Here is a 40889-nt window from a genome sequence, read left to right on the forward strand (position 1 = left end):
CCCAGGCGCGCATCGACTCCGGCAATCAGCCGCTCATCGGCGTCAACAAGTATCTGGTCGACGAGGACGAGGAGATCGAGGTCCTCAAGGTCGACAACTCCAAGGTGCGCGCCGAACAGCTGGAGAAGCTCGAACGGCTGCGCGCACACCGCGATCAGGCGGCCGTGGACAAGGCGCTCGCGGATCTGACGCGGGCCGCCGCCGAGACCGGCGGTGGTATGGAGAACAACCTGATGGCACTGGCCATCGAGGCCGCCCGCCACCAGGCCACCGTCGGTGAGATCTCCGACGCGATGGAGAAGGTCTATGGTCGCCATCAGGCCGAGATCAAGACCATCAGCGGGGTGTATCGACATGAGGCGGGTGACGTGAGCAACGTCGACGACGCGATCGAGATCGTCCGGCAGTTCGCCGAGGCCGAGGGACGGCGGCCGCGCGTGCTGGTCGCGAAGATGGGCCAGGACGGCCACGACCGAGGCCAGAAGGTGATCGCCACCGCGTTTGCCGATCTCGGCTTCGACGTCGACGTGGGCCCGCTGTTCGCCACGCCCGAGGAGGTGGCCGCGCAGGCCGCGGACAACGACGTGCACGTCGTCGGTGTGTCCTCGCTTGCCGCGGGTCATCTCACGCTCGTGCCGGCACTGCGACAGGCGTTGGAGGCGGTCGGTCGTGACGACATCATGATCGTCGTCGGCGGCGTGATCCCGCCTGGCGACTTCGCGGAGTTGTACGAGGCGGGTGCCTCCGCGATCTTCCCGCCCGGCTCGGTGATCGCCGACTCGGCCGTCGAACTGGTCACCAAGCTCGCCGACAACCTGGGGCTCGAACTGGCCGGGGTCGCCGCCGAGTGACGGCCGAGCAGCGAGGCGCCGTCGCCGCGGGGCGGCGCCAGGTCGACGTCGATGCGCTCGCGGCGGCCGTGCTCGCCGACAAGCGCGCCGACCTCGCCCGGGCGATCACCCTCGTCGAGTCGACGCGCCCGGATCACCGCGCCGCGGCCCAGGAGCTGTTGCTCCGGCTGACCCCGCATGCGGGGAACTCGTTCCGCGTGGGGATCACCGGTGTGCCCGGGGTCGGGAAGTCGACGACCATCGAGACGCTGGGTATGTACCTCATCGAGCAGGGTCACAAGGTGGCCGTGCTCGCGGTGGACCCGTCGTCGACGCGGACGGGTGGGTCGATCCTGGGCGACAAGACCCGGATGGGCCGGCTGTCGACGGAGCGCAACGCCTACATCCGGCCGTCGCCGACCTCCGGCACGCTCGGCGGCGTCGCCAAGGCGACCCGGGAGACGATCGTGCTCGTCGAGGCCGCCGGCTTCGACGTGGTGCTGGTGGAGACGGTGGGCGTCGGGCAGTCCGAGGTGACGGTCGCCAACATGGTGGACACGTTCACCTTCCTGACGCTGGCGCGGACCGGGGATTCGTTGCAGGGCATCAAGAAGGGTGTCCTGGAACTCGCCGACGTCGTGGTGGTGAACAAGGCCGACGGCAAGCATGTCACCGAGGCGAAGTCCGCGGCCCGCGAGCTGAAGAACGCGCTGAAACTGATCCACCCGCACGACGAGCTCTGGGTGCCGCCGGTGCTCACCATGAGCGCCATCGAGAACACCGGCGTCGACGAGTTCTGGCGAACGATTCTGCGCCACAAGGAGATCCTCACCGAGGCCGGCGAGTTCGCGGCGCGCCGCAACCAGCAGCAGATCGACTGGACGTGGGCAATGGTGCGCGACGAGGTGCTGTCGCGGCTCGCGGAGAGTCCCGGTGTGAAGGCCATCCGGACCGACGTCGAGAAACTGGTGAGGTCGGGCGATCTCACGCCGGCACTTGCCGCCGCGCGCATCGTCGAGGCCTTCGACGCCCGATCAGAACACTGATCGCGCCGCTGTCATCGTTCTCGAGACAGGTTGCGGGATGTGTCAGAGTTCGGTCTGGATCGGTGCCGGGGTCGCGGCGACCGCGTCGAGGACCGCGATGTTGTGTGCGACATCGCGACTCTCGCGTTCGGCGATCCGGGTGACCGCGTGATCCAGCGCGCCGGCAAGGCCCGTCGGATCGAAGACGAGCCCTGCTTCATGGGCGACCTGTACATCGCGCGCCCGGATGGTCAGCGGACGCGCGAAGGACGGTTCGTACGCCAAGATCGTCGCGAATCGCCATGCGCTGTCGCGTAGGGCCTTGATCGCCTCGTTGATGACGAAGATCTGGTTGTCGGCGAGGACGGTGTAGATGTCCGCCAGCGCCGGCGAGAGTTCGTTGATGTCGGCGACCACACCGTTGGTCTGGCTGGCCAGCACCGCGTTGATCCGATCGAAGTCCCGGTGAATCGCCGTCAGTCCGGATCGGCCGGCGACCTGCACGGTGGCGATCCCCAGATCGAGGACGATGTGGCTGGTCACCCCGGACAGCATGTGCTGCACGATGATCGGATCGGGATCCTCGGCGTGCTGGAACGTCGTGCGCCACGACCGGGTGGGCTTCGGGTAGTTCTCCGGATGGAACCAGCCGTTGATGGCGTCGAGGTAGCGCGACGCGAAGGCGACGTCGAGTTTCTCCATCCGCGGACCGTCGTCGAAGACGCCGTCGTCGACGGCCACGCCGACCGCCAGCGTGATGCGCTTGTACAGTGCGGCGAAGTAGCCCAGTCGGCTCGGTGCTTGGCCGGCCCACTCGATGATCTCGTCGAGCGCCGCCACCACGTCGGCGATCGTGGTGACGGGCGGTACTGGAGCCGGTGACGGGTCGGGCGGCATATCGGTGATTATCGGCGCGTCCGTCCGCCGTGGAGTGCTGATCGGGGGCAATTCATCTTGTGGACCGACTGATCGAAGGGGGCGCTGACCGTTGTTTCGCTGACAGGTCGAATGCGTTCCGCGGAAAACGGCGGTTGGCGCCCTGAAGTCGACGCCTGAGCGGTGCGCGGATGCGCCGGTGTCGATGGCTGCCCGGTCATGTGAGGTTTTCGGGGTCCGCTGAGTTCTCCGTCACCTCACCCGGTGAGTCACGATAGCCGGGCGCGCACCGCCTGCTTGTCGATCTTGCCGACCGCGGTGGTCGGCAGGGAGGCCACGACCGTCAGTGTGTCCGGCAGTTTGAACGACGCCAGGCCACGAGCGGTCAAGAAGGTCCGCGCGTCGCGGAGGGTGAGAGCTCGGTCGCGTGGATGGTCGGGGGAGACGACGACCACGGCGCAGATCCGTTCGCCCAGTGCCTCATCGGGCAGCCCGATCACCGCGGCCTGACGGATGGCCGGGTGCGCGATGAGGTGTTCCTCCACGTCGTCGGCGGCGACGTTCTCACCGGCGCGCACGATGGTGTCCTTGATGCGTCCGGTGACGGCGAGATGCCCCGACGGCAGCCGGCGCACCCGGTCACCGGAACGGTAGTAGCCGTCGGGGGTGAACGACCGCGCGTTGTGCTCGTCGGCCCGGTAGTAGCCGCGGATCGTGTACGGGCCGCGGACCAGCAATTCCCCCTCGGCCCCGTCCGCCACCTTCTCGCCGTTTTCGTCGACGATGCGGATCTCGTCGAAGGTCGACATCGGAATACCCTGCGTGGTGTGCACAAGGTCGCGGGGGTCGTCGAGCCGGGTGTAACAGATCAGGCCCTCCGCCATGCCGAAGACCTGTTGCACGACATCGCCGAGCGCGGCGTCGATCCCGACCGCATCCGATTCGCCGAGCTTGGCCCCACCGACCTGGAGCAGGCGCAGCGAGGAGAGGTCCGCCGGCTCCCATTCGGTGGCCGCGCGCCACACCTGCGCGAGAGCGGGTACCAGCGCGGTGACGGTCACCCGGTGCCGCTCGATGAGTTCGAAAGCGTGGTCGGGACTGGGATTGTCGGTGAACACGAGATGGCCGGCGACCGACACCGTGCCGAGAATGCCCGGGCAGCACAGCGGGAAATTGTGCGCGCCCGGGAGCGCGACGAGATACGTGTCGTCGACGCCGAGGCCGGTGACCACGGCGCTCCGGCGCGCGTTGAAGACGTAGTCGTCGTGGGTGCGGGCGATGAGTTTCGGCAGGCCCGTCGTGCCGCCGGAGATCAGCAACAGCGCCGGGAGGGAAGGGTTGGTATCGCCCTCGGCCGGGAGGGTGGCCGTGGCCGGGTCGGCGTCCGGCAACGGCGCGAACGGGCCGGGCTCACCGTCGACGAAGACGGTGGCGATCGACGGGACGCGCCCGCACAGCTGCGTGGCCACGTCGCGGTGGTCGAAGCCGCGCCGCCCGTCCTCGGTGATGTAGGCGACGGCGCCGGAACGCTCGGCGAGATGGGCGATCTCGGTGATACGGTGGGCCGGCAGCGTCATCACCGGCACGACGCCGGCGCGCAGCAGGCCGAAGAAGGTGATGGCCAGTTCCGCGGAGTTGTGCAGTTGCAGCACCGCCCGGTCGCCGGGCCGCAAGCCCGCCGCGGCGAGGCCCGCCGCGCGCCGCGCGACCGCGGTGTGCAGCTGTGCGTAGGTCAATGTGCGGGGGCCGTCGATGGAGGCATCGGTGACGGCCGGGCGATCGGGATGATCACGTGCCGCGGATTCCAGCAGGTGCCCGAGCGGACGTCCACCGAACAGACCCGCCGCCCGGTAGCGTTCGGCGGCACCGGCGGAGTGCGGGGCGAATCCGTCGATCAGGTCCGCGGTCCGCGTCATCGGAATCATCGAATCTCGCACGGGCACTTCCTTTCCCTCGTCGATCGGTGTTTCTCCACGGTGGCGCCCCGACCGTGGCGCACGATTGAAGGATAGTTTAGGCTGTCCTAAGCTCGCGTCCGACGAGTGGTCGCCTGCAGAAGGGAATCCGCACCATGTCGCTCACCGTCGACTCACCCTCTCCGGCCCGGAGCGGGAATCATCACCGCGCCCCCGGCGACGCCGCGGAGGCCGCCCGGATCTGCGCGGCCTGGGCCAGGTCGGGCGGGTTCGACGAATACGTGGTGTACGAACGCGACCACCGGTGGGTGTTTGCCGCAGGTGTCCGGGCGCGCATCGTGCTGACCGCGTCGGCGGTGACGGTGACCCACGACGACGTGTCGGTCACCACGCCGTGGCATACCGATCCGTCCGCGGCGCTGGCGGCCGCGCTCGCCTCGCTCGAGATCCCCGACTGGCGTGTGTACGGCTGGGTGGTCTTCGATTACAGTGCGGCGCACCATGATCTGCAGCGACACGTACCCGACGACGCGGTGCTGGCGCAGCTGATCGTGCCGGAGGTCGAGGCACACGTCGATGCTGCCGGCATCGATACCGGTGATGCCGATCCCGCCGTGGCGTCACTCCTGCGTGAACTGGCCGCATCCGCCGCGGCGCCCGGCCCGGCCACTCCGGTGGCCGTCGACTCCGACCCAGACGGCTATCGGGGACGCGTCGGGGCCGCCGTCGCGGAGATCGGCGCCGGACGGTATGACAAAGTGATTCTCTCCCGACGCGTGGACATTCCCTTCGCCGTCGACCTCCCGGCGACCTACGCCCGCGGACGGGCCGGCAACACCCCGGCGCGGTCCTTCCTGCTCTCGCTGGGATCGCTGGCCGCGGCGGGATTCAGCCCGGAACTGGTGGTGGCCGCCGACTCCGACGGCACGGTGGTCACCGAACCACTCGCCGGCACCCGCGCCCTCGGGCGTTCGGGGGACCTCGATGAGTCCGCACGCGCCGAACTGCTGCGAGACGCCAAGGAGATCTCCGAACACGCCATCTCCGTCCGCGCGTGCGTGGACGAGATCGCCTCGGTGGCGTTACCCGGCACGACGGTCGTCAGTGAGTTCATGGCCGTCCGCGAGCGAGGCAGCGTCGCGCACCTCGCGTCGACGGTGCGCGGTGAGTTGGCGCCCGACGCCGATGCGTGGCGGGCACTGGCCGTGCTGTTCCCGTCCATCACCGCGTCGGGGATTCCGAAGGCGCGTGCCCTCGACGCGATCTACCGTCTCGAACCGGATACCCGCGGGCTGTACTCCGGTGCGGTGCTCACCGCGTCGTCGGCCGGCGACCTCGAGGCGACGCTGGCCCTGCGCACCGTCTTCGCGACCGACGACGGGGCCTGGCTGCGTGCCGGGGCGGGCATCGTCGCGCAGTCGACACCGGAGCGCGAGTTCGAGGAGACCTGCGAGAAGCTGGCGAGCGTGGCGCCGTTCGTGGTTCGCCGGGACCGATCAGCCGATCAGCGGTGCCAGCGTCTGTCCCAGCAGTGAAACCCGGCCGGGGACATGGCCGTTGGCGGGCGCGTTGACCGTGAATCCGTCGATGCCGGTCGCGAGGAGGTCCGCGTAGTGTGCCGCGACCTCGTCGGGATCGCCGACGATCGTCGTCGCGCGTCGGATCTCGGCCGCCGGATTGCGTTCGAGATAGGCCTCGAGTTCGGCGACGGCCTCGTCATGGGTCGGGGCGATGCACGCCGAGGTCTGCAGGCTGACGGTGATCTCCGAGCGGTCCCGGCCGAGCCGGTCGCAGTGCGCGGCGAGGGCGTCGAGTTTGCGGCCGATGTCGCCGGGCGCGCAGATGATGTTGGACTCGTCGGCGTACTGCGCGACCATCCGCAGCGTCTTCTTCTCGCCGCCACCGCCGATCATCACCGGGATCTTCGACAGTGGGGCCGGGACGTTGAGCGCATCCTGCACGCGATACCACTTGCCCTCGAGGCTGGGTTTCTCCCCGGCGAGCATGCCCAGGATGATCTGCAGGGCCTCCTCGAGCTTCTCGAAACGGTCGGTGAAGGTGCCGAACTCGTAGCCGAGGCTGTCGTGCTCGAGTTCGAACCAGCCGGCACCGATGCCGAGCTGTCCGCGTCCGCCGGAGACGATGTCGAGAGCGGTCACGGTCTTCGCGAGCAGGGTCGGGTTGCGGTAGGTGTTGCCGGTCACCAGTGACGACAGGCGGACCGTCGAGGTGTGCTGCGCCACCGCGGACAGCAGTGTGTAGCACTCGAACATCGCCTCGTCGGGCGTACCCAGGATCGGCAGCTGATAGAAGTGGTCCATCACCAGCACGGTGTCGAAGCCGGATTGTTCGGCCTCCACAGCCTGGGCGACCACGGTGGGGAAGAGCCGGTCCGCGGGAACGTCGGGATAGGTGAAGTTGGGGATCTGGTAGCCGAGTCGCGTCACGGGATCCGACGCTACGCCCGCGGTCCGGACACCGCAGCAGATTCCCCTGCGAGGCCGTGCGGGCTGTCTGGATTGTCGGATGCGGCAAACGATCTCGCCAACGCGGAGAGCGTCTCGATCAGGTCGTCGAACACCGCGTCGACGTCGGTCGTGGTCGCGATGCGGGCGTTCGGTTCACCCGTCATCGACCGTTCATCGGCGACGGTCATGCCACGCGTGTGCTCACCGGCGAGTTCGACGGCCACGCGCGCGGGCACCGTCTCGACGATGTCCGGCGCGAGGGCGACCATCGCGGCGAACGGATCGTGCAGGTGCGCGATGTAGCCCTCGTCGTGCGCGTGATGGAACTCGAGGTAGAAGCGCAGGGCATCGACGAGGTGCCGGATGAGCACATTGTCGGCGACGGACCGGAGACCGGGCTCGTCGGAAGGATCCGGGCATTCGACGGGGGTGCTGCCCGCTGCCGCCGCGAGCCGGACCAGGTGATCCGGGGTCATCGCCACCGACTCGGTGAGGTCGAGCGAACACACGATCGGCGGTGCGGCCCCGTCCCGTCCGAATGCGGCGAACACCTCGGCCGCGGCCTCCGGGTCCACCGCGACATTCCACTCCGCGACGGGAGTGGTGTTGCCGTGCACGTGGAACGCACCGCCCATGATGACCAGGCGCGCCAACCGGGTCGGCAGTGCCGGATCTCGCCGGATCGCGGTGGCCAGTGAGGTGAGCGGCCCGGTCACCAGGCCGATGAGTTCGCCGGGGCGTGCGGCGGCCGCCTCGATCCAGGCGTCGGCGGCGTCGGTCGGTGCGGCCGATCCGGTGGCCGTCGGCAGTTCGGCGTAGCCGACACCGAGTGGACCGTGGGTGTCCTCGGTGGTCATCAGGTCGGCGACGAGGGGAGTGGGCGCACCGACATGGACGGGGATGTCGCCGCGACCGCACACTTCCAGCCAGGCGAGGTTGTTCGCGGTCACCACGTCGACCGGGACGTTGCCGGCCGTCGACGCCACGGCCACGAGATCGACGTCACGGCGGGCCAGCAGATACAGCAGCGCCACCGAGTCGTCGATACCGGTGTCGCAGTCGAAGAAAACGGGGATCACCGGTTCATTGTGGCGAATGCCCGGCAACGGGAGAACACCAGTCAGGATCACAGCCCGACACGGTGGACATGACGCGCGGTGTCCGTACGGTCGGTGCCATGAGCACACAACAGACTGCCTTCGAGTGGACGGAGACCAATCGCGAGTGGTTGATCGAGAACCCCATCCGGATCGTGGCCTATGTGGTGGCCGCCCTGATCGCACGCTACGTGCTGCATCGGTTGATCGATCGGGCCACCCGTCCGCGGCGGCGTAACGGCGTGGGAGCCGCGCGGCGCGCCCAACGGGCCACCACGATCGGCTCGGTGCTGAAGTCCACGACGTCGATCGTCCTGCTCGTCTGGGTGGTCCTGTCCATTCTCAGTGTGTTGGGTGTCAACCTGGCGCCGTTCATCGCATCGGCGGGGATCGTCGGTCTGGCGATCGGCTTCGGCGCGCAGAACCTGGTCCGCGATTTCGTGTCCGGGGTGTTCATGTTGCTCGAGGACCAGTACGGGGTCGGTGACATCATCGACGTCGGCGAGGCCGTGGGTGAGGTCGAGTCCGTCGGGCTGCGGATCACCACACTGCGCGACATCGACGGCACCCTCTGGTACGTCCGCAACGGCGAGATCGTGCGGGTCGGCAATATGAGCCAGGAATACGCCGTCGCCCGCATCGAGGTCCCGGTCGCGCTGAGCGCCGACGTCGACCGGGCCCAGGAGGTCGCGCTGGAGGCTGCACGAGCCGCTGTGGCCGACGAGGCGATTCGCGACGACGTGCTCGCCGAGCCCGAGATGCTGGGCGTCCAGGACGTCGCCCCCGACCATGATCACGCTGCGGATGACATTGAAGACCAAACCGAACAGTCAGTGGTCGGTGTCTCGCCGCATCCGACGCGACATCCTGCGCGCCTACGAGGAGCACGGCATCGACCTGCCCTATCCGAAGGGCCGTCTCACCGCTCTCACGGGACCGCACACCGGCCCCTCCTGACCGCCCGCTCCCGCCACCCCGCCCGCCCCCTGCGTCGATCCCTAGACCCCGCCCGTCGATCGTGCACACCCGGACGTCGATCGTGCGCACCTGGACGATCGTGCACACCCGGACGTCGATCGTGCGCACCTGGACGTCGAGCGAGCACTGGCATGCACGATGGAAGATTTCCGGCGCACGATGGACGCCTGGGTGCGCACGCTGGACGAAATTCTGTGCACGCTCGACGGGGCCGAACTCAGTTGGCGGAGGCGCCGATGGGTTCATAGACCGCGGCGACCGGGTAGATCTCGACGTGATCCGGCGCCTGGGTATCTCGGCTCGACACCGCGCCGGCGATCAGTGCGGTAGCACCGCATGCGCGCCCGGCCGCGCTGCCACACAGCATCTTTATCTTTGGGAGTGGTTGCCAGCTCCGGGAAGTCGCGCCGAGCGCTATCTGAATACCGTTTCGCGCGCGCAGGGCATTTCGTTGGACGTCGGCCTTGGTCTGTAGAGAAATAGGGTCGATTAGGCGTTTTAACAGTCAGCCTGTTAAATTGTTACCAGGCCGGAGACACCGCGCCACCCATCAAAGCCAAGGGAGACACCATGTCCGCCGCTGACACCACCAACCCGCCCATCGCCGAGCAGTTCGCCGGCGTCGCCGCCGTGATCGACGGGGGAGCATCCGCGATCGCCAAGGCGTTCGACGAGACGCTCGGTGCCTACCGTGGATCGGCGACACGAGTGCTCGACGCCTACGAGAAGACCTCCAGCGCCGCAATCGACTTCGGCAAGGAACGATTCGGCGCGACCGCCACCACCCCAGAGTGGATCGAGAAGATCGTCGCCCCCCAGTCGGCGCTGGTTCGCGACCTCCACGCTTCCGCCATTTCCAGTGTGCGTCGCACCCTCGGGTGATACCCGGTTGTACGTTCGACACATGGGCGCCGAGGTCAACGACTTCGGCGCCCATGTGTCGTGATTGGACCTATCCTCTTCGACGCCGCTCGATCGTCGCCTCACGGAACGTTGTGTACATCTCCTCCAGTGCAGCGCGCTGGGCGTTGGTCAGATCCCGGTCCCGCCGGATCGCTGCAACCACTTCGGTCTCGTCACCATCCTCGCGGGCTCGCTTGGCCTCAGCCGTCAACAGGTCTGCCGACATGTGCAGTTCCGCTGCGATAGCCTCGAGCACACGATTGCTCGGCTCCCGGAGATTGCGCTCGATCTGTGAGAGATACGCATTGGAGATGCCCGCTGCAGAAGCAACCTGACGTAGCGGCATCGAGGCCAACTCGCGTTGCCGGCGGATCAACTCGCCCAACGTCAGCCGTGACTCGTCAGCAACCATGACGTCAGGGTAGCCGCAATGGGTGAGCGCTCGATGCTCTACGGACGTGTGGGCGAGAGGGAGTAGCGGAGGTCACTGGCCGCTGGCCGACGCGACCGAAGGTGCGTCGGTGCGTCCCCTGGCGGGACACGAACTCCGGCCGCGGCGCGGACGCCGTAGTGCCGATCTGCCTGATCGAACTACTGGTCCACCAGTGATCGTGACCTGCGCTCGTACGCCGGCCGCATCTGCGGAACGGCGCGTCTCCCGAACTCTCAGAGAGGAATTGGGACACGCCCTACGGTCCCGTAGCCGCGGCACGATCCCGGGGATCGTCGGTCTCGCGATCGGTTTCGGCGCGCCGGACCTGGTCCGCGATTCTTGACCGCCCGCTCCCACCGTGCCCGCACCCAGCGTCGAGCGTGCGCACCCGGACGTCGATCGTGCACTGGCATGCACGATGGACGATTTCCGGCGCACGATGGACGCCCGGGTGCGCACGATGGACGAAGTTCTGTGCACGCTCGACGGGGCCGAACTCAGTTGGCGGGAGCGCCGATGGGTTGGTAGACCGCGGTGACGGGGTAGATCTCGACGCGATCCGGCGGCTGTAACAGCGCCGGGTCCTCGCCGGGGAGAAGCTCGGTCGCCAAGATGGCCTTTGTGGCGTCGTGCAGGGCTGTCTCGGTGTCCGCGAGTGAGATGACAACCTTGGCGCCGTCGGCGCCACGGCACACGTACGCCGAACGCACCCCCGGTACCGACATCGCCGCCGGGACGATGCGGTGCTCTTCGGCGAACTCGGACGCGGCGACCTGCTCTGGTGGGGCGCGGCGCACTTGTCGCCGCAGGGCAGGGGCACGGTCGGGTCGCGGTGATCTCCGGGCCCGCCGGTGTCGGGAAGACACGGCTGACCGATGTGGTCGACGACATCGCCGGGAACCTGGGCCTGCCCGTTGCCTCCGGACGCGCGGTCGACGACGCGATCCCACGTGGTCTCGTCGTCATCCTCGAAGACCTGCACTGGGCCGACCGGACGTCACTGCTGTTGCTACGTCATCTCGTCGCGGACCTCTCCGGTGCCCGGTTGCTCGTGGTCGTCACCGTCCGGGATCCCGCCGGGCCCGCCGAACAGGAACAGGCGTCGGAGCTCCTGACCGAGCTATTACGCGCTCCGGGCGCGATACCGCTCCCGCTCACCGGACTGAGCTCGGTAGAAGTGCGCCGATGGCTCGACGAGGTCCTTGGGCCCGGTACCGTCACCGACGAGCTCGCCGACCGGGTGCACCGGGGCGCCGACGGCAACCCCCTGCTGGTGCGTCTCATCATCGAAGCGATCCTGGCACACGATGGATCGTCGATCCCGGAGCTGTCGTCGGGGATTCGCGTGAGGCAGATGACGCGGGGCCTTCTCGCCAGGGTCGAGCCGCCGACTCGCGAGATGCTTTCGGCCGCAGCGGTACTCGGTGAACACATCGACCCGACGGTGGTGGGCCGGATGCTGGATCGTCCCGACGTCGAGATCGCCGGTGCTATCGAGGAGGCCACCCTCGCCGGGATACTGCGCTCGATGCCGGGGAGTCTCGCGTTCACCCATGCGCTCGTGCGCGACGCCGTCTACACCGACATCGGCGAGGTGGAGCGCCGGACACTTCATGCGGCTGCCGCCCGAGTCCTCGGTGAGCGCGCGGATTCCGACGACGTGGCCGGCATCATCGCGACCCATTGGCGAAACGCCGGCGACGCGGCGTCCGCCGAGCGGTGCGTCACGTGGGCGCAACGGGCCGCCGACGCCGCGTGGACCTCATACGCACACGACGAGGCAGCCCACTTCCGGTCCATCGCGCTGGAGGCCATGCCGGACGATCGTGAGGGCCGCCGCCGAGATCTGCTCATCGCGGCCGCGCGCGCCGAATTCGCCGCTGGCCAGATCGCGACCAGCCTCGATCGCTGTTGCTGCGCAGCCGATCTCGGAGAGAGTGTCGGTGATGGTGGGACGGTCGCGGAGGCGGCGTTGATCGTCAGTGGAATCGGGTCGGCGCCGGTGATGGGAGTCGTCGACGAGCTGTGCGGTCGGGCGCTCGACATGCTTCCCGACGGGGACCCTGCGTTGCATGCCCGACTGCTCGCCCAGCGTGCGCTCGCCGCTGCCGAACGTGAGGACGTTGCGGCGCTGCGGATGCTGTCGGAGACCGCTCTCGGGCTCGCCGAACGCAGCGCCGACCCCGACGCGCTGCTCGATGCCGTGCACGCTCGCCACTTGGCGCTGACAGCGAGTGGACATGAACGCGAACGCGAACAGCTCGCGCGTCGGGCGATCGCCATCGCGGACCGCGCTGGACAGCCCCTCGCGACGATGTGGGGACACGTCTGGATGGCCGATGCGGGTTTCGGGACAGGCGATCTCGCGCTCATCGAGACAGCGCTGACCGAACTCGAACGCGTCGCCGCCCGACGACACCTCCGCCTGGCGCGGTGGCATGCGCTGCGGCTACGGGCGGCGCTCGCCCTGCTCCGCGGTGACATCGCACAGGCGATCGCCCACAACGATGGGGCGGCGATGCTCGGCGATCGCGGGGGAAACCGACGAGGCACGTGCCGCGTTCGAGGAATTCCGACACATCCCCGACCACGATGGCGGCGGTCCCCGCTGGGTCCCACTTATGACTCAGATCGCTTATGCCGCAGTCATTCTCGATGATGCGGATACGGCGGGAAAGGTCTTCGACCGCCTCGGGTTCCTGCGCGACGACTACGGTCCGGGTGGCGGGGTGAGCAGCCTGGGTGCCTTCGCCCGTGTGCTCGGTGACCTGGCTCGGATCGCGGGCCGGGTCGACCAGGCCATCGAACTGTACGAGAACGCGATCGTCATGAACACGCGTCTCGGCGCGAGACCCTATGTCGCGCTGAGCCGACTGGGACTCGCGATCGCATTGGCCGGCCGTGACGCCGACGGTGACACCAAACGTGCGACGGCGCTCGCACGCAGCGCCGCGGAAGAGTGTCGGCGGCTCGATCTCCCGGGACATCTGCGGACCGCGACCGACCTCCTCCAGGTGATCGACCGCCGCGCGGCGCCGACGCCACCGGAGAACCCCTTGTCGAAGCGGGAGAACGAGGTCGCCGCGCTCGTCGCCGACGGGCTGTCGAACCGGGACATCGCCGGGCGGCTGTATCTGTCCGAACGGACCGTCGAGGCCCATGTGCGCAGCATCCTCACCAAACTCGGCTTCGTCAATCGCACCGAGGTCGCGGCGTGGGTGGTGCGGACGACCTCGGGCGCCTGAGGACCGGTGGTCGTCAGACCGCCACCATCGGCTCGGTCTGCCGCGCTGTCGTCGACCGGAAGCCACGGAAGACCAGGTAGGTGGCGAACCAGATCTCGAACGCGAACACCGGCACCGCGCAGACCATCGCCACGCCGCCCGACTGCTCGATGGCACCGAACAGTTGTGCCAGATTGCTCAGCAGAACGAGCGCGCCGCCGCCCAGACCGAGCAGCGCGATCCCCCTGGGTACCACCTGCGATCGACGCAGCAACTCGGCGATCACCAGGGTGTTGACGCTGATCACGAGTCCCTGACCGGCCAGAAACGCTCCGTCATGTATGCCCACGAGGCTCTCACCGAACGACGAGGTGGCGGTGCCGGGTGTGCCGCGCATCGACAGGATTGCCAGCAGCGGCAGCGTGCCCGCGACGATGACTGACCCCTCGAGGATGCGAAGCGCCGCAAAGCTACCTGCGAGAGCCGGGCCGCGGACACGCAGCGCGGTGAACAGCACCACCCCGTTGCCGACGCAGCCGAGGGCGAGCAGTACCTCGAGTAGGACGCCCACCCGGACGGCCGTGTCGGTCCCGGCGCCCGACAGCCAGCCGGGATCGGTGAGCGACGAGCCGAAGGCCACGACCGCGGCCACCGATGTTATATGGGTGCAGTAATAGAGCAGGCCGGCTAGCAACGCATAGGTACGCATACGGGACATGGGGATTCCGTTCTCGAGGGGACTGAGGAATACACCGCCAAATCGTGTCTACGGCGTATACCGAAAAGGTAGGGTATACGCTGTATATATGTCAACCGAGGCGCGTTCCCGCACGTCACGAGTGGGTCTGGATCGGGATCGGATTCTGCGGACCGCAGTGACCTTGGCCGATGATCTGGGTTTGGAGGCGACGAGCATGCGCCGGATTGCCGAGACCCTCGGCGTGACCCCCATGGCGCTCTACAAGCACGTGGCCAATCGCGAGGAACTCGTGGACGGCATGGTCGATGCGATCATCGCCGAATTCGGCCCGGTGCCCACCGATCTCGGGTGGAAACAGGCGGTGCGCGCCCGCATCCTGTCGGCTCGGGCCGTCATTGTCGGCCACGAATGGGCGAGCACCGCGATCGAGACCCGGACCCGGGCGAGTCCCGCCGTGCTCGCCCACATGGACGCGTTGATGGGGCTGATGTTCTCCGGAGGGTTGTCGGCCGATCTGGTACACCACTCGATGCACGCGCTGAGCACCCGAATGTGGGGTTTCACCCGCGACGTCCTGCCGACCCCGACGATGCCGGAAGACCCGGCCGCGCGGCGGGAGGCGCTCGAGGGTTTCGCGGAGATGTATCCGAACATCGTCACGATGGCGACCACCGCACCGCACGCCGGTGCGGACTGCGACGCCCAGGCCGAGTTCGAGTTCGCCCTTGACATCCTGCTCGACGGTATCGAACGACTGCACGAGAGAGGATGGTCCTCGCAGACCACCCGCTAGCCGGTCCGCACCTGTCCGGTCGCGATGGTGGAGGTGTTGAGAAGCGTGGTAGGCAAGGTTATGTACGACGGATTCTCCGACGGGCCGTTGATCGGCCACTCGGAAGAACTCGTATGGTGGGCCGACCTGCTACAACGACTGCCCCGAACCGGCGGACTCCTCGCGCTGGTGGGCGAGCCCGGAATCGGCAAATCGCGACTCCAGCTTGCATTCAACGAGTCCGCGGGGGCGAAGGGTTTCCGAGTTCTGCACCTGCGCTGCCGCGAAACCGACGCCGCGTCGGCGTATCGGCCGCTGATCGAGGCGCTGGCGCCGTTGTCGCGGCCGGGCGGGCCGCTCGCGGGTGAGGCCGATCAGGTCTATCGCAGTGCGCTGACCACACTGCGACGACTATGGGAGGGCGGCGACCCCGAGACCGCGCCGCTCACGGTGGCCGAGAGTGCCGTCCGGGTGTTGTCGCTGTTGGCGGGAGACCGTGGACTCGTGGTCGCCGTGGACGACGTGCAATGGGCCGACCCGGAGACGCTCGTGGTCCTCGAACACCTCGCCCGCACGGTCGACCTCACCCCGATCGCGTTGACGGTGACGGCGCGTACCGACCCTGTCGGTGCCGCGCGGATCGCCCGCATGGTCGACACACCGGCGGCCCGCGTGACCGAACTCGGCCGGCTGGCACCGACCGAACAGAAGGAGATGGTCGTCTCGCAGCTGGGACGCGATGTCCCTTCTGACGTCATCGAATTCGTGGCCGAGCGCGCCGAGGGTCTGCCGCTGGCCGTCGAGGAGTTGCTGGCTGATCTCCTCCGACACGGCGCCGCCTACCGTGACCACGGCGCCTGGGTGGTGCGTCGCGAACGATTCGTCGGCGTGACGGCGACCTCGATCGCGGCCGCCGTCGAGGCCCGCCTCGCACAACTCGACGCCGACGCGCAGGTTGTCGCCGTGGCGGTCGCCCTGCGCGACGACGATTCGACGTGGGACGACCTCACGCAGATCACCGGACAGCCCGCGGACCGGGTGGCTACAGGGTTGGCCGATCTGGTCACGGCGGATGTGCTCATCTCGGTCGGCCGGGGGCGCTACCGATACCGGCACGGGCTCATCGCCGATGCGGTACTCAGCGCATCCAATCCGTCCATTGCGCAACGGCTCGCGCGCGGGGCCGCGCTCGACCTCCAACAGCGACCCGGCTCAGGGCCCGATCGGGCGGCGCAGATGGCACGGCTGTGGGAATGCGCCGGGGACCCCGACGCGGCCGCGCGGGCGCACATCGAGGCGGCGTCGGGATGGCTGGCTCAGGGGGCGGCCGAGACGGCGATTCTCAGCGCGCGGGCGGCGCTCGCCCGGTCCCGGACAGTCGAGTTGCGGTCGGCAGCGGCGGATGCGCTGAGCGAGGCATTGACCCGCACCGGCAGGTTCGCCGATGCCCTGGCCCTGCAACCCGATGTCCTGACCGACGGTGATGTCCTGACTGGCGGCGACTCGCTCCTCGCGCCGCGGAGAGCGTTGGCCTACTGCCGATTCGCCCGATGTGCGATGGAGATCGGGCAGCCGGATCGCGCCGCGCGCGATCTCGACGCCGCCGAAGCGCTGGATGTCATACCCGTCGAGGTGTACGCGCTGCGTGCAACGCTGGCCTTCGAGGCCGGGGACGCCGACGGCGCCGCCGGGCTCGCCGCGCGTGCCGTCGCGCTCGCCGAGCAGGCCGGAAACCTGCGAGCGCTCGGTTCGGCACTACTGGTGCAGGCGCGTGTACTGCGATCTCGTGACCCGGCCGACGCGATTCCCGGACTGGAACGGTTGGTCGATCTGGCGGCGGAGCACACCATGCCGGTCACATATGAGCGGGCGATGCTGGAGCTCGGCCTGGTCGACCGGTTGACGACCAACCGGGCCGACCGTCTGCTCGAAGCGCGCCGGCTCGCCGTCGAACGCGGTTCTGTGCACACGCGGGCGGTCGCCGAGACCAACCTGTGGCCGGTGCTGGCCGAAAGCGGTGACCTGGCGCAAGCCGAGCGGATGTGCGTGGGTGGTCTCGAACTCGCCGAACGCTACCGGCTGAGGTCCGCGCATCCGGCCAGGACGATGTACGTCATGCACGAGGCCGTGCGTGGGCGCTATACGTCAGCGTCCACGCAGGTCGAAGAGTTGCGGGGTGACCCTTTTGTGGGTGGGGCGGAGCTCTATCTGGAGGTCTTTCGCGGTGACGCGAAACGTGCGCTGGCAGCGATAACGCCGGCGATCCCCGGTCTGATGCGGGTACCCGATGCTCGGGCTGCGCCGGCCCGGGGCCTGTACGCCCTCCTGATGGCGGTCGTCCGCGACGACCCGGAACCCGCGCGGCTGATCGCGCAATCCGGGATCGGCGCCTGGTACAACCGGGGCCTCATCCGGCTCGTCGAAGCCGTGGTGGCGGGTCGGGGTGGTGATCGTGTGGCCGCCGATGCCGCGGCAGCCGAAGGGTTCACCGACCTCGACCGCTTCCCGATCATGGCAGCGGCGGCAGCGGTGATCGTCGCGCCGCGATCCATCGACCAGGGATGGGGTGAACCGGAGACCTGGCTGGGCGCAGCCCGCGAGCTGTTCGCCGACCTCGGCAACGAGACGATGCGACAGCGGTGTGGCGCGCTGCTGCGGGCGGGCGGATTCCCGGTACCGCGCCGCGGACGAGGCGACGCCGAGGTCCCGGCCCACCTGCGCCGGCTCGGGATCACCAGCCGCGAGATGGATGTGCTGCTCCTGGTCGCCCAGCACCTGACCAACGTCCAGATCGCCGAGCAGCTGACGGAGTCGCCGCGGACCGTGGACACCCATGTCAGCCGACTGATCGCGAAGGCGCAGGTGTCCAATCGCTCCGAACTCTCCGCGCTCGTCGGCTGAGCGCGGCATCGGGGTTCCCCCGACTCGCCGCGTGCTCCCCGTTATGTCCGCAGTCCGGCGCGATTAAGTCGGTGGCCATCACCGACGACACCGCTTCGCCGGAGCACGAGACTGGTGTCTACCAGGACAAACACGCGCCATCAGGAGCGGATCATGACCACAACCGACTGGACCGACACCACCGACACCGAAGCCGCCAACATCGTCATCGCCCGCCGAATCTTCCGGGAGGGCTTCGGTCAGGGCAACCTGTCCGTCTGCGACGAGCTGTTCGCCGCCGACGTCGTCGAACACCAACGCGGAAACCCGTCTGGGGTGGACGGCGTCAAGGCGATCATCACCACGCTGCGCGGCTGGTTCCCCGACTTCCGGCTCGACGTCGAGGACATCGTCGCCCGTGAGGACATGGTGTGGTGCCGCAGCCGCGCCATCGGCACCAACGAGGGCGGCTTCATGGGTCTGCCACCCAACGGCGGCACGATCGACATCACCGTCTACGACTCCGTCCGCATCAGGGACGGCCGCGTCGTCGAGCACTGGGGTGTTCCCGACCAGCTCGGCGCGGCACTGCAACTCGGGCTGATCCCACTGCCGAAGTGACGTCGTCGACACGATGGTCACCAGAGAGAGGACATGAGATGAGCAAGTTCTACTCGTTCGCCTATGCGGTGGGTTTCACCCCGTGGGAAAAGGCCGGCCAGGCCGGGGCAGACAATCTGACCAGGCAGTTTGCCCGCGAAGAGGAGGAACGCGGCGGTCCGGGCAAGGCGCTCGATCTCGGCTGTGGGACCGGGTCGCACACGGTCGAGTTGGCGCAGCGCGGCTGGACGGTCACCGGCATCGAGCAGATCGAGAAGGCGGTGGAGCGGGCGGGCAAGCGCATCGCCGATGCCGGGGTGAGTGCAAACGTGCTCCGAGCCGACGTCACCACTATGTCGCCTGACGAGGTCGGCACCGGATACGACTTCTTCCTCGACCTGGGGTGCTTCCACGGTCTGACCCCGCAGGAGCAGCAGGCAATGGCCCGCTCGGTGACCGCGCTCGCCACATCCGACGCGACTCTGTTCATGTTCGCGTTCGGAAAGTCGGTCGGACCCCGTTTCATGCCGCAGGGCACCACTCGCGACGACATCGAGGCCGCCTACCGCGACTGGCGTGTAGACGAGGTGCTACCGGCACCCGCACTGCCCGGAAGCCCGCGCATCGGGCACAAGTCGGAGCCGACGTTCTACCACCTGAGGCGCAGCTGACGGAGAGCGTGCGCCCGCCGACGTTCATCGTGCGCACCTCACCGTTGAGCGTGCCCAGGATTGAGAGGCACTAGAGAAACGGAACCGTGATGAGCAAGTTCTACTCGTTCGCCTACGCGGTGCGCTTCACCCCGTGGGAGGAGGCCGGCCAGGCGAACGCCGATGCTCTGGCCGAGATGTTTGCGCGTGAGGAAGCCGAACGTTGTGGCCCTGGCAAGGCGCTTGACCTCGGCTGTGGGACCGGATCGCATACCGTCGAGTTGGCGCAGCGAGGCTGGCAGGTCACCGGCGTCGACCTGGTCGACAAAGCCGTGGAGCGGGCGCGGAAACGAATTGCCGACGCCGGAGTGAACGCGAAGGTTCTCCGAGCCGATCTGACCTCGATGTCGTCCGACGTGGTCGGCACCGGCTACGGCTTCTTCCTCGATCTCGGGTGCTTCCACGGTCTGACCCCGCAGGAGCAGCAGGCGATGGCCCGCTCGGTGACCGCGCTCGCCAACCCCGAGGCGACCCTGTTCATGATGGCATTCGAAAAACCCGCCGGGCCCCGCTTCATGCCACAAGGGGCGACAGTGGAGACGATCGAGGCGGCCTACCGCGACTGGCACGTCGTCGACGTCGAACCGGCACCCCTTCCAGCAAAATCGCGGCGCATGCTCATCAAGTCGGAGCCGACCTTCTTTCGCCTGCAGCGCCGCTGACGGGTAGGTCGTCCGAACGTTGATCGTGCGCAGCCTGGCGTTGATCGTGATCGCGGCGCACGCTCGACGATGAGCTGCGCACGGTCGACGATTCCGGCCGCACGGTCGACGATTCCGGTGCACGGTCGACGATTCCGGTTGCACGGTCGACGGGGGTGAGACGACGGGGGCGAAACAAAGGACCCCGGTCGATGACCGGGGTCCTTTTCTGTGTCCGAGGGGGGACTTGAACCCCCACGCCCGTTAATAGGGCACTAGCACCTCAAGCTAGCGCGTCTGCCATTCCGCCACTCGGACCTCTTGTGTAGCGGAAGCAACCATAGCCGAGGTTGCCCGCGTATCCCAAATCCCGTAGGAGTGAGGGGTGACTTCTGCGTCTACGGTCGGCAGTGCGGTCGACGAAGTGGTGGATCTCGTCAGTCGACTGATCCAGTTCGACACCTCCAACACGGGTGAACCGGAGACCACGAAGGGCGAGGAGGAGTGCGCCAAATGGGTGGCGCAGCTCCTCGAGGAGGTCGGCTACACGACGCAGTATGTGGAGTCCGGACGGCCCGGACGCGGCAACGTGTTCGCGCGTCTGCCCGGCCCGCCCGACTCCGACCGCGGGGCGCTGCTGGTCCACGGACACCTCGACGTGGTGCCGGCCGAACCGGCCGACTGGAGTGTGCACCCGTTCTCCGGGTCGGTCTCCGACGGCTACATCTGGGGTCGCGGCGCGGTCGACATGAAGGACATGGTCGGCATGGCGTTGGCCTTGGCCCGCCAGTTCAAGCGCGACGGTACGGTGCCGCCGCGTGAGCTCGTGTTCTTGTTCACCGCCGACGAGGAGGCGGGCGGACAGTGGGGTGCGCACTGGCTCGTCGCGAACCGGCCCGACTTGTTCGAGGGGATCACCGAGGCCGTGGGTGAGGTCGGTGGCTTCTCGCTGACCGTGGACCGTCCCGACGGCACGCAGCGGCGCCTCTACCTCGTCGAGACAGCCGAGAAGGGCCTGTCATGGATGCGGCTGACGGCCGATGCCACCGCAGGTCATGGCTCATTTCTGCACGCCGACAACGCGGTCACCGAGGTCGCCGAGGCCGTCGCACGGATCGGACGGCACACCTTCCCGCTGGTGATGACCGAATCGGTCGGCGAGTTCCTCGCCGCGGTTTCCGACGAGACCGGGCTCGACCTGCGTCCCGACGCACCGGATCTGGACACGACCCTGTTCAAACTCGGCAATCTTGCGCGGATCATCGGCGCGACGCTGCGTGACACCGCGAACCCGACGATGCTCAAGGCCGGGTACAAGGCCAACGTGATCCCGCAGAAGGCCGAGGCCGTGGTCGACTGCCGGGTGCTGCCGGGACGGCAGGCGGCCTTCGAGAAGGAGATCGACGAGCTCATCGGACCCAATGTCCGGCGGGAGTGGATCACCCATCTCGATTCCTACGAGACGTCCTTCGACGGTCACCTCGTCGACGCGATGAACGCCGCGATCCTGGCGCATGACCCGCAGGGCACGACGGTGCCCTACATGCTCTCGGGCGGCACCGACGCGAAGGCCTTCGCCAAGCTGGGTATCCGGTGCTTCGGCTTCGCACCCCTGCAGTTGCCGCCGGAGCTCGATTTCGCCGCGCTGTTCCACGGTGTGGACGAGCGGGTGCCGGTGGACGCGGTCGTGTTCGGTACCAAGGTTTTCGAGCATTTTCTGTTACACAGTTGATGAGTGCGTCCGGCGTCCGCCGGACGGCCGGGTCGGGATGTCCGTGTTGTGAGAAAGGTGATCTGATGTCGTCGTCGTTCAACCCCTACGATGCGTTGCCCAGTCTGCCCGGCTTCACCCTGACCTCCGAGAGCGTCACCGACGGACGGCCGCTCGCCAGCGCGCAGGTGAGTGGTCTGATGGGTGCCGGCGGCGAGGATCTGTCGCCGCAGCTGAGCTGGTCCGGATTTCCTTCGGGCACCAAGAGTTTCGCGGTCACCGTCTTCGATCCGGATGCCCCGACGTTGTCGGGTTTCTGGCACTGGGCGGTCGCCGACATCCCGGTGTCGGTGACGTCGCTGCCCGAAGGTGCCGGCGACGAGACGGGCAGCGGACTGCCCGCAGGGGCGGTCACGGTACCCAACGACGCGTCGCTGAAGCGGTTCGTCGGCGCCGCGCCGCCGCCCGGACACGGACCGCACCGCTACTTCATCGCGGTGCACGCCGTCGATGTCGAGTCGCTGGGGCTGCCCGAGACCGCCACGGCCGCCTACCTCGGTTTCAATCTGTTCTCGCACGCGATCGCGCGTGCGGTCATCGTCGGCACCTACGAGCAGGCCTCCGAGAACGTCTGAGACCCCGGGGTGGGGGGTGTGGGGTCAGTCCCGCGCGGCGGACCCCACGGCCTCTGCGATGTTGGCGAAACCGCCCGCGCGGACGCGGTCCGCGATACCGGCGTTGATGTCGCGCACCCACACCGGGCCGCCGTAGATGAATCCGGTGTAGGTCTGCAGCAGACTTGCGCCGGCGCGGATGCGTTCCCAGGCCTGGTCGACGGTCTCGATGCCGCCGACGCTGACCAGTGTCACCCGGCCGCCCACCCGGGCGTGCAGCCGCTGCAACACCTGTAGCGACCGCTCCGCCAGCGGTGCCCCGGACAGGCCGCCCGCCCCCATCGCGGCGACGTTGTCGGCGGGGGTGCGCAGGCCGGTACGGGCAATCGTCGTGTTGGTCGCGACGATGCCCGCGAGCCCGAGTTCGACGGCGAGATCGGCGACGGCGTCGATGTCGTCGTCGGCGAGGTCGGGCGCGATTTTCACCAGCACCGGGACCTCGACCTCGGCCTGTACGGCTGCCAGGATCGGACGCAGCGAGTCGACGGCCTGCAGGTCGCGCAGCCCCGGGGTGTTCGGTGAGCTGACGTTGACCACCACGAAGTCGGCGAGCGGTCCGAGCATGCGTGCGCTGAACCGGTAGTCGTCCACGGCGTCGTCGACGGGCACGACCTTGGTCTTGCCGATGTTCGCGCCGATCGGCACCCGGACGGGTCCCGGCCGACGCCTGGCGAGATGGTCGGCGGCGACGGTGGCCCCGGGATTGTTGAAGCCCATGCGGTTGATGAGCGCCCGGTCGGTGGGCAACCGGAACAGGCGGGGGGCCGGGTTACCGGGTTGCGGCTGACCGGTGATCGTCCCGATCTCGGCGTAGCCGAAGCCGATCTGGCCCCACGCGTTGACCGCGGAGGCGCTCTTGTCGAACCCGGCGGCCAGACCCAGCGGCGCCGGGAAGTCGACGCCGAAAACCTCTTGGCGCAGGATCGGATCACCGGTGGCGAGGATCTTCGCGGCGAGGTTCCGCAGACCGGGGGTGTCGCCGGCGATTCGGATGGCGCCGGCGGCGATCCGGTGGATGCGTTCGGGCGACAAGAGGAACATCACCCGCAGCACGAGTGGATAGAGCCATCCGTTGATCCGGCTCAGCACGCCGCGGCTCCGGTGTCCGGGTAGGGGGAGTGGTCGAGGATCTGCTTGCGTGGCGGCTTGCGGCGGCGCAGCAGGACCTTGCGGGTGCCGTCGGTGTAGAGGCGGACCCTTTTGAGTTCCCAGCCGCCGAACTCCGCCTCGATGGACAGCCGCATCGACGCGCTCACCCGAGTGACGTCGGGCGGCAGATTGAGCAGCAGACACTCGTGGGTTTCCGAGCTGACCTCCCACCCGCGGGGATATCGGGAGCCTCGGCGCGCACTATGCGACATGCTCATCCACCTGCCGGTGTGCCGCCCTCGGCGGCATCGCCGGGTGCGACCGCCTCGAGACCGCCCCGCGCCGACAGCACGAGGAGCCGGCCGGTCGCTTCGTCGACGGCGATGTTGTCCGGTTGCGCGACCGTCGGGAACCGATACTTCTCCACGGGTTCGCCCCCGGACAGGTCATAGGCCACCACCTCGTTGTTCGCGGTTGTCGACACCCATGCCAGATTGCGGGTGTCGTCGTAGTCTACGGCGAACGGGCCGTTTGCCACCGGATAGCGGAACCGCATGACCAGCGGGGATCCGAAGAATCCGATGAACTCGTCGTCGCGGGTGTTGGTCACGAGGATGCGGCCGTACCGGTCGACGACGGAGTTCGTGGCGCCGTTGCCGGCCCGCAGCGACAGACCCAGGTCGCCGTCGGACACATTGAGCTGTGTCACCGACGACTGTGCGCGGTCGAGGACGACGACCTGTTCGCCGGGCAGATCGGCCCCCGGTGGCGACACCGTGATGTCGTCGACCCGGACGAAACCGCCGATGTCGCGGACCGGCTCGAGGGCGGAGTCGAACACCATCACGTGTCCGTTGCCCGTCCCGACGAGGACCTGCCCGGAGTCGGTGCGGGCCAGCGCGGTCGGGTCGTCGACGGAGACCTGACTGCTCGTCACCACGCCGTCGCGGGCGATCCGGACGATGACATTCGGGCCGGCGCCGAGGAAGGTGCCGCCGCCGGTCCCGATGATCCGCGTCAGCGGGGGAGTCGTGATGAGCCGGGGTGGGGCGGCCAGTGTCGACGACCCGTAGCTGCGGACCGTGGTGCCGGCCGCGTCGAGCACGACGACGACATCGTCGTCGACCGCGAGGTCACGACCATCCGCGGGGGTCGGCACGACCGTCCCGACCGGACTGACCGCCGAGCCCGGCGGTGCCGGGGCCGCAGTGGCGGGTGTCACAGTCGGCACATCCGGGTTCGCCGAGTCCGACGATCCGCATCCCGAGGCCACCGCCGCGACGGCGACGACCGCGAGCCCGGCCGCCACCATCCGGTGCCCACGGACCGCACTGAACAGGGACAGACGGCGCTGTGGACTCGGCACGTGCATGCCCACCATCTTGCGTCACGAGACACCCGGGCGGACCGGCCGGGGTAGCGGCCGGTGACGCCATGCACACCGATGCTTGGAGGACGCTGAGTCGGGCGATCCGATACCCACCGCCGGCGACCCGTAGCATCATCGGCCGTGACAGACACCATGACCTGGATCCAGGCGATCACGCTCGGCGCGATCCAGGGAATCACCGAGTTCCTGCCGATCTCGTCGTCGGGCCATCTGCGGATCGCGTCGGAGATCATGTTCGGCGAGGACGCCGGTGCCTCGTTCACCGCGGTGACCCAGCTGGGCACCGAGACGGCGGTGCTGGTCTTCTTCGCGCGTGACATCGTGCGGATCGTGGCGGCGTGGTTCCGCGGGCTGAGGAATCGCGACCAGCGGGGCCTGGACTACCGCATCGGGTGGTACGTGATCTTCGCGACCATCCCGATCGGCGTGCTCGGGTTCCTGTTCAAGGATCAGATCCGGACGTCCGGACGCAATCTGTGGCTGGTGTCGTCGGTGCTGATCCTGTTCGCCGGGGTGATCTGGCTGGCCGAACACTATGGGCGCAAGGAACGCTCGATGGAACAGCTCACGTTGCGTGACGGGTTGGTGATGGGTCTGGCCCAGTGCCTCGCACTGATCCCCGGCGTGTCCCGGTCCGGCGCCACCGCCAGCGCCGGTCTGTTCCTGGGGCTGCGCCGGGAGGCGGCGTTCCGGTTCTCGTTCCTGCTCGCCATCCCCGCGGTGACCGCGTCCGGGCTGTTCAGCCTGCCCGACGCGTTCCACCCGAGCGGCGACGGGATGGAGGCGACCGGTGCGCAATTGGCCGTGGCGACGCTGGTGGCCTTCATCATCGGCTACGCGTCGATCGCGTGGCTGCTGCGATTCGTCAGCGTGCACTCGATGAACTGGTTCGGCGCCTACCGCGTCGTGCTCGGCCTCACGGTCATGGGGTTGCTCGCCGGCGGTGTCATCAGCGCCACCTGACCTATGGTTGACACATGACCGTGATTCTGGTGCGCCATGGACGCTCCACGGCCAACACATCCGGAGTGCTCGCGGGGCGGACCCCGGGGATCTCGCTGGACGAGAAGGGCCGTGAACAGGCTGCCGCTCTCGTGGAGCGGCTCGGCGGCTGCCTGGGCGAGATCGTGGCGGTGGCCCGCTCGCCGCTGGAGCGGTGCGCGCAGACCGTGGCTCCGTTGCTGGCCACGCTCGGCGGTGACCCGGACCGTGACGTCCCCGAGGTCGTCGTCGACGATCTTGCCGAGGTCGACTACGGCAGCTGGACGAACCGACCGCTCAAGGAACTGCTCGCCGAACCGTTGTGGAAGGTGGTACAGCAGCAGCCCTCGGCCGCGGTGTTCCCGGACGGCGAGGGTCTCGCGGCCGTGCAGGCGCGCGCCGTCGCCGCGGTCCGTGACCTCGACCGGCGACACGGGGGCGACGACGGCAGCGGGGTGTGGGTCGCCTGTTCGCACGGAGACGTCATCAAGGCCGTCATCGCCGACGCGATGGGCATGCATCTCGACGCGTTCCAGCGCATCGTGGTCGAACCGGCGTCGATCAGCGTGATCCGCTATGGTCCTGCCCGCCCGTACGTGCATACCGTCAACAACACCGCCGTGCTCTCGGTACCCCCGCGGCGACGGGAGAAGGCGGCCCAGACCCAGACGGATGCGGCCGATGATGCGGTTGTGGGTGGCGAGACCGGGATCGACGGGCGCGATCGCGGCATCAGGGCTGCGGCGACCCCCCTCGCACGCGGATAATGAACGACACAGTGAAGGAGGTGTGATGTCTCGCGCGATACACGTGTTCCGGAGTCCGGACCGGTTCGTCGCCGGTACCGTCGGTCAGCCGGGGGACCGGACCTTCTACCTCCAGGCCGTCCACGAAAGCCGAATCGTCAGTGTGCTCCTGGAAAAGCAGCAGGTGGCGATCCTCGCCGACCGGATCGGCGCGTTGCTCGAAGAGATCCATCGGCGGTTCGGCACCCCGATCCCGCCGCCGAACGACCGCGTCGGCGACCTCAGCCCGCTGGTGATGCCCATCGACGCGGAATTCCGGGTCGGGACGATGGGATTGGGCTGGGATGCCGAATCCGAGGCGGTCGTGGTGGAACTGCTCGCGATCACCGAGGGGGAGTTCGACGAGAGCGTGGTCCTCGACGACACCGACGAGGGGCCCGACGCGGTCCGGGTGTTTCTCAGCACCGCAGCGGCACGTGAATTCGCGGCCCGGTCGTCGCGGGTGCTCTCGGCGGGACGCAAGCCGTGCCCGCTCTGCCACGAACCGCTCGATCCCCAGGGGCATCTGTGTGTGCGGACCAACGGGTACAAACGTGACGCCGAACTGAGCAAGTCCCTGGACTTCGTCGATCCCGAGGTGTTCCGGAACCTGAGCATGCAGGACGAGACCGGCTATCTGGAGACCGACCCGACCGAATCCGACGACGACGATCCGCCGCAGCAGGACTGATGTGACCGTCTCAGACCCGTCTGCTCCCGAACCCGATGCGTCGTCGGTCGACGAGACCGACGCACTCCGCCGCGGTGACCTGGTCATCGTCGGACGCATCCCCGCGGCCAGCAACACCACCCTGGTGTGCGACGCGGTGCTGGGCGACACCGAGGTCCGGTGTGTCTACAAACCGGTGCGCGGCGAGGTGCCGCTGTGGGATTTCCCCGACGGGACGCTGGCCGGGCGCGAGGTCGCGTCCTTCCTGATCTCCGAAGCGCTCGGATGGTCGGTGATCCCGACGACGATCTTCCGCGACGGTCCGCTCGGACCTGGCATGGTGCAGCGCTGGGTGGTCACCGCGGAGAACGACGAATCCCCGGCGCGGATCGGATCGTCGGCCGAGCTGCCGGTACCCCATATCGACCTGGTGGACCTGTGCCCCGTGGGCACGATCCCGACCGGGTACAAGGCGATCCTGCGTGCCCTGGATCCGACAGGTGAAGCGGTCGTCCTCGTCCACGCCGACGATCCGCGGCTGCAGCGGATGGCCGTGCTCGACGTGGTGCTCAACAATGCCGACCGCAAGGGCGGCCATGTTCTCGAAGGACTGGACGGCGGGGTGTACGGCGTGGACCACGGCATCTGCCTGCACCACAGCGACAAACTCCGCACGGTCCTGTGGGGGTGGGCGGGCGAAGCGATTCCCGGTCATCTGCTGGCAAACCTGGCCGATCTCGCCGAGCATCTGGCCACGGCCGAGCACCCCCTGTCGGCGCAGCTCGCCGAGCACATCACCGAGGCGGAGATCGGCGCGCTGGCCGAACGGGCCGCCGACCTCGTGGTCAGCGAGACGATGCCGTTCCCACCTGGTCACCGGCCGATTCCCTGGCCACCGTTCTGAGCGGACGCGAGGTTCTTGGGCGACGAGGACCGGACCTGTGGAGGATCACACACGGGCGGGCCATACAGTGGAACCATGCAGTCGTGGCCTGATCCCGCCCTCCCAGACGTCCCGGGCACCGGGCCGGCACTCCGTCTCTTCGATACCTCCGACGCCGCCGTGCGTCCGGTCAGCCCGGGCTCGACGGCGACCATGTATGTCTGCGGCATCACCCCGTACGACGCCACCCATCTCGGTCACGCCGCCACCTACGTGACCTTCGACGTCGTCAATCGTATGCTCCGCGACCTCGGCCACGACGTGCACTACGTGCAGAACATCACCGATGTCGACGACCCGCTGTTCGAGCGTGCCGAGCGTGACGGCGTGGACTGGCGCGAGCTGGGTGCGCAGCAGATCCAACTGTTCCGCGACGACATGACCGCGCTGCGGGTCCTGCCGCCGCGCGACTACATCGGCGCGATCGAATCGGTCAACGAGGTGGTGGAGGTCGTCGGCAAGTTACTCGCCTCCGGCGCAGCCTACGTCGTCGACGATCCCGAGTTCCCCGACGTCTATTTCCGGGCCGACGCGACCGAGCAGTTCGGCTACGAGTCGGGCTACGACCGGGCCACCATGGACCGATTCTTCGCCGAGCGTGGCGGTGACCCGGACCGGCCCGGCAAGCGTGACCCGCTCGACGCGCTCCTGTGGCGGGCGGCCCGGCCCGGCGAACCGTCCTGGGATTCACCGCAGGGCCCGGGACGCCCTGGCTGGCACATCGAGTGCGCGGCGATCGCGCTCAATCGGCTGGGAATCGAGTTCGACCTTCAGGGCGGCGGCAACGACCTGATCTTCCCGCACCACGAGTTCTCCGCGGCACACGGCGAGGCCCTCACCGATTCCCGCCGGTTCGCCCGGCACTATGTGCATACCGGCATGGTCGGCCTCGACGGCGAGAAGATGTCGAAGAGCCGCGGCAACCTGGTGTTCGTCTCGGTGCTGCGTCGCGACGGCGTCCCGCCGGCGGCGATCCGGCTCGCCCTGCTGGCCGAGCACTACCGCGCCGACCGGATGTGGACCGACGCGGTGCTCGCCACCGGCCGCGACCGGCTGCAGCGGTGGCGGGCCGCGACCACGGCCGTCGCCGGTCCCGACGCCGGCCCGGTCATCGCCCGCTTGCGCCAGCATCTCGCCGACGACCTCGACACCCCGAAGGCGCTCGCGGCGGTCGACGGCTGGTGCCGCGACGTGGAGTTGGGCATCGGCGGTTCGGCCGATGCGCCCGGCGAGATCGAACGCGCGGTCGACGCGCTGCTCGGCGTCGAACTGTCCTGACGCGCTGGCCTGACGCGACCGCGGGCGGTGGCCGCCGCGACCGTGTCGGGCGCGCTCGATACAGTGCTTGGCGTGGCACACGCGCAGAAGATCGATCCCGACACCACCGCCGGGGTGTGGACGGTGGTGACCCGGACATCGACCTATCTGTTGGACTTCGATGAGATGACCCTGTTGCGAGCTCCAGGCGTGGGCGGGACCGGCAGCGACGAGTGGGCGGTCAGCCGGCTGCGCCGCGACTCCGAGGACATCCCGCTCCTGGGCGTGAAATCGTGCCGGGTGGGCGAGTCAGCCCAGTTCTGGGTGCGCGCCGCCGACGACCCGGATGTCCGGACCTGGCGGATCACCACGCCGGTCGTGTCCATCGAGCGGATTGGCTGACCTGAACCGCTCAGCCGGTGCCGAACGAGCCCGGTCCGCGACGCTTCAGATAACGCTCGAACTCGGCGGCCAGCGCGTCACCGTCGATCTTCGCCATCACCTCGTCGGTATCCATCTCGGCGTCACCCCGCTCCTCGAGGCCGCGGACGTATTCGGCGATCTCCTCGTCGTCCTCGGTCATCTCGGTGACCGCGCGCTCCCACTCCTCGGCCTGCTCGGGCAGGGTGCCGAGCGGCACCTCGATGTCGAGCACCTCCTCGACCCGGTTGAGCAGCGCGACCGTCGCCTTCGGGTTGGGCGGGGTCGACACGTAGTGGGGGACCGCGGCCCAGAATGACACGGCGGGCAGACCCGCCTGGACGAAGAGATCCTGCAGCACCCCGGTGATCCCGGTCGGACCCTCGTAACGGCTCTCCGCGAGGTGGAAACGCTCCGCCGATTCGCTGCTGTAGGCGGTGCCGGTCACCGGCACCGGGCGGGTGTGCGGGGTGTCGGCGAGCAGCGCTCCGAGCATCACCGTCGTCTCGACGTCGAGGTCTTTTGCGAGGTCCACGATCTCCGCGCAGAACGCCCGCCAGCGCATGTTTGGTTCGATCCCGCGGACGAGTACGATGTCCCGGTCTGCACCAGCCGGGCTGCAGTACGAGATGGACGTCGTCGGCCAGTCGATGCGCCGGGTGACACCGTCGACCTGCTTTACGGTGGGCCGATTCACCTGGAAGTCGTAGTAGTCGTCGGAATCGATGTCGGCCAGGGGAACCGCATCCCACGTCAGCGCGAGATGCTCGACGGCGCTGCTCGCGGCATCGCCCGCGTCGTTCCATCCTTCGAATGCGGCCAACAGGATGGGCCTGCGGAGCCGGGGAAGGTTCGACCTCTGCTCAGCGTTCACTGAACCAGCCTACGACCGAACCCCGAGAGAGGGCGAACTACGCTGTCAACCATGTCCAACCCGATCACTCGTCCGATTGACTACGACACGACATTCCTTCAGGCGATGTCGCGCCGTGTGCTGATCGGTGACGGGGCGATGGGGACGATGCTGCAGGCCGCCGACCTGACTCTCGACGACTTCGCGGGCCTCGAGGGTTGCAACGAGATTCTCAACGCCACGCGCCCCGATGTGCTCGCCGGCATCCACCGGTCCTACTTCGAGGCCGGCGCCGACGCGGTCGAGACCAACACCTTCGGCTGTAACCTGTCCAACCTGGGCGACTACGACATCGCCGATCGTATCCGGGAGCTGTCCTACAAGGGGACCGGGATCGCCCGCGGGGTCGCCGACGAGATGGGACCGTCGGCCGACGGCACACCGCGCTACGTTTTGGGCTCGATCGGTCCCGGCACCAAACTGCCGAGCCTCGGTCACACGACGTTCGCGGTGATCCGCGACGCCTACTTCGAGTGCGTCGCCGGCATGCTCGACGGCGGTGCCGACGCCATCCTCATCGAGACCAGCCAAGACCTGCTGCAGGTGAAGGCCGCGGTGATCGCGGCTCGGCGCGCCATGTCGGATCTGGGCCGCAACATCCCGATCATCACCCACGTGACGGTGGAGACCACCGGCACGATGCTGCTCGGGTCCGAGATCGGTGCGGCGCTCGCGGCGATCGAGCCGCTCGGCGTGGACATGATCGGTCTCAACTGCGCCACCGGCCCGGCCGAGATGAGCGAACATCTGCGCTACCTGTCGCGCCACGCGCGCATCCCGGTGTCGGTGATGCCCAACGCGGGTCTGCCGGTGCTCGGGCCCAATGGGGCGGAGTATCCGCTGCGTCCCGACGAACTGGCCACCGCAATGGGCGATTTTGTCGCGGACTTCGGACTGGCGATGGTAGGTGGCTGCTGCGGCACGACACCCGAACACATCCGGCAGGTCGCCGAACGCGTCGCCGACATCACCCCGGCCGCGCGTCACACCGAACACGTCCCGGAGACGTCGTCGCTCTACACCGCGGTGCCGTTCGATCAGGACGCCAGCTTCCTGGTGATTGGCGAACGCACGAACTCCAACGGCTCCAAGGCGTTCCGAGAGGCGATGCTCGCCGAGGACTATCAGCGCTGCCTCGACATCGCCAAGGACCAGACCCGCGACGGCGCGCATATGCTCGACCTCAACATCGACTACGTCGGTCGCGACGGCGCCGCCGACATGACCGCGCTGGCGAGCCGGTTCGCGACGTCGTCGACGTTGCCGATCATGCTGGACTCAACCGAACCCGACGTCATCCGCGCGGGTCTGGAGTCGCTCGGCGGGCGGTGCGCGGTCAACTCGGTGAACTACGAGGATGGCGACGGGCCGGACTCGCGGTTCACGCGCATCATGTCGCACGTCGTCGAGCACGGTGCCGCGGTGGTGGCGTTGACCATCGACGAGGAGGGGCAGGCGCGCACCGCGGACTGGAAGGTGCAGGTCGCCGAGCGGCTGATCGCCGACATTACCGGTCGATGGGGTCTCGCTGAGGAAGACATCATCATCGACACGCTGACCTTCCCGATCTCGACGGGTCAGGAAGAGGTGCGCCGCGACGGAATCGAGACGATCGAAGCGATCCGGCGGCTGCACGAGAGCCATCCCGACATCCACTTCACGCTCGGCATCTCCAACATCTCCTTCGGCCTGAACCCCGCCGCCCGGCAGGTGCTGAACTCGGTGTTCCTGCACGAGTGTGTGCGGGCCGGGCTCGACACCGCGATCGTGCACGCGTCGAAGATCCTGCCGATGGCACGCATCCCCGACGAGCAGCGCAAGGTCGCCCTGGATCTGGTGTACGACCGCCGCTCCCCGGGATATGACCCCCTGCAGAAGCTGATGGAGCTGTTCGAGGGGGTCTCGGCGGCGTCGGCACGCGAGTCGCGTGCCGCAGAGCTGATGCGGCTGCCGCTGTTCGAACGACTCGAACGGCGCATCGTCGACGGTGAGCGCAACGGTCTCACCGACGACCTCGACGAGGCGATGACGACGACCCCACCGCTGGCCATCATCAACGACACACTGCTGTCGGGGATGAAGACCGTCGGCGAACTGTTCGGCTCGGGGCAGATGCAGCTGCCGTTCGTGCTGCAGTCCGCAGAGGTCATGAAAACCGCTGTCGCACACCTGGAACCGCACATGGAGTCCACCGGCGAGGACGGCAAGGGGCGCGTCGTGCTGGCGACGGTCAAGGGCGATGTGCACGATATCGGCAAGAACCTCGTGGACATCATCCTGTCCAACAACGGCTATGAGGTCGTCAACATCGGGATCAAGCAGCCGATCAACACCATCCTCGAGGTGGCCGCGGACAAGAAGGCCGACGTGATCGGTATGTCCGGTCTGCTGGTGAAGTCGACGGTGGTCATGAAGGAGAACCTCGAGGAGATCAACTCGCGCGGGGCGGCCGCCGAATATCCGGTGCTGCTCGGCGGTGCGGCGTTGACCCGCAGCTACGTCGAGAACGATCTCGCCGAGATCTATCACGGCGACGTGCATTACGCGCGCGACGCATTCGAGGGTCTGCGGCTCATGGACGACATCATGGCGACCAAGCGCGGTGAGGGACCCGACCCGGACAGCCCCGAGGCCCTCGCCGCGAAGAAGAAGGCCGAAGAACGCAAGGCGCGTCACGAACGCTCCAAGCGGATCGCGGAGAAGCGCAAGGCGGCCGAGGTACCCGTCGAGGTGCCGGCCCGATCGGATGTCGCCACCGACAACGAGATCCCCACCCCACCGTTCTGGGGCACCCGCATCATCAAGGGTGTGCCCGTCGCGGACTACCTGCAGTTGCTCGACGAACGCGCCCTGTTCCTCGGGCAGTGGGGACTGCGCGGCGCCCGCGGCGGAGACGGACCCTCGTACGAGGATCTTGTCGAGTCCGAGGGCCGGCCGAGGTTGCGGCACTGGATCGACCGGCTGTCGACCGAAGGCATCTTGCAGCACGCCGCGGTCGTCTACGGATACTTCCCGGCGGTCAGCGAGGGCGACACCGTGCACGTACTCGCCGAGCCGCGGCCGGACGCCGAGGTGCGACACAGCTTCACCTTCCCGCGTCAGCAGCGGCCCCGGTTTTTGTGTGTGGCCGACTTCATCCGGTCCCGTGAGGACTGCCTCACGAGCGGACAGGTCGATGTCCTGCCGTTCCAGCTGGTGACGATGGGGCAGCCGATCGCGGATTTCGCGAACAAGCTGTTCGCCGACGACGCCTACCGCGACTATCTCGAGGTGCACGGCATCGGTGTGCAACTCACCGAGGCCCTCGCCGAGTACTGGCATCAGCGGGTGCGCGGTGAGCTCACCGTCGAGGGGCGGTCCCTGGCCGGCGAGGATCCCGACGATGCGCAGGGCTTCTTCGACCTCGAGTACCGTGGCGCCCGTTTCTCGTTCGGCTACGGTGCCTGTCCGGACCTCGACGACCGCGCCAAAATGGTCGAGCTCCTCGAGCCGGAGCGCATCGGTGTGCAGCTCTCGGAGGAACTGCAGCTGCATCCCGAGCAGTCCACGGACGCGTTCGTGCTTCATCACCCCGAGGCGAAGTACTTCAACACCTGATCCTTCGACTGCGCCCCTGAGAAGCGCCCCCGAAAAGGTCCCGCCCGCTACGTCACCGACGCATCGTCGATGTGCCCCGCTGGCTGGCGGAATCGGGGGCGCTTTTCCGTGGCTGGACACGAATTAGTTGTAGTTCTACAATCATTGTATGTCTACAACTGACTCCCATCGAGCGGCGACCACCGCACCCACGGGCACCGAGTTGTGGTTCGCGATGAACAGTCTGGTGCGCGATCACGCCGGGGAGTCCCGCGCCCGCATCGAGGCACACATCGATCTGCCGTTCAGCCGCTTCCGCGCGCTGCGCCGCATCGCAGTGCGGGACCTGACGCAGAGTGACCTCGCCCGACGACTCGGCATCGACGCCCCGGCTACCAGCGTCATCGTCAACGACCTCGTCGACCGTGGGCTCGTCGCGCGCGAGCCCCATCCCACCGATCGGCGATTCAAGATCGTCACCGTCACCGAGCAGGGAAGACGGATCGTCGACGGTGTCGTCGCCGACCCGACCGTCGCACCCGACATGTTCGCCGCCCTCGACGACGACCAACGACGCCACCTCGGATCGTTGCTCGACGTGCTGCGGCAGGCCGCCGAATCATGAACTCGCCGATCCTGACCGGCCCGGTGGCCGACATCTCCGAACTCGGGATGCGTCATCGGATGGCGATCCTGGCGACCTGCTGTCTGAGCCTGTTCATCGTCGGCATCGACACCTCCGGCGTGAACGTGGCACTGCCCGCGATCGGCTCTGGGCTCGGCGCGTCGGCGTCGCAGCTGCAGTGGGTGATCGACGCCTACACTCTCGTGCTGGCCAGCCTGCTGATGCTGGGCGGATCGCTCGGCGACCGGCTGGGTCGCAAACGCGTGTTTCAGGTCGGGCTCACGGTGTTCGGTCTGGCGTCGATCCTCTGCTCGCTGGCCGTGTCGCCGGAGATGCTCATCGGCGCCCGCATGGTGCAGGCGGTGGGCGGCGCGATGTTGAACCCCGTCGCGATGTCGATCATCACCAACACCTTCACCGAACCGAAGGAAAGAGCCCGTGCGATCGGCATGTGGGGGACCGCCATCGGTGTGAGCATGGCGCTCGGACCGCTCGTGGGCGGCGCACTGGTGGATGGCATCGGTTGGGAGGCGATCTTCTGGCTCAACGTCCCTGTGTGTCTCACCGCGATCGTCGCGACGGCGATCCTCATCCCGGAGTCGAAGGCACCCCACCCGCGGCGACCGGATCCGGCCGGTCAGCTGCTGATCCTCGTGTTCCTGGCCACGCTCACCTACGGCATCATCGAGGGCCGTTCGCTCGGCTGGACATCGGGCCCGGTCACCGGCGCGTTCGCGCTCAGCGCGGTCGCCCTGATCGCCTTCCTCCTCGTCGAATCCCGCAGACGTGAACCCCTGCTGGACCTCCGCTTCTTCCGTAGCGTCCCGTTCGACAGCGCGGTGATCGGTGCCATCCTGGCCTTCAGCGCGATGGGCGGGTTCCTGTTCCTCAACACCCTCTACCTCCAGCAGGCCCGCGGACTGAGTCCGCTGCAGGCGGGGTTGATGACGCTGCCGATGGCGGTGGCCAACGCGGTGTTCTCGCCCCTGTCGGGACGCCTCGTCGGCGATCGCGGCGCCCGTCTCCCGATGGTCGGAGCGGGGATCATGGTCCTGATCGCCGGGGCGATGCTCACGCAGACCGACCTCGGGACCAGCATGTTCTACCTCGGCGTCGCCTATCTGTTCCTCGGGATCGGGCTGGGGCTGGTCAACGCCCCGATCACCAACGCCGCGGTCTCGGGGATGCCCCGGACGCAGGCGGGCGTCGCGTCGGCCATCGCCTCGACCAGCCGTCAGGTCGGCATCTCACTCGGCGTGGCGGTGTTCGGTGCGGTGGCGTTCGCCGGGATCGACGGCCCGGTCGGCAACGGGCTGGCAACCGCCTCCCATCCCGCGTGGGTTCTGATGGCGCTGTGCGGTGCGGGCATCGTGGTGGTGGGATACGTGTCGACGGGACGATGGGCGACCGCGACGGCCGAACGCACCCGCGAGCGGATCACGGCGTCGGCCCAGCCGTGAACCTCCCAGCCGTGAACCTCCCAGCGCGCTGACATCGGGTCCACAGCTTCACCTCGCATGGTGAGTGCATGACTCTGGCTCAACCTGCCCGTGCGACAGCCGTACACCCACCCGGCCCCGACAATGAGCTCGTCGACGACGAGGCGTGGACGTCGACGCCCCGATGGGTACGACTGCTAGTCCTCGCCGCGATCATCGCGGTCGCGGTCTCGGTGCGCATCCCGTTCCTGCACATCGAGACACTCGACTACCAGGCGTTCTTGAGTCGTTGGTATGACACCCTCGACACCGGCGGATTCGGTGCGTTCCGGGAACGTTTCGCCGACTACAACTACCCGTACCTGTACCTGATCTGGCTGCTGACCGCACTCAACATCCCGGCGCTGATCGGGATCAAGGCGATCTCGATCCTGTTCGACCTGGTGCTCGGCTTCTTCGCCTACCGCATCGTCGCGCTGCGCACCACCCGATTCTGGTTGCGCGCCTTGGCGTTCGGCATCGTGGTGCTGTTGCCGTCGGTGATCGCCAACAGTGCGTGGTGGGGGCAGGCCGACGCCGTATATTCGGCGTTCGTGCTGGGCGGGGTCTACTTCCTGATGCGCGCCCAGCGGGAATCGGTGCGTGCGAACTCTGTCTGGGCCTGTGTGATGTTCGGGCTGGCGATCTCGTTCAAACTGCAGGCCATCTTCGTGCTGCCGGTGCTGGCGTGGCTGCTGTTGCGGCGCCGGCTGCCCTGGTACTCGCTGTTCGCCATCCCGCTGGTGTTCCTGCTCCTCGACCTTCCCGCCGTCCTCGCCGGCGCGTCCTTGGACACCGCGCTGTCGGTGTACCTGGATCAGACCGGCTCCTACAAACAGCTCACCCTGGGCGCGGCCAACCTCTACCAGCTGATCCCGATCGACGGCGACGCGACGTGGCTGGCCCATCTCGGTATCGTCGCGGCGGCCGCGCTCATCGTCGTATTCCTGGTCTGGTCGGTGTGGCGGAAGCCGGTCGTCACACCGACGTCGATCCTGGTGGTGGCCACCGCATCAGCGGTCGTCGTGCCGTTCCTGCTGCCCGCGATGCACGACCGATACTTCTACACCGCCGAGGTGCTCAGTGTCGTGATGGCGTTCTACCTGCCGTTGCGGTTCGTGCTGATCCCGATCCTCATCCAGGCGGCGGCGATCGGTGTCTACCACTCGTCGCTGACCGGAGACCAGGGCCGACTCATCGGCGGCCCGGGTGGTGGCGGACGACCGGGCGGTGGTGCCGGATCCGGCGGTGGCCCAGGCGGATCGGGCGGACCGGGTTTGGCCGACGGCGGGCAGCATGGCCCGCCGGGTGGGGGTGGCGGCGGAGGCGCCGGGGGATACACCTCCGGCCGCGGCGACACTGCCCTGGCCGTCTACGCCTCGTTCATGGCCGCCGCAGTGCTCGGCGTCTGCTACACCGTCGCCGACACCGTGCGCCGTACCCGCTCACAACCTCCTACGTCCTGAGCGCAGCCTTACCAATTGCCGCAGATCGGCCTAGCGTGGAAGGTGTCACCTTTGGATGGCTCAGTGTCGAGTCCCGATAAGGAGGCCCACAATGATGACGCATGCAGAACGCCGCGGAATCGCCGTGGCAATCGACGGCTCACCGGCGGCGACGGCCGCGGTCGAGTGGGCCGCGCACGATGCCGAACTGCACCAGGTGCCGCTGAAGATCGTGCATGTCATACCGTCCGAACCGGTCGCGGAGGGTTGGTTTTCGGTGCACACGCCCGAAGGGCTGCCGCAGTGGCAGAATGCCGAAGCCGAACGCATCATCTCCGAAGCCGAGAAACTGGCCGAAGAGAACCTTGCGCCGGCGCGGGCCCGGCAGATGACCACCGAAACCCTGCATGACGCGATCATCCCCGCGCTGGTCGACCTGTCCAAAGAGGTCGACCTCCTGGTGGTCGGCTGTCGCGGACACGGCACGGTGGCCGGTGCCCTGCTCGGGTCGGTCAGCGCAGGACTGGCGCACCACTCGCACTGTCCGATCGCCGTCGTCCACGACGGGGTGCCCATGGCCGAGCGGTCACAGGCGCCTGTCGTGGTGGGTGTCGACGGTTCGCCCGCATCGGAGTTGGCCACCGAGATCGCGTTCGACGAGGCATCTCGCCGCGGCGTCGGTCTGGTGGCGGTGCACGCCTGGAGTGACATGGGTCTGATGGGTTTCGCCCGCATCGGCTGGGCGCCGATCTCGTTCCGTAACATCAGGGACGAGGAGGACGAGGTCCTCGCCGAGCGGCTGTCCGGGTGGACTGAGCAGTATCCCGACGTCGAGGTCACCCGGGTGCTCGTCAGCGACCGCGCGGCCCCGCGATTGCTGGAACGCGCCGAAGACGCCCAGCTCGTCGTCGTGGGTAGCCACGGCCGCGGCGCGGTGCCCTCCACACTGCTCGGATCGGTTAGCCGTACGGTGGTGAACTCCGCCCGGATCCCGGTGATCGTGGCCCGCATGCCGCACAAACACGGGCACTGGCCACGCCGACATCGCTGAACGGCACGATCCGCCCGACCAGGAGTCGACCAGCGGTGTCGTCTGGCTGCCCGAATCCGGTCAAAGTGTCCGCGGGGTGCCGACCCGGATTGTTAGCGTCGAGGTATGCGCGATACGCACACAGAACGACTCGGCATCGTCGTGGCAGTGGACGGCTCACCCTCGTCGACCGCGGCGGTGGAGTGGGCTGCGCGTGACGCCGACCTCCGGAAGGTTCCGCTCCGGATCGTGCACGTCATGCCGTCCGAGCCGGTCGCCGAGGGCTGGTATTCGGTCAACATGCCCGACGGCTTCTCACAATGGCAGGAGGAGTACGCCAAGCAGATCGTCTCCGACGCCCACAAGCTCGCCGAATCCCACGTCGCACCCGACCGGGCGGATCAAGTGACCACCGAGATCCTGGGCGGTGCCATCGTCCACACCCTCGTCGAACTGTCCGAGCACGCGGAGCTGATCGCGGTGGGTTGTCGGGGGCAGGGGACGGTGGCCGGCGCCCTGCTCGGGTCGGTCAGCTCGGGACTGGCCCACCACGCCCGCTGCCCGGTCGCCGTCATCCACGACGAGCAGCCGGTCGATGCGCAGGCGCCTGTGGTGGTGGGTGTCGACGGTTCCCCCACCTCGGAGCTGGCGACCGAGATCGCGTTCGACGAGGCATCCCGACGCGGTGTCGGGCTGGTGGCCCTGCACGCCTGGACCGACATGGGCCGGTTGGGGATCGCCAAGATCGGCTGGGCGCCGATCGAATGGCGCAACATCAAGGTGCAGGAGGAGGAGGTTCTCGCCGAGCGCCTGTCCGGGTGGTCCGAACGGTACCCGGACGTCGAGGTCACCCGGGTGCTGGTGAGCGACGAACCGGCCCCGCGGCTGCTCGAACAGGCCGAGAACGCCCAACTCGTCGTGGTCGGCAGCCACGGTCGCGGGGCGGTGCCCACCACGCTGCTCGGTTCGGTCAGCCGCACGGTGGTGAACTCTGCCCGGGTCCCGGTGATCGTCGCACGCGTGCCGCACGGACACCGGCCGGATCACCAGGTGTAGGTCCGGGTACTCAGCCGCTCGGGCCGGATTGCGCGTTCGAATCGTTCGGCGGCGGCCGAATCCACTACCTGCGAGGTAATCGAATCACTGCACGCGGCGCCTTACGATGGCCGACATGGCCGCCGGTGTGGGGACGATGTTGCGACAGTGGCGTTCGCATCGGTCCATCAGTCAGCTCGATCTTGCCTACGACGTGGGGGTCTCGCCGCGACACCTCAGTTTCGTCGAGACCGGCAAGTCCACGCCGAGTCCCACGCTCATCGAGGCGCTGGCGAGCCGCCTCGACATCCCGCTGCGGGAGCGTAATGCGTTGCTGTTGGCCGCCGGTCATGCACCGCGGTACTCCGAAGAACCGTTCGACGCCGCGGCGATGGGGCGTATCCGAGCCTCTGTCCAGCGAATCCTGAACGCGCACAACCCCTATCCCGGGATCGCACTGGACCGGGTATGGAATGTGGTGGTGGCCAACGACGCGGCGACGCGCCTGGCCGGTCTGCTGCCCGAGCATCTGCAGGGGCCGCCGCTCAACCTCTTCCGCGCCTCCCTGCACCCGGACGGTTTCGCGACGATGACCACCAACCTCGACGCGTGGGCGGGCTATCTCATCGACACCCTGCGCCGCCTGGTGCGGGTGACCGGGGACGCGCGACTGGCGGCACTCGAACGAGAGGTGTCGGCCTATCCGGCGGTGATCGACCTCGACCGCCGCGCACGCCCATCTGGCGCCACGTCCGAGCCGACGCTGCTCGTCCCGCTCGAACTGCGGATCGGCGCGACCGAGCTGTCCTTCTTC

The 40889-nt window shown here is 68.1% G+C and carries 38 protein-coding genes, 1 tRNA gene and 1 pseudogene; 27 read left to right on the top strand and 13 right to left on the bottom strand.

Features of this window, described 5'->3' with window-relative positions:
- Together GORHZ_RS10850 and meaB are read left to right on the top strand one after the other, a co-directional pair.
- On the top strand, nt 1-851 hold an 851-nt coding region (locus GORHZ_RS10850), incomplete at its 5' end, for a methylmalonyl-CoA mutase family protein (RefSeq protein ID WP_006332938.1).
- Nucleotides 848-1876, top strand: a complete 1029-nt coding sequence (gene meaB / locus GORHZ_RS10855; RefSeq protein ID WP_006332940.1) for a methylmalonyl Co-A mutase-associated GTPase MeaB — start codon at nt 848-850, stop codon at nt 1874-1876. The genes GORHZ_RS10850 and meaB, both read left to right, overlap by 4 nt.
- Nucleotides 1877-1918: 42 nt before the next feature.
- Here the strand turns inward: meaB and GORHZ_RS10860 are convergent, their stop codons facing one another.
- Both GORHZ_RS10860 and GORHZ_RS10865 read right to left on the bottom strand, forming a co-directional pair.
- On the bottom strand, nt 1919-2752 hold the full coding sequence (locus GORHZ_RS10860) for a DUF5995 family protein (RefSeq protein WP_006332942.1): 834 nt from the start codon (nt 2750-2752) through the stop codon (nt 1919-1921).
- 248 nt (nt 2753-3000) lie between these two features.
- Entirely contained in the window at nt 3001-4647 is a 1647-nt protein-coding gene (locus tag GORHZ_RS10865) for a (2,3-dihydroxybenzoyl)adenylate synthase (RefSeq protein WP_006332944.1), read from the bottom strand.
- A gap of 155 nt (nt 4648-4802) precedes the next feature.
- On the opposite strand from GORHZ_RS10865, the gene GORHZ_RS10870 reads away from it, so the two are divergent.
- Complete coding sequence (locus GORHZ_RS10870) at nt 4803-6182, top strand: salicylate synthase (RefSeq protein ID WP_006332946.1); 1380 nt, start codon at nt 4803-4805, stop codon at nt 6180-6182.
- On the opposite strand, the gene GORHZ_RS10875 is transcribed toward GORHZ_RS10870, so the two are convergent.
- Entirely contained in the window at nt 6144-7094 is a 951-nt protein-coding gene (locus GORHZ_RS10875; RefSeq protein WP_006332948.1) for an LLM class F420-dependent oxidoreductase, read from the bottom strand. The genes GORHZ_RS10870 and GORHZ_RS10875 overlap by 39 nt on opposite strands.
- Before the next feature lie 11 nt (nt 7095-7105).
- Nucleotides 7106-8194, bottom strand: coding sequence for a nucleoside hydrolase (locus tag GORHZ_RS10880; RefSeq protein ID WP_006332950.1), 1089 nt, complete (start codon nt 8192-8194; stop codon nt 7106-7108).
- Nucleotides 8195-8292: 98 nt separating this feature from the next.
- Between GORHZ_RS10880 and GORHZ_RS10885 the strand changes: the two are divergent.
- Nucleotides 8293-9169 (top strand): annotated as a pseudogene (locus GORHZ_RS10885) (mechanosensitive ion channel family protein).
- 238 nt (nt 9170-9407) lie between these two features.
- Here GORHZ_RS10885 and GORHZ_RS30805 read toward each other — a convergent pair.
- Nucleotides 9408-9557: a hypothetical protein gene (locus GORHZ_RS30805; RefSeq protein WP_157205143.1), complete on the bottom strand. Its 150-nt coding sequence runs from the start codon at nt 9555-9557 to the stop codon at nt 9408-9410.
- Between the two features lie 203 nt (nt 9558-9760).
- Here GORHZ_RS30805 and GORHZ_RS10890 point away from each other — a divergent pair, with 203 nt between their 5' ends.
- The gene (locus tag GORHZ_RS10890; protein WP_006332954.1) at nt 9761-10072 is read left to right on the top strand and encodes a hypothetical protein; all 312 of its coding nucleotides are present in this window, start codon (nt 9761-9763) and stop codon (nt 10070-10072) included.
- 70 nt (nt 10073-10142) lie between these two features.
- Here the strand turns inward: GORHZ_RS10890 and GORHZ_RS10895 are convergent, their stop codons facing one another.
- Both GORHZ_RS10895 and GORHZ_RS10900 read right to left on the bottom strand, forming a co-directional pair.
- Entirely contained in the window at nt 10143-10505 is a 363-nt protein-coding gene (locus GORHZ_RS10895; RefSeq protein WP_006332956.1) for a helix-turn-helix domain-containing protein, read from the bottom strand.
- Nucleotides 10506-11023: 518 nt separating this feature from the next.
- Nucleotides 11024-11323: a hypothetical protein gene (locus GORHZ_RS10900; protein ID WP_006332957.1), complete on the bottom strand. Its 300-nt coding sequence runs from the start codon at nt 11321-11323 to the stop codon at nt 11024-11026.
- A gap of 35 nt (nt 11324-11358) precedes the next feature.
- On the opposite strand from GORHZ_RS10900, the gene GORHZ_RS31580 reads away from it, so the two are divergent.
- Both GORHZ_RS31580 and GORHZ_RS10910 read left to right on the top strand, forming a co-directional pair.
- The gene (locus GORHZ_RS31580) at nt 11359-13185 is read left to right on the top strand and encodes an ATP-binding protein (protein WP_040531333.1); all 1827 of its coding nucleotides are present in this window, start codon (nt 11359-11361) and stop codon (nt 13183-13185) included.
- Entirely contained in the window at nt 13148-13771 is a 624-nt protein-coding gene (locus tag GORHZ_RS10910) for a helix-turn-helix transcriptional regulator (RefSeq protein ID WP_006332959.1), read from the top strand. Before GORHZ_RS31580 ends, GORHZ_RS10910 begins: the two co-directional genes overlap by 38 nt.
- A gap of 13 nt (nt 13772-13784) precedes the next feature.
- Here the strand turns inward: GORHZ_RS10910 and GORHZ_RS10915 are convergent, their stop codons facing one another.
- Nucleotides 13785-14468: a DUF4386 domain-containing protein gene (locus GORHZ_RS10915; protein ID WP_006332960.1), complete on the bottom strand. Its 684-nt coding sequence runs from the start codon at nt 14466-14468 to the stop codon at nt 13785-13787.
- 88 nt (nt 14469-14556) lie between these two features.
- On the opposite strand from GORHZ_RS10915, the gene GORHZ_RS10920 reads away from it, so the two are divergent.
- The 5 genes from GORHZ_RS10920 to GORHZ_RS10940 all read left to right on the top strand — a co-directional run bounded on the left by GORHZ_RS10920 (nt 14557) and on the right by GORHZ_RS10940 (nt 20074).
- Nucleotides 14557-15243 carry a TetR/AcrR family transcriptional regulator gene (locus GORHZ_RS10920; protein WP_040531335.1) on the top strand — a complete coding sequence of 229 codons (687 nt, stop codon included), beginning with the start codon at nt 14557-14559 and terminating at the stop codon, nt 15241-15243.
- A gap of 45 nt (nt 15244-15288) precedes the next feature.
- A complete protein-coding gene (locus GORHZ_RS10925; protein WP_169330666.1) occupies nt 15289-18123 on the top strand; it encodes an ATP-binding protein in 2835 nt (944 codons plus the stop codon).
- Nucleotides 18124-18276: 153 nt separating this feature from the next.
- Nucleotides 18277-18723 (top strand): ester cyclase, encoded by a 447-nt coding sequence (locus tag GORHZ_RS10930; RefSeq protein WP_006332964.1) that lies wholly within the window; start codon nt 18277-18279, stop codon nt 18721-18723.
- Nucleotides 18724-18761: 38 nt separating this feature from the next.
- Nucleotides 18762-19373 carry a class I SAM-dependent methyltransferase gene (locus tag GORHZ_RS10935; protein WP_006332965.1) on the top strand — a complete coding sequence of 204 codons (612 nt, stop codon included), beginning with the start codon at nt 18762-18764 and terminating at the stop codon, nt 19371-19373.
- 89 nt (nt 19374-19462) lie between these two features.
- Nucleotides 19463-20074: a class I SAM-dependent methyltransferase gene (locus tag GORHZ_RS10940; protein WP_006332966.1), complete on the top strand. Its 612-nt coding sequence runs from the start codon at nt 19463-19465 to the stop codon at nt 20072-20074.
- Between the two features lie 211 nt (nt 20075-20285).
- On the opposite strand, the gene GORHZ_RS10945 is transcribed toward GORHZ_RS10940, so the two are convergent.
- A tRNA-Leu gene (locus GORHZ_RS10945) sits at nt 20286-20371 on the bottom strand.
- 67 nt (nt 20372-20438) lie between these two features.
- On the opposite strand from GORHZ_RS10945, the gene GORHZ_RS10950 reads away from it, so the two are divergent.
- A complete protein-coding gene (locus GORHZ_RS10950) occupies nt 20439-21785 on the top strand; it encodes a M20/M25/M40 family metallo-hydrolase (protein ID WP_006332967.1) in 1347 nt (448 codons plus the stop codon).
- 65 nt (nt 21786-21850) lie between these two features.
- Entirely contained in the window at nt 21851-22399 is a 549-nt protein-coding gene (locus GORHZ_RS10955; RefSeq protein ID WP_006332968.1) for a YbhB/YbcL family Raf kinase inhibitor-like protein, read from the top strand.
- A 24-nt stretch (nt 22400-22423) separates the two neighbouring features.
- Here the strand turns inward: GORHZ_RS10955 and GORHZ_RS10960 are convergent, their stop codons facing one another.
- Genes GORHZ_RS10960 through GORHZ_RS10970 form a run of 3 tightly spaced genes read right to left on the bottom strand, consistent with a single transcriptional unit; the run spans nt 22424 to nt 24899 of the window.
- Complete coding sequence (locus GORHZ_RS10960; protein ID WP_006332975.1) at nt 22424-23527, bottom strand: quinone-dependent dihydroorotate dehydrogenase; 1104 nt, start codon at nt 23525-23527, stop codon at nt 22424-22426.
- The gene (locus GORHZ_RS10965) at nt 23521-23799 is read right to left on the bottom strand and encodes a DUF5703 family protein (RefSeq protein WP_006332977.1); all 279 of its coding nucleotides are present in this window, start codon (nt 23797-23799) and stop codon (nt 23521-23523) included. The genes GORHZ_RS10960 and GORHZ_RS10965 overlap by 7 nt, the downstream gene beginning before the upstream one ends.
- 2 nt (nt 23800-23801) lie before the next feature.
- Nucleotides 23802-24899, bottom strand: a complete 1098-nt coding sequence (locus GORHZ_RS10970) for a YncE family protein (protein WP_373279594.1) — start codon at nt 24897-24899, stop codon at nt 23802-23804.
- A 138-nt stretch (nt 24900-25037) separates the two neighbouring features.
- Between GORHZ_RS10970 and GORHZ_RS10975 the strand changes: the two genes are divergently transcribed.
- From GORHZ_RS10975 to GORHZ_RS11000, 6 genes are all read left to right on the top strand, one after another.
- Complete coding sequence (locus GORHZ_RS10975; RefSeq protein ID WP_040531338.1) at nt 25038-25880, top strand: undecaprenyl-diphosphate phosphatase; 843 nt, start codon at nt 25038-25040, stop codon at nt 25878-25880.
- A 14-nt stretch (nt 25881-25894) separates the two neighbouring features.
- Nucleotides 25895-26665 (top strand): MSMEG_4193 family putative phosphomutase, encoded by a 771-nt coding sequence (locus tag GORHZ_RS10980; protein ID WP_006332980.1) that lies wholly within the window; start codon nt 25895-25897, stop codon nt 26663-26665.
- Nucleotides 26666-26690: 25 nt separating this feature from the next.
- Entirely contained in the window at nt 26691-27374 is a 684-nt protein-coding gene (locus tag GORHZ_RS10985) for a DUF3090 domain-containing protein (protein ID WP_006332981.1), read from the top strand.
- Between the two features lies 1 nt (nt 27375).
- A complete protein-coding gene (locus GORHZ_RS10990) occupies nt 27376-28257 on the top strand; it encodes an SCO1664 family protein (protein ID WP_006332982.1) in 882 nt (293 codons plus the stop codon).
- A gap of 75 nt (nt 28258-28332) precedes the next feature.
- Nucleotides 28333-29574: a cysteine--1-D-myo-inosityl 2-amino-2-deoxy-alpha-D-glucopyranoside ligase gene (mshC, locus tag GORHZ_RS10995; RefSeq protein ID WP_006332983.1), complete on the top strand. Its 1242-nt coding sequence runs from the start codon at nt 28333-28335 to the stop codon at nt 29572-29574.
- A gap of 72 nt (nt 29575-29646) precedes the next feature.
- Nucleotides 29647-29955, top strand: a complete 309-nt coding sequence (locus GORHZ_RS11000; RefSeq protein WP_040531341.1) for a hypothetical protein — start codon at nt 29647-29649, stop codon at nt 29953-29955.
- A gap of 10 nt (nt 29956-29965) precedes the next feature.
- Here the strand turns inward: GORHZ_RS11000 and GORHZ_RS11005 are convergent, their stop codons facing one another.
- Nucleotides 29966-30847, bottom strand: coding sequence for a PAC2 family protein (locus GORHZ_RS11005; RefSeq protein ID WP_006332985.1), 882 nt, complete (start codon nt 30845-30847; stop codon nt 29966-29968).
- A gap of 51 nt (nt 30848-30898) precedes the next feature.
- Between GORHZ_RS11005 and metH the strand changes: the two genes are divergently transcribed.
- The 7 genes from metH to GORHZ_RS11040 all read left to right on the top strand — a co-directional run.
- Nucleotides 30899-34483, top strand: a complete 3585-nt coding sequence (metH, locus tag GORHZ_RS11010) for a methionine synthase (RefSeq protein WP_006332986.1) — start codon at nt 30899-30901, stop codon at nt 34481-34483.
- 148 nt (nt 34484-34631) lie between these two features.
- Nucleotides 34632-35087, top strand: a complete 456-nt coding sequence (locus GORHZ_RS11015) for a MarR family winged helix-turn-helix transcriptional regulator (protein WP_040531343.1) — start codon at nt 34632-34634, stop codon at nt 35085-35087.
- The gene (locus GORHZ_RS11020; RefSeq protein ID WP_006332988.1) at nt 35084-36547 is read left to right on the top strand and encodes an MFS transporter; all 1464 of its coding nucleotides are present in this window, start codon (nt 35084-35086) and stop codon (nt 36545-36547) included. The genes GORHZ_RS11015 and GORHZ_RS11020 overlap by 4 nt, the downstream gene beginning before the upstream one ends.
- Nucleotides 36548-36615: 68 nt before the next feature.
- Nucleotides 36616-38031, top strand: coding sequence for a putative hexosyltransferase (locus GORHZ_RS11025; RefSeq protein WP_006332989.1), 1416 nt, complete (start codon nt 36616-36618; stop codon nt 38029-38031).
- Nucleotides 38032-38122: 91 nt separating this feature from the next.
- Entirely contained in the window at nt 38123-39061 is a 939-nt protein-coding gene (locus GORHZ_RS11030; protein WP_006332990.1) for a universal stress protein, read from the top strand.
- Nucleotides 39062-39166: 105 nt separating this feature from the next.
- On the top strand, nt 39167-40096 hold the full coding sequence (locus tag GORHZ_RS11035) for a universal stress protein (RefSeq protein ID WP_006332991.1): 930 nt from the start codon (nt 39167-39169) through the stop codon (nt 40094-40096).
- Nucleotides 40097-40211: 115 nt separating this feature from the next.
- A partial coding sequence (locus tag GORHZ_RS11040) for a helix-turn-helix transcriptional regulator (RefSeq protein ID WP_006332992.1) occupies nt 40212-40889 on the top strand: 678 nt, incomplete at its 3' end.

It is taken from the genome of Gordonia rhizosphera NBRC 16068 (assembly GCF_000298195.1).
Lineage (GTDB): Bacteria > Actinomycetota > Actinomycetes > Mycobacteriales > Mycobacteriaceae > Gordonia > Gordonia rhizosphera.

What these genes read in the sequence shown, in the direction of transcription:
- GORHZ_RS30805 (WP_157205143.1), bottom strand. Translation starts at nt 9,557, where the DNA reads ATGCTGTGTGGCAGCGCGGCCGGGCGCGCATGCGGTGCTACCGCACTG.
- GORHZ_RS10865 (WP_006332944.1), bottom strand. Translation starts at nt 4,647, where the DNA reads ATGACGCGGACCGCGGACCTGATCGACGGATTCGCCCCGCACTCCGCC.
- GORHZ_RS10910 (WP_006332959.1), top strand. Translation starts at nt 13,148, where the DNA reads ATGACTCAGATCGCTTATGCCGCAGTCATTCTCGATGATGCGGATACG.
- GORHZ_RS10955 (WP_006332968.1), top strand. Translation starts at nt 21,851, where the DNA reads ATGTCGTCGTCGTTCAACCCCTACGATGCGTTGCCCAGTCTGCCCGGC.
- GORHZ_RS11025 (WP_006332989.1), top strand. Translation starts at nt 36,616, where the DNA reads ATGACTCTGGCTCAACCTGCCCGTGCGACAGCCGTACACCCACCCGGC.
- GORHZ_RS10980 (WP_006332980.1), top strand. Translation starts at nt 25,895, where the DNA reads ATGACCGTGATTCTGGTGCGCCATGGACGCTCCACGGCCAACACATCC.
- GORHZ_RS10920 (WP_040531335.1), top strand. Translation starts at nt 14,557, where the DNA reads ATGTCAACCGAGGCGCGTTCCCGCACGTCACGAGTGGGTCTGGATCGG.
- GORHZ_RS10860 (WP_006332942.1), bottom strand. Translation starts at nt 2,752, where the DNA reads ATGCCGCCCGACCCGTCACCGGCTCCAGTACCGCCCGTCACCACGATC.
- GORHZ_RS10930 (WP_006332964.1), top strand. Translation starts at nt 18,277, where the DNA reads ATGACCACAACCGACTGGACCGACACCACCGACACCGAAGCCGCCAAC.
- GORHZ_RS10940 (WP_006332966.1), top strand. Translation starts at nt 19,463, where the DNA reads ATGAGCAAGTTCTACTCGTTCGCCTACGCGGTGCGCTTCACCCCGTGG.
- GORHZ_RS10895 (WP_006332956.1), bottom strand. Translation starts at nt 10,505, where the DNA reads ATGGTTGCTGACGAGTCACGGCTGACGTTGGGCGAGTTGATCCGCCGG.
- GORHZ_RS10935 (WP_006332965.1), top strand. Translation starts at nt 18,762, where the DNA reads ATGAGCAAGTTCTACTCGTTCGCCTATGCGGTGGGTTTCACCCCGTGG.
- GORHZ_RS11015 (WP_040531343.1), top strand. Translation starts at nt 34,632, where the DNA reads ATGTCTACAACTGACTCCCATCGAGCGGCGACCACCGCACCCACGGGC.
- GORHZ_RS11030 (WP_006332990.1), top strand. Translation starts at nt 38,123, where the DNA reads ATGATGACGCATGCAGAACGCCGCGGAATCGCCGTGGCAATCGACGGC.
- GORHZ_RS10915 (WP_006332960.1), bottom strand. Translation starts at nt 14,468, where the DNA reads ATGTCCCGTATGCGTACCTATGCGTTGCTAGCCGGCCTGCTCTATTAC.
- GORHZ_RS10970 (WP_373279594.1), bottom strand. Translation starts at nt 24,899, where the DNA reads ATGCACGTGCCGAGTCCACAGCGCCGTCTGTCCCTGTTCAGTGCGGTC.
- GORHZ_RS10870 (WP_006332946.1), top strand. Translation starts at nt 4,803, where the DNA reads ATGTCGCTCACCGTCGACTCACCCTCTCCGGCCCGGAGCGGGAATCAT.
- GORHZ_RS10985 (WP_006332981.1), top strand. Translation starts at nt 26,691, where the DNA reads ATGTCTCGCGCGATACACGTGTTCCGGAGTCCGGACCGGTTCGTCGCC.
- GORHZ_RS10890 (WP_006332954.1), top strand. Translation starts at nt 9,761, where the DNA reads ATGTCCGCCGCTGACACCACCAACCCGCCCATCGCCGAGCAGTTCGCC.
- metH (WP_006332986.1), top strand. Translation starts at nt 30,899, where the DNA reads ATGTCCAACCCGATCACTCGTCCGATTGACTACGACACGACATTCCTT.
- mshC (WP_006332983.1), top strand. Translation starts at nt 28,333, where the DNA reads ATGCAGTCGTGGCCTGATCCCGCCCTCCCAGACGTCCCGGGCACCGGG.
- GORHZ_RS11035 (WP_006332991.1), top strand. Translation starts at nt 39,167, where the DNA reads ATGCGCGATACGCACACAGAACGACTCGGCATCGTCGTGGCAGTGGAC.
- GORHZ_RS11020 (WP_006332988.1), top strand. Translation starts at nt 35,084, where the DNA reads ATGAACTCGCCGATCCTGACCGGCCCGGTGGCCGACATCTCCGAACTC.
- GORHZ_RS10965 (WP_006332977.1), bottom strand. Translation starts at nt 23,799, where the DNA reads ATGTCGCATAGTGCGCGCCGAGGCTCCCGATATCCCCGCGGGTGGGAG.